Origin of the sequence: Cupriavidus sp. UGS-1 (genome assembly GCF_021213615.1) — a bacterium.
Classification (GTDB): domain Bacteria; phylum Pseudomonadota; class Gammaproteobacteria; order Burkholderiales; family Burkholderiaceae; genus Cupriavidus.
In genome coordinates this window covers 1-54986 of the sequence record NZ_JAJQJF010000010.1, presented here as the reverse complement: position 1 = coordinate 54986, position 54986 = coordinate 1, and the positions used below count along the sequence as shown (strand labels likewise).

58 protein-coding genes and 4 tRNA genes (1 of these 62 running past the window's edge) are annotated in these 54986 nt (G+C 64.9%); 6 read left to right on the top strand and 56 right to left on the bottom strand.

The features are described 5' to 3' along the window. Nucleotides 1-2195, top strand: the 3' portion of a protein-coding gene (locus LRR16_RS14475; protein WP_064577035.1) for a penicillin-binding protein 1A. Its footprint begins 184 nt before the window's first position; the window shows 2195 of its 2379 coding nt (coding positions 185-2379); the start codon falls outside the window, past its left edge; the stop codon is at nt 2193-2195. A 188-nt stretch (nt 2196-2383) separates the two neighbouring features. On the opposite strand, the gene cyaY is transcribed toward LRR16_RS14475, so the two are convergent. Then, nucleotides 2384-2719 (bottom strand): iron donor protein CyaY, encoded by a 336-nt coding sequence (gene cyaY / locus LRR16_RS14470; protein WP_232206313.1) that lies wholly within the window; start codon nt 2717-2719, stop codon nt 2384-2386. 428 nt (nt 2720-3147) lie between these two features. Here cyaY and lysA point away from each other — a divergent pair, with 428 nt between their 5' ends. Continuing rightward, nucleotides 3148-4419: a diaminopimelate decarboxylase gene (lysA, locus tag LRR16_RS14465; RefSeq protein WP_232206312.1), complete on the top strand. Its 1272-nt coding sequence runs from the start codon at nt 3148-3150 to the stop codon at nt 4417-4419. Here lysA and msrQ read toward each other — a convergent pair. The 6 genes from msrQ to LRR16_RS14435 form a co-directional block, all read right to left on the bottom strand. Beyond that, complete coding sequence (gene msrQ / locus LRR16_RS14460; RefSeq protein WP_232206311.1) at nt 4416-5135, bottom strand: protein-methionine-sulfoxide reductase heme-binding subunit MsrQ; 720 nt, start codon at nt 5133-5135, stop codon at nt 4416-4418. The two genes, lysA and msrQ, sit on opposite strands and share 4 nt — an antisense overlap. A 19-nt stretch (nt 5136-5154) precedes the next feature. Beyond that, a complete protein-coding gene (gene msrP, locus LRR16_RS14455; RefSeq protein ID WP_053822667.1) occupies nt 5155-6159 on the bottom strand; it encodes a protein-methionine-sulfoxide reductase catalytic subunit MsrP in 1005 nt (334 codons plus the stop codon). 155 nt (nt 6160-6314) lie between these two features. After that, complete coding sequence (locus tag LRR16_RS14450) at nt 6315-6788, bottom strand: hypothetical protein (RefSeq protein WP_232206310.1); 474 nt, start codon at nt 6786-6788, stop codon at nt 6315-6317. Nucleotides 6789-6939: 151 nt separating this feature from the next. After that, the gene (gene ccsB, locus LRR16_RS14445) at nt 6940-8148 is read right to left on the bottom strand and encodes a c-type cytochrome biogenesis protein CcsB (RefSeq protein ID WP_006580171.1); all 1209 of its coding nucleotides are present in this window, start codon (nt 8146-8148) and stop codon (nt 6940-6942) included. A gap of 10 nt (nt 8149-8158) precedes the next feature. After that, nucleotides 8159-10387 (bottom strand): cytochrome c biogenesis protein ResB, encoded by a 2229-nt coding sequence (locus LRR16_RS14440; RefSeq protein WP_232206309.1) that lies wholly within the window; start codon nt 10385-10387, stop codon nt 8159-8161. 144 nt (nt 10388-10531) lie between these two features. Further along, nucleotides 10532-11191 (bottom strand): cytochrome c, encoded by a 660-nt coding sequence (locus LRR16_RS14435; protein ID WP_006577451.1) that lies wholly within the window; start codon nt 11189-11191, stop codon nt 10532-10534. Between the two features lie 291 nt (nt 11192-11482). On the opposite strand from LRR16_RS14435, the gene yihA reads away from it, so the two are divergent. The 3 genes from yihA to LRR16_RS14420 all read left to right on the top strand — a co-directional run bounded on the left by yihA (nt 11483) and on the right by LRR16_RS14420 (nt 14789). Further along, nucleotides 11483-12214, top strand: a complete 732-nt coding sequence (yihA, locus tag LRR16_RS14430; protein ID WP_232206308.1) for a ribosome biogenesis GTP-binding protein YihA/YsxC — start codon at nt 11483-11485, stop codon at nt 12212-12214. 309 nt (nt 12215-12523) lie between these two features. Then, on the top strand, nt 12524-13516 hold the full coding sequence (hemB, locus tag LRR16_RS14425) for a porphobilinogen synthase (protein WP_006577449.1): 993 nt from the start codon (nt 12524-12526) through the stop codon (nt 13514-13516). A gap of 10 nt (nt 13517-13526) precedes the next feature. Next, a complete protein-coding gene (locus LRR16_RS14420) occupies nt 13527-14789 on the top strand; it encodes a magnesium transporter CorA family protein (protein ID WP_006577448.1) in 1263 nt (420 codons plus the stop codon). A gap of 31 nt (nt 14790-14820) precedes the next feature. On the opposite strand, the gene dsbD is transcribed toward LRR16_RS14420, so the two are convergent. From dsbD to recQ, 36 genes are all read right to left on the bottom strand, one after another. Continuing rightward, a complete protein-coding gene (gene dsbD, locus LRR16_RS14415; protein WP_370646820.1) occupies nt 14821-16779 on the bottom strand; it encodes a protein-disulfide reductase DsbD in 1959 nt (652 codons plus the stop codon). A 56-nt stretch (nt 16780-16835) separates the two neighbouring features. Next, nucleotides 16836-17204: a divalent-cation tolerance protein CutA gene (cutA, locus tag LRR16_RS14410; protein WP_006577447.1), complete on the bottom strand. Its 369-nt coding sequence runs from the start codon at nt 17202-17204 to the stop codon at nt 16836-16838. A gap of 170 nt (nt 17205-17374) precedes the next feature. Next, nucleotides 17375-17770, bottom strand: coding sequence for a 50S ribosomal protein L17 (gene rplQ, locus LRR16_RS14405; protein ID WP_006577446.1), 396 nt, complete (start codon nt 17768-17770; stop codon nt 17375-17377). Nucleotides 17771-17930: 160 nt separating this feature from the next. Further along, the gene (gene rpoA, locus LRR16_RS14400) at nt 17931-18911 is read right to left on the bottom strand and encodes a DNA-directed RNA polymerase subunit alpha (RefSeq protein ID WP_006577445.1); all 981 of its coding nucleotides are present in this window, start codon (nt 18909-18911) and stop codon (nt 17931-17933) included. A 178-nt stretch (nt 18912-19089) separates the two neighbouring features. After that, nucleotides 19090-19713, bottom strand: coding sequence for a 30S ribosomal protein S4 (gene rpsD, locus LRR16_RS14395; protein ID WP_006577444.1), 624 nt, complete (start codon nt 19711-19713; stop codon nt 19090-19092). A gap of 281 nt (nt 19714-19994) precedes the next feature. Next, nucleotides 19995-20396 (bottom strand): 30S ribosomal protein S11, encoded by a 402-nt coding sequence (gene rpsK / locus LRR16_RS14390; protein ID WP_023264857.1) that lies wholly within the window; start codon nt 20394-20396, stop codon nt 19995-19997. Nucleotides 20397-20421: 25 nt separating this feature from the next. After that, entirely contained in the window at nt 20422-20787 is a 366-nt protein-coding gene (rpsM, locus tag LRR16_RS14385; protein ID WP_006577443.1) for a 30S ribosomal protein S13, read from the bottom strand. 19 nt (nt 20788-20806) lie between these two features. After that, nucleotides 20807-20923 (bottom strand): 50S ribosomal protein L36, encoded by a 117-nt coding sequence (rpmJ, locus tag LRR16_RS14380; protein WP_006160433.1) that lies wholly within the window; start codon nt 20921-20923, stop codon nt 20807-20809. 32 nt (nt 20924-20955) lie between these two features. Then, nucleotides 20956-21174, bottom strand: a complete 219-nt coding sequence (gene infA, locus LRR16_RS14375; RefSeq protein WP_006577442.1) for a translation initiation factor IF-1 — start codon at nt 21172-21174, stop codon at nt 20956-20958. Nucleotides 21175-21196: 22 nt separating this feature from the next. Further along, entirely contained in the window at nt 21197-22540 is a 1344-nt protein-coding gene (gene secY, locus LRR16_RS14370) for a preprotein translocase subunit SecY (RefSeq protein WP_023264856.1), read from the bottom strand. A 46-nt stretch (nt 22541-22586) separates the two neighbouring features. Beyond that, nucleotides 22587-23021 carry a 50S ribosomal protein L15 gene (gene rplO / locus LRR16_RS14365; RefSeq protein WP_006576228.1) on the bottom strand — a complete coding sequence of 145 codons (435 nt, stop codon included), beginning with the start codon at nt 23019-23021 and terminating at the stop codon, nt 22587-22589. A gap of 31 nt (nt 23022-23052) precedes the next feature. Beyond that, a complete protein-coding gene (gene rpmD, locus LRR16_RS14360) occupies nt 23053-23235 on the bottom strand; it encodes a 50S ribosomal protein L30 (protein WP_006576229.1) in 183 nt (60 codons plus the stop codon). Between the two features lie 14 nt (nt 23236-23249). After that, nucleotides 23250-23768, bottom strand: a complete 519-nt coding sequence (rpsE, locus tag LRR16_RS14355; protein ID WP_006576230.1) for a 30S ribosomal protein S5 — start codon at nt 23766-23768, stop codon at nt 23250-23252. A 20-nt stretch (nt 23769-23788) separates the two neighbouring features. Continuing rightward, nucleotides 23789-24145, bottom strand: a complete 357-nt coding sequence (gene rplR / locus LRR16_RS14350; protein WP_006576231.1) for a 50S ribosomal protein L18 — start codon at nt 24143-24145, stop codon at nt 23789-23791. An 11-nt stretch (nt 24146-24156) separates the two neighbouring features. Continuing rightward, nucleotides 24157-24690: a 50S ribosomal protein L6 gene (rplF, locus tag LRR16_RS14345; RefSeq protein ID WP_006576232.1), complete on the bottom strand. Its 534-nt coding sequence runs from the start codon at nt 24688-24690 to the stop codon at nt 24157-24159. 9 nt (nt 24691-24699) lie between these two features. Then, a complete protein-coding gene (gene rpsH / locus LRR16_RS14340; RefSeq protein ID WP_006576233.1) occupies nt 24700-25095 on the bottom strand; it encodes a 30S ribosomal protein S8 in 396 nt (131 codons plus the stop codon). A 27-nt stretch (nt 25096-25122) separates the two neighbouring features. Further along, complete coding sequence (rpsN, locus tag LRR16_RS14335; RefSeq protein WP_006576234.1) at nt 25123-25428, bottom strand: 30S ribosomal protein S14; 306 nt, start codon at nt 25426-25428, stop codon at nt 25123-25125. Between the two features lie 9 nt (nt 25429-25437). Beyond that, nucleotides 25438-25980, bottom strand: a complete 543-nt coding sequence (gene rplE / locus LRR16_RS14330) for a 50S ribosomal protein L5 (RefSeq protein ID WP_006576235.1) — start codon at nt 25978-25980, stop codon at nt 25438-25440. A gap of 25 nt (nt 25981-26005) precedes the next feature. Beyond that, entirely contained in the window at nt 26006-26314 is a 309-nt protein-coding gene (rplX, locus tag LRR16_RS14325) for a 50S ribosomal protein L24 (protein WP_006576236.1), read from the bottom strand. A 9-nt stretch (nt 26315-26323) separates the two neighbouring features. Then, on the bottom strand, nt 26324-26692 hold the full coding sequence (rplN, locus tag LRR16_RS14320; RefSeq protein ID WP_006576237.1) for a 50S ribosomal protein L14: 369 nt from the start codon (nt 26690-26692) through the stop codon (nt 26324-26326). A gap of 290 nt (nt 26693-26982) precedes the next feature. Continuing rightward, entirely contained in the window at nt 26983-27261 is a 279-nt protein-coding gene (rpsQ, locus tag LRR16_RS14315) for a 30S ribosomal protein S17 (protein ID WP_006576238.1), read from the bottom strand. Further along, nucleotides 27258-27452, bottom strand: coding sequence for a 50S ribosomal protein L29 (rpmC, locus tag LRR16_RS14310; RefSeq protein ID WP_006576239.1), 195 nt, complete (start codon nt 27450-27452; stop codon nt 27258-27260). Before rpmC ends, rpsQ begins: the two co-directional genes overlap by 4 nt. Nucleotides 27453-27463: 11 nt before the next feature. Beyond that, the gene (rplP, locus tag LRR16_RS14305; RefSeq protein WP_006576240.1) at nt 27464-27880 is read right to left on the bottom strand and encodes a 50S ribosomal protein L16; all 417 of its coding nucleotides are present in this window, start codon (nt 27878-27880) and stop codon (nt 27464-27466) included. Between the two features lie 2 nt (nt 27881-27882). Next, the gene (gene rpsC / locus LRR16_RS14300; RefSeq protein WP_023264853.1) at nt 27883-28680 is read right to left on the bottom strand and encodes a 30S ribosomal protein S3; all 798 of its coding nucleotides are present in this window, start codon (nt 28678-28680) and stop codon (nt 27883-27885) included. A 9-nt stretch (nt 28681-28689) separates the two neighbouring features. Then, on the bottom strand, nt 28690-29019 hold the full coding sequence (gene rplV / locus LRR16_RS14295) for a 50S ribosomal protein L22 (protein WP_006576243.1): 330 nt from the start codon (nt 29017-29019) through the stop codon (nt 28690-28692). A gap of 9 nt (nt 29020-29028) precedes the next feature. After that, complete coding sequence (gene rpsS, locus LRR16_RS14290; protein WP_006576244.1) at nt 29029-29304, bottom strand: 30S ribosomal protein S19; 276 nt, start codon at nt 29302-29304, stop codon at nt 29029-29031. Nucleotides 29305-29326: 22 nt separating this feature from the next. Next, nucleotides 29327-30157 (bottom strand): 50S ribosomal protein L2, encoded by an 831-nt coding sequence (rplB, locus tag LRR16_RS14285; RefSeq protein WP_023264852.1) that lies wholly within the window; start codon nt 30155-30157, stop codon nt 29327-29329. Nucleotides 30158-30159: 2 nt separating this feature from the next. Then, the gene (gene rplW, locus LRR16_RS14280) at nt 30160-30474 is read right to left on the bottom strand and encodes a 50S ribosomal protein L23 (protein WP_006576245.1); all 315 of its coding nucleotides are present in this window, start codon (nt 30472-30474) and stop codon (nt 30160-30162) included. Beyond that, nucleotides 30471-31091: a 50S ribosomal protein L4 gene (rplD, locus tag LRR16_RS14275; RefSeq protein WP_053822679.1), complete on the bottom strand. Its 621-nt coding sequence runs from the start codon at nt 31089-31091 to the stop codon at nt 30471-30473. Before rplD ends, rplW begins: the two co-directional genes overlap by 4 nt. Before the next feature lie 11 nt (nt 31092-31102). Continuing rightward, nucleotides 31103-31753, bottom strand: coding sequence for a 50S ribosomal protein L3 (gene rplC, locus LRR16_RS14270; protein ID WP_006576247.1), 651 nt, complete (start codon nt 31751-31753; stop codon nt 31103-31105). Nucleotides 31754-32092: 339 nt separating this feature from the next. Next, a complete protein-coding gene (gene rpsJ, locus LRR16_RS14265) occupies nt 32093-32401 on the bottom strand; it encodes a 30S ribosomal protein S10 (RefSeq protein WP_006576248.1) in 309 nt (102 codons plus the stop codon). A gap of 84 nt (nt 32402-32485) precedes the next feature. Next, a complete protein-coding gene (tuf, locus tag LRR16_RS14260) occupies nt 32486-33676 on the bottom strand; it encodes an elongation factor Tu (RefSeq protein ID WP_053822680.1) in 1191 nt (396 codons plus the stop codon). Between the two features lie 82 nt (nt 33677-33758). After that, complete coding sequence (gene fusA, locus LRR16_RS14255) at nt 33759-35867, bottom strand: elongation factor G (RefSeq protein WP_006576503.1); 2109 nt, start codon at nt 35865-35867, stop codon at nt 33759-33761. 119 nt (nt 35868-35986) lie between these two features. Further along, the gene (gene rpsG, locus LRR16_RS14250) at nt 35987-36457 is read right to left on the bottom strand and encodes a 30S ribosomal protein S7 (RefSeq protein WP_006576502.1); all 471 of its coding nucleotides are present in this window, start codon (nt 36455-36457) and stop codon (nt 35987-35989) included. A gap of 200 nt (nt 36458-36657) precedes the next feature. Beyond that, on the bottom strand, nt 36658-37035 hold the full coding sequence (gene rpsL, locus LRR16_RS14245; RefSeq protein WP_006576501.1) for a 30S ribosomal protein S12: 378 nt from the start codon (nt 37033-37035) through the stop codon (nt 36658-36660). A 429-nt stretch (nt 37036-37464) separates the two neighbouring features. Then, nucleotides 37465-39324, bottom strand: coding sequence for a DNA helicase RecQ (gene recQ, locus LRR16_RS14240; protein WP_006576500.1), 1860 nt, complete (start codon nt 39322-39324; stop codon nt 37465-37467). A gap of 387 nt (nt 39325-39711) precedes the next feature. On the opposite strand from recQ, the gene LRR16_RS14235 reads away from it, so the two are divergent. Further along, complete coding sequence (locus tag LRR16_RS14235) at nt 39712-40152, top strand: hypothetical protein (RefSeq protein WP_232206306.1); 441 nt, start codon at nt 39712-39714, stop codon at nt 40150-40152. 155 nt (nt 40153-40307) lie between these two features. Here the strand turns inward: LRR16_RS14235 and rpoC are convergent, their stop codons facing one another. The 13 genes from rpoC to LRR16_RS14170 form a co-directional block, all read right to left on the bottom strand. After that, nucleotides 40308-44558 carry a DNA-directed RNA polymerase subunit beta' gene (gene rpoC, locus LRR16_RS14230; RefSeq protein WP_006576498.1) on the bottom strand — a complete coding sequence of 1417 codons (4251 nt, stop codon included), beginning with the start codon at nt 44556-44558 and terminating at the stop codon, nt 40308-40310. Nucleotides 44559-44666: 108 nt separating this feature from the next. Then, on the bottom strand, nt 44667-48773 hold the full coding sequence (gene rpoB, locus LRR16_RS14225) for a DNA-directed RNA polymerase subunit beta (protein ID WP_023264957.1): 4107 nt from the start codon (nt 48771-48773) through the stop codon (nt 44667-44669). Between the two features lie 407 nt (nt 48774-49180). Beyond that, complete coding sequence (gene rplL / locus LRR16_RS14220; protein WP_006576497.1) at nt 49181-49558, bottom strand: 50S ribosomal protein L7/L12; 378 nt, start codon at nt 49556-49558, stop codon at nt 49181-49183. 58 nt (nt 49559-49616) lie between these two features. Further along, a complete protein-coding gene (gene rplJ / locus LRR16_RS14215; RefSeq protein ID WP_023264956.1) occupies nt 49617-50135 on the bottom strand; it encodes a 50S ribosomal protein L10 in 519 nt (172 codons plus the stop codon). A 406-nt stretch (nt 50136-50541) separates the two neighbouring features. Continuing rightward, complete coding sequence (gene rplA, locus LRR16_RS14210) at nt 50542-51237, bottom strand: 50S ribosomal protein L1 (protein ID WP_023264955.1); 696 nt, start codon at nt 51235-51237, stop codon at nt 50542-50544. Beyond that, nucleotides 51238-51669: a 50S ribosomal protein L11 gene (rplK, locus tag LRR16_RS14205; RefSeq protein WP_006576495.1), complete on the bottom strand. Its 432-nt coding sequence runs from the start codon at nt 51667-51669 to the stop codon at nt 51238-51240. Nucleotides 51670-51848: 179 nt separating this feature from the next. Continuing rightward, entirely contained in the window at nt 51849-52427 is a 579-nt protein-coding gene (gene nusG / locus LRR16_RS14200) for a transcription termination/antitermination protein NusG (protein WP_006576494.1), read from the bottom strand. A 10-nt stretch (nt 52428-52437) separates the two neighbouring features. Then, the gene (gene secE, locus LRR16_RS14195) at nt 52438-52818 is read right to left on the bottom strand and encodes a preprotein translocase subunit SecE (RefSeq protein ID WP_006576493.1); all 381 of its coding nucleotides are present in this window, start codon (nt 52816-52818) and stop codon (nt 52438-52440) included. Between the two features lie 70 nt (nt 52819-52888). Beyond that, nucleotides 52889-52964: transfer RNA gene (locus LRR16_RS14190), tRNA-Trp, on the bottom strand. 82 nt (nt 52965-53046) lie between these two features. Further along, nucleotides 53047-54237 (bottom strand): elongation factor Tu, encoded by a 1191-nt coding sequence (gene tuf / locus LRR16_RS14185; RefSeq protein ID WP_053822680.1) that lies wholly within the window; start codon nt 54235-54237, stop codon nt 53047-53049. 43 nt (nt 54238-54280) lie between these two features. Next, nucleotides 54281-54355, bottom strand: a tRNA-Thr gene (locus tag LRR16_RS14180). A 32-nt stretch (nt 54356-54387) separates the two neighbouring features. After that, nucleotides 54388-54461, bottom strand: a tRNA-Gly gene (locus tag LRR16_RS14175). 52 nt (nt 54462-54513) lie between these two features. Continuing rightward, a tRNA-Tyr gene (locus tag LRR16_RS14170) sits at nt 54514-54599 on the bottom strand. Nucleotides 54600-54986 lie beyond the last annotated feature (387 nt).

Here is a 54986-nt window from a genome sequence, read left to right as displayed (position 1 = left end):
AGATTCCGCTGCGCATCTACACCGCCGACAACGTGCTGATCGGCGAATTCGGCGAGGAGCGGCGCAACTTCGTGCCGATCGCCGAGATCCCCGACGTGATGAAGAAAGCCGTGCTGGCGATCGAGGACGATCGCTTCTACGAGCATGGCGGCGTCGATTTCATCGGCGTGCTGCGCGCGGGCCTGGCGAATCTGCGCGGCGGCCTGTCGCAGGGCGCGTCGACCATCACGATGCAGGTGGCGCGCAACTTCTTCCTGTCCAGCGAGAAGACCTACACCCGCAAGATCTACGAGATGATGCTGGCGTACAAGATCGAGGCGAACCTGAGCAAGGATCAGATCCTCGAGCTGTACATGAACCAGATCTACCTGGGCCAGCGCGCCTACGGCTTCTCCAGTGCCGCGCGCGTCTACTTCGGCAAGTCGATCAAGGACGTCACGGTGGCCGAGGCGGCGATGCTGGCCGGACTGCCGAAGGCACCGTCGGCCTACAACCCGGTGGTCAACCGCAAGCGCGCCAAGGTGCGGCAGGAATACATCCTGCAGCGGATGCGCGACCTGGGCTATATCACGCCGCAGCAGTACGACGAGGCGGTCCACGAAGAGCTGAGGGTCCGCAACGAGGGCAACGAGTTCTCGACCCACGCCGAATACGTGGCCGAGATCGTGCGCCAGCTGATGTACGCGCAATACCGCGAGGAAACCTACACGCGCGGGCTGACGGTGTACACGACGCTGACCAAGGCCGACCAGGACGCGGCCTACGAGGCGGTGCGCGCCGGCATCATGAACTACGAGCGCAAGCACGGCTATCGCGGCCCCGAGGCCTTCATCGACCTGCCGTCCGATCCGGCCGAGCGCGAGCAGGCCATCGACGACGCGCTGGTCGAGCATCCGGCCAGCGACGACATGCGCTCGGCGGTGGTCACCGCGGCATCGAGCAAGCAGGTGCGCGCCGTGCTGCTGTCCGGCGAGGAGGTGGTGATCGAAGGCTCGGCGCTGCGCTATATCGCGCCGTCGCTGGCGGCCAACGCCCAGCCCAAGGTCAAGATCCGCCCGGGCGCGATCATCCGCGTGGTGCAGAACGACAAGGGCGCGTGGTCGGTGGCGCAGCTGCCCGAGGTGGCCGCGGCGTTCATCTCGCTGAACCCGGAGGACGGCGAGATCCGCGCGATGGTCGGCGGCTTCGACTTCAACCGCAACAAGTTCAACCACGTCACGCAGGCCTGGCGCCAGCCGGGTTCGAGCTTCAAGCCGTTCATCTATACCGCCGCGCTGGAAAAGGGCTTCTCGCCGGCGACCGTGATCAACGACGCGCCGCTGTCGATCGGCCCCGATACCGGCGGCCAGGTGTGGGAGCCGAAGAACTACGACGGCCGCTTCGAAGGTCCGATGACGATGCGCCGCGCGCTGGCCAAGTCGAAGAACCTGGTGTCGGTGCGGATCCTGCGCGCGATCGGCACGCAGTACGCGCAGGAGTACATCACGCGCTTCGGCTTCGATGCCGACAAGCACGCGGCCTACCTGCCGATGGCGCTGGGCTCGGGCAGCGTGACGCCGCTGCAGATGGCGGGCGCCTATTCGGTGTTCGCCAACGGCGGCTATCGCATCAACCCCTACCTGATCCAGCGCGTGGTGGACGCGCGCGGCAACGTGCTGTCCGAGACCAAGCCGCAGCGCGCCGGCGAAGACGCGGTACGGGTGCTGGACGCGCGCACGGCCTTCATCGCCGACAGCATGCTGCGCGACGTGGTGCGCACCGGCACCGCGTACACGGCCAAGCAGCGGCTGGGCCGCAACGACCTGGCCGGCAAGACCGGTACCACCAACGATGCGGTCGACGCCTGGTTCGCCGGCTATACGCCGAAGCTGGTGGCGGTGGCGTGGATGGGTTACGACCAGCCCAAGAGCCTGGGCGTGCGCGAGACCGGCGGCGGCCTGTCGCTGCCGATCTGGATCAGCTACATGTCGAAGATGCTCAAGGGCGTGCCCGAGAGCCCGGATCGCCAGCCGCCGGAAGGCGTGGTGATGGTGGCCGGCGACTGGACGCTGGAAGAGAATGCCGGCGGCGCGGGCGTGGCGTCGGTCGGCCTGGGCGATCCGTGGCCGGGCAAGGCGCCCGATCCGGCCGCGCCGTCGGCGGCCGACCTCGAGCAGGAAAAGCGCCGGATCCTGGAGATGTTCGGCGGCGGCTGATGCGGCCGCGCCGACGGCTCCAGCCGATCGCACAGCAAAAAAGGCCAGCCCGATGGGCTGGCCTTTTTACTGATCGCGACCGTCGTCCCCGCGAACGCGGGGACCCAGTGGCTTTGCAAGACGCCGGATTCCGGCTTTCGCGGGAATGACGTGGTGGTGTTAAGCGTTCCTTGGCGTGCGTGCGGGCCTCAGTCCAGCGTCAGCGCGGTGCCGGCCTGCTGGCTCAGGTAGCGCGACAGCGCCTGGTACAGCTCGGTGCCCTCGCGCGTGTCGACCCAGCGCTCGCCGTCGCGGCGGAAGTGAAAGCCCCCCGCGCGCGCCGCCACCCACAGCTCCTGCATCGGCGCCTGGCTGTTGATGATGATCTTCGAGCCGTCCTCGAACTCGAGCTCCATCACATTGCCGCTGCGGTTGATCTCGATATCGGCGTCGGCCGCATCGGCGGCCTGCTCGATCGCGCTTTCCAGACGATCGAGCTCGCCGGTCGCCAGCGCCAGGAACTCGCTTTCGCTCAAAAGGGACATGCTACACTCCAAGACCGCCAGCCGCGGCCGGTCCCTGCCGGGACCAGTTCCGGGCTGATGCATTGTTCTGCGGGCCAATCCAGTTGCCGACCCGAGTGCCCGCGGGCACCGTTGCCCGGCCCGGCTGCTCCGGTCCGCCTCCCGTTCGACCCCTGTTTCCAAGGACGACCCGATGTTGCGTCGTGTTGCGATTGTAGCGGCGTTTGCCGCCGGCCTAGCGATGCCCCTGCTCGGCGGATGCGGCATTCGCGGCCCGCTGGTGATGCCGCAGCGCCCGCCCGCGCCGGTGCAACCCAGCGTCCCCGACCCCGGCCTGTCGCAGCCGGACGCCGCGCCGATGCCCGCGCGCACGCCGCCCGCCCGCACGTCTTCGTCGTCTTCATCGCCATCGTCCGCCGCGCCCGCGTCCGCTCCTGCCGCTCGATAACATGACCGCATTTTTCCATCGCCGCGACGGTGCCCTTGCCGTCGAACAGGTGCCGCTCGCCCGTATCGCCGAGCAGTTCGGCACGCCGACCTATGTCTATTCGCGCGCGGCGCTGACCGCCGCTTACCAGGCCTACGCCGCCGCCTGCGCGGGCCATCGCGCGCGCGTGCAATACGCGATGAAGGCCAATTCGAACCTCGCCGTGCTGCAGGTGTTCGCGCAGCTCGGCGCGGGCTTCGACATCGTCTCCGGCGGCGAACTGCAGCGCGTGCTGGCGGTCGGCGCCGATCCGCGCAAGGTCGTGTTCTCGGGCGTCGGCAAGTCCGAGGCCGAGATGGAGCTGGCGCTGGCGCACGACGTGCTGTGCTTCAACGTCGAATCGATCCCCGAGCTCGACCGCCTGAACGCGGTCGCGGGCCGCGTCGGCAAGCGCGCGCGCGTGTCGCTGCGGATCAATCCGGACGTCGACGCGCGCACCCATCCGTATATCTCCACCGGGCTCAAGGGCAACAAGTTCGGCATCGCCTTCGACGACGTGCTGCCGACCTACCGCGCCGCGGCCGCGCTGCCGCACCTGGAGATCACCGGCATCGACTGCCATATCGGCTCGCAGATCACCGAGGTGTCGCCCTATCTGGAGGCGCTGGACAAGGTGCTCGACGTGGTCGAGGCGCTCGAGCGCGAAGGCATCGTGCTGTCGCATATCGATGTCGGCGGCGGGCTGGGCATCACCTATGACGACGAGACCCCGCCCGATATCACCGGCTTCGCGCGCACGCTGCTCGAGCGCGTGGCGCAGCGCGGCCACGGCCATCGCGAGGTGCTGTTCGAGCCGGGCCGCTCGCTGGTGGGCAATGCCGGCGTGCTGCTGACGCGCGTCGAATTCCTGAAGCCGGGCGAGGCCAAGAACTTCTGCATCGTCGATGCGGCAATGAACGATCTGGCGCGCCCGGCGATGTACGAGGCCTTCCATCGGATCGAGCCGGTGGTGCCGCATGCGGCGACAAATCCGGGCGAGGCCGTGACCTACGACGTGGTTGGCCCGGTGTGCGAATCGGGCGACTGGCTCGGCCGCGATCGCGCGCTGGCGGTCGCGCCGGGCGATCTGCTGGCCGTGATGTCGGCCGGTGCCTATGGCTTCGTGATGAGCTCGAACTACAACACCCGCCCGCGCGCGGCCGAGGTGATGGTCGACGGCGAGACGGTGCATCTGGTGCGCGCCCGCGAGCGCGTCGAGGACCTGTTCCGCGACGAGAAGCTGCTGCCGCGCTAAGATCGCGACGACCCGTTCGGCGCGGGCGCGGCGCGGCCGGTCCCGCGCCACCACCACCACAGCCGCACCCCGAGCAACGCCGCGACCACCGCGGCGTAGATCGACACCTCGCCGAAATCGTTCTTGCCGGCCTTGTGCCACCAGTAGTGCAGGATCGCCAGCACCGCGATCGCATAGACGCTGCGGTGCAGGGCCTGCCAGCGCCGCCCGCCCAGGCGCCGCACCATCGCATGCGTCGAGGTCGCGGCCAGCGGCACCATCAGCACGAACGCCGCAAACCCCATCGTGATGAACGGACGCTTGAACACGTCCTTGGCCATATAGGCCAGGTCGAAGCCGCGGTCCACGCCGAGCCACAGCAGGAAATGCAGCGTGCCGTAGAAGAAGGCGAACAGGCCCAGCAACCGCCGTATCCGCAGCAGCCAGTTCCAGCCGCTCAGGCGCCGCAGCGGCGTCACCGCCAGCGTCGCGCACAGCATCACCAGCGTCCAGGTGCCGGTGGAGCGCGTGACGAATTCCAGCGGATTGGCGCCGTACTGGCCGGTCGCGCCAAGATAGACCAGGCGAGCGAACGGCAGCAGCGCCAGTACCCAGATCAGCGCCTTCAGCGCGCGCAGCCGCGCCGGCGGCAAGGTGCCGGGCGTGGCGCCGCCGCGGCGCGCGGCTGCCGGCCCGGCGGTGCGCGGGGCGGCCGGCGTCGTCTCGGTGGAAGGCATGCGATGCAAGGAAAAGCGGTCAGAAGAACTTGCGCAGATCCATGCCCTGATACAACGAGGCGACCTGCTGCGCATAGCCGTTGAACGGCAGCGTCTTGCGCTTGGGCGCGAACAGCGCCGCGAAGCCGCCGCCCTTGTCGTCGCCGATGCGGCGCTCGGTGGCCTGGCTCCAGCGCGGATGGTCGACTTCCGGATTCACGTTCGAATAGAAGCCGTACTCCTGCGGCGCGGCCAGGTTCCAGCTGGTGGCGGGCTGCTTGTCGACGAAGCGGATCGCGACGATCGACTTCGCGCTCTTGAAGCCATACTTCCACGGCACCACGATGCGCACCGGCGCGCCGTTCTGGTTCGGCAACACCTCGCCGTACAGGCCGAAGGTCAGCAGCGTCAGCGGATGCATGGCCTCGTCCAGGCGCAGCCCTTCGCGATACGGCCAATCGAGCACCGGGCTGCCCAGTCCCGGCATCTGCTTCTTGTCGGCCAGCGTGACGAACTCGACGTACTTGGCGCTGCCGAGCGGTTCGGCGCGCCGGATCAGCTCGGCGAGCGGGAAGCCGATCCACGGGATCACCATCGACCAGCCCTCGACGCAGCGCAGCCGGTAGACGCGCTCCTCCATCGCCGCCATCTTCATCAGGCCGTCGATGTCATACGTCCTGGGTTGCCGCACCAGCCCTTCGACCTTGACCTGCCACGGCCGTGGCCGCAGCGTGCCGGCATTGCGGGAAGGGTCGGACTTGTCGGTGCCGAACTCGTAGAAGTTGTTGTAGGTGGTGACGTCCTCGTAGGGCGTGCGCTTGTCGGTCACCACATAGGCCGGGTTGGGCGTGGCGGCCAGTTTCTGCCCGCGGCCCGGCTGCTGCGCCAGCGCCTGGCGCGCGGCCCACGGCGCCAGCGTGCTGCCGGCCGCGCCGGCGGCGACCATCGCCAGCCAGCGGCGGCGCGCGGCGAACGCCTCGGGCGGCGTGATCTCGCTGGGCGGAATGTCGTCGCCGCGCAGCCATTTCGGAGAGGGAATCCACATCGTCGTTCCTTGCTTGGCGGAGCGCCGGCGCGCCGGGCGGCCCCGCGGGCCATGCCGGGCCGGCTCAACTTGGACCGGCTGGCCGGTGTTTGGTGCGACGGGCCACGCCGCCCGTGGCCGACGCCTCACGACGCCTCACGACGCCTGACGGTGCCTTACGGCGTGGCGATGTGCCACACGTTCATCACCTTGTCGCCGGTGCGGTCGCCCGGCTTGGTGTCCTTGGCGAAGCGGTACAGCGGCTTGCCGCGATAGGCCCACTGGCGGCTGCCGTCGTCGCGCGTGATGATCGTGTACTGGCCGGTCGCCGAGGTGCCGGGCTGGGCCAACAGCGGCGGCCAGTTGACCGCGCATTGTCCGTTGCAGACGCTCTTGCCGCTGCCCGCGGTATCGCGATCGAAGGTGTACAGCGTCAGGCCTTGCGGATCGGTCAGTACGCCGTTGCTGACCTTGACGGTCGGCGGCATGTTGCCGGTAGAGCTGGCCGTGCTGCTGGCGCTGGCGCTGCTGCTGCCCGAGCCCATGCCCATGCCGGAACAGGCGGTCAGCAGGACGGCGGCGGCAATGGTGACGGTGGCGGTGACGGGAAGCGCAAGACGACCGGAAGCGGTAAGGCGCGAGAGGGTCATGATGTCTGTCTCCAGGAAAAGTCGGCGCCGCCCACCGGCGCCGTGTTTCCCAGTAAACACCGTCAGGCGCCGTTTTATTCCCTTTCCAATAAAAAAACCTGCCCGAAAGGGCAGGTTTCCTCGCTTTGTCACCCTGAAAGGGCGCTGTCGATCACAATTCGCCGTAGCTGTGTAGCCCGGACAGGAACATGTTGACGCCCAGGAAGGCGAAGGTCGTGATCAAGAGGCCGATCAGCGCCCACCAGGCCGCCATCGCGCCGCGCAGGCCCTTGATCAGCCGCATGTGCAGCCAGGCGGCGTAGTTCAGCCAGACGATCAGCGCCCAGGTTTCCTTCGGGTCCCAGCTCCAGTAGCCGCCCCAGGCCTCGGCCGCCCACAGCGCGCCGAGGATCGTGGCGATGGTGAAGAAGGCGAAGCCGACCGCGATCGCCTTGTACATGACGTCGTCGAGCAGCTCCAGAGCGGGCAGGCGCTCGGCCAGGATGCCGCGCTGCTTCAGCAGATAGGCCACCGCGACCATCGCGGCCAGCGCGAAGGTGCCGTAGCCGATGAAGTTGGCCGGCACATGGATCTTCATCCACCAGCTCTGCAGCGCCGGCACCAGCGGCTGGATCTCGTGCGCATCGCGGCTGACCGTGTACCACAGCAGGAAGCCGACGGCCGCCGACACCACCAGCATCACGAACGGGCCCAGCGCGCCGGTGCGGTAGCGGCCCTCGTAGTACAGGTGGAACAGCGTCGTGATCAGCACGAACAGCACGAACACTTCGTACAGGTTCGACACCGGGATATGGCCGATATCGGGACCGATCAGGTAGGACTCGTACCAGCGCACCAGCATGCCGGTAAAGCCGAGCACGACCGCCGCCCACGCCAGCTTGTGGCCGATGCCGTAGCCCGTTTGCGAGCGCGCCAGCAGGCCGCCCCAGTAGAACAGCGTCGACAGGAACACCAGCGCGCACATCCACAGGATCGCGGACTGGCTCGACAGCAGGTACTTCAGCAGGAAGGCCTGCTCGGCGCGCGCCAGTTCGCCCTGGTACAGCTGCACGGCCAGCAGCGCCAGCACGGCCAGGCCCGCCATCAGCGCGCGCACCGGCTTCCAGTGCCAGCCCAGCAGCGCAAAGGTCGGCACCGCGCCGATCAGCACCGCCTTGTCGTAGCCGTCCATCCACTGGCCATAGCGCGCCAGCCCGACGCCAGCGCCGACCACCAGCAGCAGCGCATAGAGCCAGTCCAGCCACGACAGCCGGCGCAGGAACGAGGGCTCCAGATACGAGGTGTCCGCTGCCGCCGGGATCTGCCCCTGGTTCGCCGTGGGATTGGCGGGGGCGTGCAGCTTGGAAGAATTGGAAGACATGACGAAATCCCTACCGTGTCGCCGGCGCCGCTGGCGGCGCGTCCTGCGCTGCCGCCGCGGCACGCTGCACGTCCTCGCGCAGCGCGGCGAATTCCTTCTCGAAGTCCAGGGTGCGCCGCTGGGTCGACATTGCCATCAGCACATGGCTGCCGGCGGCCCGTTGCGACGCATCGCTCGGATCGGCGTCCGGCTTGGCATCCGGGTTGGCATCCGGCTTGGCATCCTTGACCCAGACCCACACGCGGCGCTCGCGGATATACAGCATCGCGAACACGCCCAGCACCAGCAGCAGGCAGCCAAGATACACGATGTTCTTGCCAGGCGCACGGGTCATCTGGAACACGCTGGCCTTGACCTCCTGGAAGTCGTCCAGCTGCAGGAACACCGGCGCCACGTAGAAGAAACTGTCCGACAGCGCGTTGATCGCCTGCTGCAGGAAGGCGCCGCTCTGCGCGCTGTTGGCGACCACCGGCAGTTCGGCGCGTTCGCGCGCCAGTTGCCACAGCTCCCACATCGAGCCGTTCAGGATCTTCAGCAGCACGTCGGCCGCCTTCTGCTGATCGGCCTGCGGCACCGAGCGCTCGAGGAAGGCGGCGATCGCGGCAAAGCCGCCCGGCGGCGCATCGGCATCGTGGCGCGCGGCGCCGGCGAACAGGTCCAGCGCCCGGCGCGCGCTCTCGGCCAGCTGCGCGCGCACCTCGCCCTTGTCATCGCCCGGCATCGACGCCAGCGCGAAGCGGCGCGCGGCCTCGCCGCGCAGCGCGCTGTCCTGCAGCGCCGCGCGCAGCCGCATCCAGTCGGCCACGCTGCCCTGCTCGTCGGCCGGAATGCGCAGATAGCGGAACGGCTCGTTGGGCGTATCGCGCGTGCCCGCCAGGAATACCGACTGGCCGTCGAGCTGCACCGGCACCATGTAGTTGTGGAATTCGCGGGCCTGCCCGTTGCGGTCGCGCAGCTTGTACTGCACGGACGGGCCGACATTGCGCAGCTGCTTCTCGCGCTCGGGGTTGGCCGCCGCGCCCAGGCGGGCCTCGATGCGCTCGTTCAGCGAGCGCGTCGCCACGCCGCGCGCATCGGTCTTACCCGACGCATCGGTGACGTTCTCGATGTTCATCAGCCGGAAGTCGCTGAACTCGACCGCCAGCCCTTGCGCATCGACGTCGCTGCCCGTGCCCTTCAGCGGCGCGCTGTTGCCGACGGTGCCGGCAAACGCGAAAGTCTTCGCCGAGCTTCCCTGCATCGGATAGCCGACGAACTTCAGCCGCGAGCCGCCGTCCTCGAAGCTGGACTGGTAGATCGCGATGCCATCGACGATCAGCGGCTCGTTGACCTTGATGGTGGCGGCCGTCTGCTTGCCGGTCGCGCGGTCGGTGACGACCACGTCGGAGGCGAACAGCTTCGGCATGCCGGTCGAGTAATGCTCGATGACGAATTTCTTCAGCGTCAGCGTAAACGGCAGGTCCTGCACCAGCGCGCCGTCGGCGATGTTCAGGATCGCGGTCGACACGGTGGCGCCCTCGGGCACGAAGGCGTTGCCCCGAAAACCAGGATTGCTGCTGGAGAGGCGGTGCTGCGGCGGAATCTCGTTGATCACCGCGTTGCCGGTGATCGGCGTCTTGCCGCCGAACCACATCTGCGCACGGATCAGCATGTCGCCATCGAGCAGCCCGCCGATGCAGATCACCACGATCGCCGCGTGCGCGAGGATGTAGCCCAGCTTGTTGGCGGCGCCGGCCTTGGCCGCGAGCAGCGTGGCGCCTTCATGCTCGACCTGGCGCACGCGATAGCCGCGGTTGGCCAGCAGCGCGCCGAGGCGCTGCACGGCGCCAGCCCGAGGCGGCGCGGCATCGAACTCGACGCGGTGGTGGAAGGCGCGCAGGCTGCGCTCGCGCACATGGTCCTTCCACGAGCGCATGTCGCTGACCATCTTCGGCGCATTGCGCACCAGGCACAGCGACGTGGAAACCACCAGGAAGGCCAGGATCAGCAGGAACCACCACGAGCTGTAGACCTTCTGCAGCGACAGCGCATGGAACAGCTCGGCCCAGAACGGCCCGAACTGGTTGACGTAGTTGGCGTACGGCTCGTTCTGCTTGAGCACGGTGCCGATCACGCTGGCAATCGAGATCACCGACAGCAGCGCGATCGCAAAGCGCATCGACGAGACCAGTTCGACGGTATCGCGCAGCAGGCGGTGGGGGGTCTTCAGGCGCAGGCCCGAAGTGGAAGCGGTCGGCATGGCAGGAAAGGCAGGAGGCGCGGGGCGCAAAAGACAAAGAGGGAGGCTCGCTCGCGCAGGCCACCCTCTTCGATTATCGCCGGCTCGTTTGGTTGCGCCCCGCCGCGCCGGCGAGGGCCGGCCGGCCCGGGGCTACCGCTGCGCTCAGCGCAGGCCGGCGACGTAGTCCGCCACCGCCTTGATCTCGGCGTCGGACATGCGCGCCGCGACCTCGGTCATCACCGCGTTGTTCTTGCGGCCGCCCTGGCGGAAGGCCACCAGCTGGGCCTCGGTGTACTCGGAGAACTGGCCGCCGATGCGCGGATATTGCGCCGGGATGCCGGCGCCGGCCGGGCCGTGGCAGGCCGCGCAGGCGGGCACGCCCTTGTTGGCGATGCCGGCGCGATAGATCTTCTGGCCCAGCTCGATGGTGTCCTTGTTCTTCGCGGAGGCCGGCTTCTGGGTCTGGCGCGCCAGGTAGGCGCCGACGTCGCGCATTTCCTGATCGGTCAGCTGCGCCGCGATCGGCGTCATGATCGGGTTGTTGCGAACCTTGGCCTTGAAGTCGGCCAGCTGCTTGTGGGCGTATTCGGGGTGCTGCGCCGCCAGTTTCGGATTGACCGCGGCGCCGCTGTTGCCGTTGGCGCCGTGGCAGCTCAGACAGGCGGGGACATTGCGATCGGGTGCGCCCTGCGTGTAGAGGGTCTCGCCCTTGGCCGGGTCCGCCTTGGCGGCGGCTTGCTCGGCGGCCGAGGCCAGACCCGTGAAGGCCGTTGCCGGCAAGGCCAGTGCTACGACAGCCACAAGTTTCGCAATGCCATTCATTCGCACACCTTGTCTGAATTGTTTTGAATTCGCTATCGCGTGCCGGTCAGCCTCCGGCCTGCGGTGAGGACGCGCATTGGGGCAAAAGACGGGATAGACCCCGTTGGCAGACCACTGCCGGCCGTTCATCACCCGATGCTGTCAGGTCATGCCGGCCGCCAACAAGGCCAAAAGAACGTCGAACGCCACCCGGCCGGGAGGCCGTTAACCGCGGTATTGTACAATAAATCGCTTCCCGGATAGACGCTTGGCGCACTCCCGCGCGGGCCTCCCCGACCCTGCCTCTCCCTCATGTCTCTCCTACACCAGGCCCGCTTCTTCACCACCGTCAACCATCTGCGCGACCTGCCGGCCACCGCTGTGCCCGAGGTCGCCTTTGCCGGACGGTCCAACGCGGGCAAGTCGACCGCCATCAACGTGCTGTGCAACCAGAAGCGGCTGGCGTTCTCGTCGAAGACTCCCGGCCGCACGCAGCACATCAATTTCTTCGCGATCGCGCCGGTCAAGGCGCCCGATCCGCTGGCCTTCCTGGTCGACCTGCCGGGCTACGGCTATGCGCAGGTGTCGGGCTCGGCCAAGTATCACTGGCAGTCGTTGCTGAGCGACTACGTGCAGGCCCGGCAGCAACTGGCCGGGCTGGTCATCATGATGGATGCGCGCCGGCCCTTCACCGATCTCGATTGCCAGATGGTCGAGTGGTTTCTGCCGACCGGCAAGCCGATCCATGTGCTGCTGACCAAGGCGGACAAGCTGACCAGCAGCGAAAATGCGCTGGCGCTGCGCGAGACGCGCCGCGTGCTGGCCGACTATGCGGCCCAGCTGGAGAACCCGCCCTTGCTGACCGCGCAGCTGTTCTCGAGCCTGAAGCGCCGCGGCATCGAAGAGGCGCAGCGCCATATCGCCGGCTGGCTGGGGCTGCCGGAGGCGCAGCCAGCCGCTGCGGCGCCGTCCGCCGATGCCGCGCCGCCGACCGGCGAAGAAGCGTCCGGCGACGAGCCCGGCAGCGGCGGAACCCCGTCGTAACCAGGCGAGCAAAACAAGGGCGCAAAAAAAACCCCGCTGCAAGCAACGGGGGGGAATATTCCCGCCGCGAGGCGGGTACCCGCTCAGGGAGGAGTAGCGGGGGACCTCGCGCCACGCACGCGGCGCAACGCAAAGGGTCCGCGAGTATGATAGCGGGCACGCACAAAAGTTTAGTTTTTTATTGGACGCGGGACGCCGCCGCCCGGCAGGCCAAGCCCCTGCCACATCCGGTCCCTTCGCCGTGACGCCGTGGTCGCCCGGGTATCGTGGGCCGCTGCGCTCCGCCGTCCCCTGACTGACGATCCCACCATGTCCACCTTCCCCGAATTCCGCCCCCGCCGCATGCGCCGCGACGACTTCTCGCGCCGGCTGATGCGCGAGCACCGGCTGTCGCCGGACAACCTGATCTACCCCGTGTTCGTGCTCGACGGACAGGGCCAGCGCCAGAGCGTCGCGTCGATGCCCGGCGTCGAGCGCGTGTCGGTCGACCTGCTGCTGCCGGTCGCCGAGCAATGCGTGCAGCTGGGCGTTCCGGTGATCGCGCTGTTCCCGGTCATCGATCCGTCGCTGAAGACACCTGACGGCATCGAGGCGACGCGCGACGACGGGCTGATTCCGCGCGCCGTGCGCGCGCTGAAGGACCGCTTTCCCGAGCTCGGCGTGCTGACCGATGTCGCGCTCGACCCGTACACCAGCCACGGCCAGGACGGCGTGCTCGATGCCGACGGCTACGTGATGAACGAGGAGACCGTCGAGATCCTGGTGCGGCAGGCGCTGACCCAGGCCGCCGCCGGCGTCGACATCGTCGCGCCGTCGGACATGATGGACGGCCGCATCGGCGCCGTGCGCAACGGCCTCGAAGAGGCGGGACACATCCACACCCGCATCATGGCCTACTCGGCCAAGTACGCATCGGCGTTCTATGGTCCCTTCCGCGACGCGGTCGGCTCGGCCGCCAATCTGGGCAAGGGCAACAAGATGACCTACCAGATGGACCCGGCCAACACCGACGAGGCGCTGCGCGAGGTCGCGCAGGACATCATGGAAGGCGCCGACATGGTGATGGTCAAGCCCGGCATGCCGTATCTGGACATCGTTCGCCGGGTCAAGGACGAATTCCGCTTCCCGACCTACGTCTACCAGGTCAGCGGCGAGTACGCGATGCTGAAGGCGGCCGCGCAGAACGGCTGGCTCGACCACGACAAGGTCATGATGGAATCGCTGCTGGCGTTCCGCCGCGCCGGCGCAGACGGCATCCTGACCTATTTCGCGCTCGACGCCGCCCGCCTGCTGGCGCGCTGATCCCTCGCGCATGCAGCTGCTCGGCTTTTCCGCCAGCCAGGTCCATCCGCTCGACTCGCTCGAGGGCGCGCGCGCCTTCCTCGCCGAACAGGCCGCGCCTCGCTTCGTCTGGGTCGACTGCACCCTCGCTGAAGTCAGCGCGGCGCCGGCGGCCTGGCGCGACCAGCTGCAGACGCTGACCGGCGCGCCGGTGCTCGACCTGCATCTGGCCGACGCCACCAATGCCGCGCATCCGTCGTTCTTCGACACGACGCATGCCTACGACATGGTGATCTTCCGCAAGCTGACCTTCGAAACCAGCCGGCTGATTGCGGAAGCCGGCAGCGAGGGACCGGCACCGGTTGTCGCCAAGGCGAACGGCAGCGGCGCAGAGACTGCGGCGGTGGCGGGGGCGGCGGGGGCGGCTGCCACCGCGGGTACAGCCATCAATGCTGCAAAACCACGCCGCCACCCGCCCGGCTTCCTGCCCGCGCTCGCACGCATCGATACGCAGCCGGTGAGCTTCTTCGTGTTCGACCACGTGCTCGCCACGGTGCGGCCGGGCCAGTCGCGCACGATCGAGCAGGTCCGCCAGCGGCTGCTCGAGCTGAGCCGCGCGCCGCGGCCGGAAGTCCGCGGCAATGGCGGCACGGCGCTGGTACACGGCATCCGTCCGCCAACGCGTCCTGAGGACCTGATGCTGCGGCTGCTCAATGCGATGGTCGACCGCTATCTCGACCTGCGCGCGCCGCTGACGCGCCAGCTCGACCGCTGGCAGCGCGCGCTGCTGAACGCGCGCAGCGGCTTCTCCAGCTGGGAGGGCCTGCTCGATGCGCGCATCCAGTTGCGCCGGCTGGAACATCTGTGCGAGGAGCAGCGCGACGCGCTGCAGGAATTCCGCGACAGCCTGCTCGACAACACCTACAGCGACCCGGCCGGCGGCATCGCCAACGACCGCGACGAGGTGCTGCTGGTGCGCATCAACGACGTGATGGAACACATCCTGCGCGTGCTGGCGCATGCCCGACGGCTCGAGGATTCGATCGAGTCCGCGGTACAGATCCACTTCTCGGCCGTGGCGCACCGGACCAACCGCACGATGCGGATGCTGACGATGATCACCGCGCTGTTCATGCCGCTGACGCTGATCACCGGCGTCTTCGGCATGAACTTCGAGCGCATGCCCTGGCTCCAGGAGCCCAGCGGCTTCTGGTGGTCGATCGGACTGATGGGCGCGGTGGTGGCGGGAATCGCGGCGATGTGGGCGGTCGGCCGCTGGTTGTTGCGCGAGTGATTCGGGGCCGGGCGCTGGCCCCGGCTTGGCGTCAGGCCCCTGCCGGACCGAACGCGCGTTCCAGGCTCGCCAGGAACCGTCCCGCGGCCTGGTAGCCGATCACACGCACCGGCAGCTCGCGCCCGTCGTCGCCGAACAGGATGATGCCCGGCGGCCCGAACAGGCCGAAGCGCTTCAGCAGTGCCTTGTCGTCGGCGTTGTTGGCGGTCACGTCGGCCTGCAGCATCACCACGTCGGCCAGCCGTGCCTGCACGCGCGGATCGCTGAAGGTGAAGCGCTCCATCTCCTTGCAGCTGACGCACCAGTCCGCATAGAAGTCCAGCAGCACCGGCTTGCCGGCGGCACTGGCCTGTGCGATGCGGGCATCGAGTTCGGCCACCGAGCGGACCCGTTCGAAGCGCACCGCCTCGGCCGCCGGCGCTCCGTCACGGATGCCGGCCACCAGATGCGACAGCGGCTGCAGCGGATTGCGGCTGCCCGAGGCCAGGCCGACCAGCAGGATCGCACCGGCCAGCGCGGACAGCACGCCCAGCCCCTTGCCGAGCCGCGCTACCGGATGCGGCTCCGCACCCAGGCCATCGAACGCGCGCAGGAACACCGCGCCGACCAGCAGCAGCGTCGCCCAGCCCAGCATCGACAGCCACGGCGGCAGCACCGGTCCGATCATCCACAGCGCGACACCGAGCAGCAGGAAGCCGAACACACGCTTGGTCGCCTCCATCCAGCGGCCCGCGCGCGGCAACAGATTGCCGGCTCCGACGCCGACCAGCAGCAGCGGCACGCCCATGCCGATCGCCATCGCGAACAGCGCGGTGCCGCCGGTCCAGGCGTCGCCACTCTGCGCGATATAGGCCAGCGCGCCGGCCAGCGGCGCGGTCACGCAGGGACCGACGATCAGCGCCGAGATCGCGCCCATCGCGGCCGCGCCCGCGATCTGGCCACCCGGGCGGCGATTGGCCGAGTCGGCCAGCCGCGTCTGCCAGCGCTGCGGCAGCTGCAGTTCATACAGGCCGAACATCGACAGCGCCAGCGCCACCATCAGCGCGGCGAACAGCGCCAGTACCCAGGGCGTTTGCAACGTCGCCGCGAGCCCTTCGCCGATCAGCCCGGCGGCGACGCCGACCGCGGTGTAGACCACCGCCATGCCGAGCACATAGGCCAGCGACACGACGAAGGCGCGGCCGCGGTGCACGTGCTCGCCGACCACGATCGATGACAGGATCGGCACCATCGGCAGCACGCAGGGGGTGAAGGTCAGCAGCAGGCCGAGGCCGAAGAACAGCGCGACGATCGTCAGCAGATGGCCGCCGGCAAGCGTCGCCGCGATGCGGCCGCTGTCATCGACGGCCTTGCCGGCATCCGCTGGGACCACCGCGCCGCGATGTTCCGAACCGGCGGACAGCGGCGTGGCGGCGGCGATGGCGGGCGTCACGTTGGCTGACGTCGCGTTGGAGCGGCCGCCCAGCAGCGTGCCGATGCCGGCGCCGCCGACTTCGTAGACGCTCTCCATCGGCGGATAGCACAGGCCCTTGTCGGCGCAGCCCTGCGAGGTCACGACCAGCGTCCATTTGCCGTCGGCGGGCGCGGACTCGACCGGCACGCGGATCGTCACCGTGTCGCGGTAGGTCTCCATCTCCTTGCCGAAGGTCTCGTCGAACTTGACCTTGCCGGCCGGCAGATCGGGCGCGCCGAGCCTGACCTGCGCCGGTTGCGCGGCGAAGGCAAAGCGTTCGCGGTACATGTAGTAGCCCGGCGCGACATCGAAGCGGACCTCGACGGTGCGCGTGTCGATGGTGCGGGCGGCGAAGCGGAAGGCCTGCTCGGGCGGCAGGAAGTCGTCCTGGTCGGCGGCGCGCGCCAGGCCGGCGCCAAGGCACAGCCAGGCCGTCAGCAGCGCCAGTGCGATCGCGGCCAGCCATTGCCACCCTCGCCCGCCTCGCCCGCCTCGCCCGCCTCGCCAGCCTCCGCTGCGCGCTGCGCCCTGCCCCATGACCCCGTCCATCGACCCCAAGGTGCTGCCCATCGTCGGTTACCTGCTGTTTTTCGTTATGCCGCGTCGTTGCCCGCTCGAGCGTTGCCGTTGCCGCCCGGCGTCGCGGTCTGCTGGACGACCCAGTCCAGATAGGCCGGCAGCCCCGCCTGCACGGGCAGGGCGACGATCTCGGGCACGTCGTAGGGATGGTGCTGGCGGATGACCGCTTCGAGCGCGTCGTAGCAAGCCCGCGTGGTCTTGATCAGCAGCGGCAGTTCGCGCGCGGTCTCGATCGCGCCCTGCCACCAGTACTGCGACTCGCAGGCCGGCAAACGGTTCACGCACGCGGCCACCCGCGCCTCCAGCAGCGCGCGGGTCAGCGCGGTTGCGCTGTCCTCGTCCGGCAGCGTGGTGATCACGACCAGTACCTGCGGTGCGTCCATCGAAATCGCTCCTGCGTGACGCCGACTCAAAAACGGCGGCCCAAAAACAAAAGAGCCAGGCAATTGCCTGGCTCGATTGTAAGCGGTTCGCCCATCCGGAGCGCCCGTGGCGCCCGCCGCGTCGAATCAGCGGTCGGTCCGGCGGTCGGACGAGCGAAGAGGCGAAGGTCTTACTCCGCAGCTTCCTCGGCCGGGGCCTCGGTCACTTCGGGGCGATCGACCAGCTCGACCAGCGCCATCGGCGCGTTGTCGCCCTGACGGAAGCCGAACTTCAGGATGCGGGTGTAGCCGCCCGGACGGGTGGCGTAGCGCGGGCCCAGTTCGTTGAACAGCTTGGTGACCATGTCGCGGTCGCGCAGGCGGGCGAAAGCCAGACGGCGGTTGGCGACGGTGTCCTTCTTGGCCAGCGTAATCAGCGGCTCGACGACCTTGCGCAGTTCCTTGGCCTTCGGCAGCGTGGTCTTGATCAGCTCGTGCTGGAACAGCGAGTTGGACATGTTGCGCAGCATCGCGAGACGGTGCGACGAGGTGCGGTTCAGTTTCCGCAAACCATGACGGTGACGCATGATGATTCCTTTCTAGATCAGTGTTTGACCAGCTCTTCTATCGCCAGCGCCTTCCTTCGGGAGCGCGCCGGCGCGGGCCGGTAGTCGGGTTGCGCCGCCTGGCCATCCGGCCAGGCGGCAGGGACTGGCGGCGGGCGCCGGCTGGCGCCCGCCACGCAGATTACTTCTCCAGGCCAGCGGGCGGCCAGTTCTCGAGCTTCATGCCGAGCGTCAGGCCACGCGAAGCGAGGACTTCCTTGATTTCGTTGAGCGACTTGCGACCCAGGTTCGGGGTCTTCAGCAGCTCGTTCTCGGTACGCTGGATCAGGTCGCCGATGTAGTAGATGTTCTCGGCCTTCAGGCAGTTGGCCGAGCGCACCGTCAGCTCCAGGTCGTCGACCGGACGCAGCAGGATCGGATCGATCTGCGGCGCGCGGCTCGAAGCGGCTTCCGCCGACGATTCGGTGCCTTCCAGCGCGGCGAACACGGACAGCTGATCGACCAGGATGCGCGCCGATTGACGGATCGCTTCCTCGGGCGAGATCACGCCGTCGGTTTCGATGTTCATCACCAGCTTGTCCAGGTCGGTACGCTGTTCGACACGGGCCGACTCGACCGCGTACGAGACGCGGCGCACCGGCGAGAACGAGGCGTCCAGCACGATGCGGCCGATCACCTTGCTCGACTCGTCGCCGAACTTGCGAACGTTGCCCGGCACATAGCCGCGGCCCTGTTCGACCTTGATCTGCATGTCCAGCTTGCCGCCGGCCGACAGATGGGCGATCACGTGGCCGGGGTTGATGATCTCGACATCGTGCGGCAGCTCGATATCGGCGGCCGTCACCACGCCTTCGCCTTCCTTGCGCAGCGACACCGTGACTTCGTCGCGGTTGTGCAGCTTGAAGACGACGCCCTTCAGGTTCAGCAGCAGGTTGACGACGTCTTCCTGCACGCCGTCGATGGTGGAATATTCGTGGACCACCCCAGCGATCGTCACTTCGGTCGGGGCATAGCCGACCATCGACGACAGCAGCACGCGACGCAGGGCGTTACCGAGCGTATGGCCGTAGCCGCGCTCGAACGGCTCCATCACGACTTTGGCGTGATGATCGCCCAGCGGCTCGACGGCGATGATTTTTGGCTTGAGGAGTGCTGTTTGCATTAGGTTGTCCTTTTCAATACCCTCGGCTCGTTACACCGATAAGGCTGAGTTTTGGAACCCGAAAAAACCCATCGTACGATGGGCAATAAGCCCGGCGCGCCGAAGCGCGCCGGGCTGAAGATGGAGCTCGACGAGAAATCGCAAGCCGCGGCCGTTGTAGGCGAACGGGTCCGGGCGATTAACGCGAATACAATTCGACGATCAGGCTCTCGTTGATGTCGCCCGAGATATCGGCGCGATCCGGCACTTGCTTGAACGTGCCTTCGAACTTCTTGGCATCGACGGCAACCCAGCTCGGGAAGCCCGACTGCTCGGCCAGCGACAGCGACTCGGCGATACGAGCCTGCTTCTTCGCCTGTTCGCGGATCGACACGACATCACCGACCTTGATCTGCGCCGACGGCACGTTCAGGGTCTGGCCGTTGACCAGGATCGCCTTGTGCGACACCAGCTGGCGCGCTTCGGCGCGGGTCGAGCCGAAGCCCATCCGGTACACGACGTTGTCCAGGCGCGTTTCCAGCAGCTGGAGCAGGTTCTCGCCGGTATTGCCCTTGCGGCGGTCGGCCTCGGCAAAGTAGCGGCGGAACTGGCGCTCGAGCACGCCGTAGATACGCTTGACCTTCTGCTTTTCACGCAGCTGGGTACCGTAGTCGGAGGTACGGGCGCCCGAGGTACGGCCGTGCTGGCCCGGCTTGCTGTCCAGCTTGCACTTGTCGGCGAGCGAGCGGCGCGCGCTCTTCAGGAACAGGTCGGTGCCTTCACGGCGGGAAAGTTTGGCCTTCGGGCCGGTATAACGTGCCACTTTATCTTCCTTACTGATTCGATCGCGGCGCCAGGATCGACGCGCCGCGAGTCCGCCTGCTGCATCCGCCCGGAGGGCGGCGACGGCGAACGGTGGGCTTATCCAACGCGCGCGGCCGGACGGCTGCGCGCCACACGATGAATTCGCACTGAATTCCGACGATCTGTCCGCGGCAACCGCAGGCGCGGGTGCCTCGCCGACAAAACGCGGCATTCTATCACAACAAGAATGACAGAACCCGCGCCCGGAAAATCCGGCGCGGGTCCGGCGATGCCTGGCGCTTAGATACGACGGCGCTTCGGCGGACGGCAGCCGTTGTGCGGCACCGGCGTGACGTCTTCGATCACGGCGATCTTGATGCCCAGCGCGTTCAGCGCGCGCACGGCCGACTCACGACCCGGGCCCGGGCCCTTGATGCGCACTTCCAGGTTCTTGATGCCCTGGTCTTGCGCCACGCGGCCGGCGTTCTCGGCAGCAACCTGGGCTGCGAACGGGGTCGACTTGCGCGAACCCTTGAAGCCCTGGCCACCCGAGGTTGCCCACGACAGGGCATTGCCCTGACGGTCGGTGATCGTGATGATCGTGTTGTTGAACGAGGCGTGGACGTGCGCGATGCCGTCGGCGACGTTCTTCTTGACCTTCTTACGCGCGCGCTGGGCGGCGTTATTCGGACCTTTTGCCATTAGTTATCTTCCTCTGCCTTGGGCGTTACTTCTTCAGAGCCACGCCGGCCTTACGCGGACCCTTGCGGGTACGGGCGTTGGTGCGGGTGCGCTGGCCACGCAGCGGCAGGCCGCGGCGGTGACGCAGGCCACGATAGCAACCAAGGTCCATCAGACGCTTGATGTTCATCGTGGTTTCACGACGCAGGTCACCCTCGACCGTGACCTTGCCCACTTCGTCACGAAGCTTTTCCAGGTCGGCGTCGGTCAGATCCTTGACCTTCTTGTCAAAAGGAACGCCAGTGGCCTCGCAAATCTTGCGAGCGCGCGAGCGGCCGATACCGTAAATCGCCGTCAGGCCGATCTCGGTATGCTTGTGATTCGGGATGTTAACCCCTGCGATACGTGCCATTCGTCAATCCTCTTTACGATTAGCCTTGGCGTTGCTTGTGGCGGGGATCCGACGAGCAGATCACGCGCACGACACCGTTGCGCTTGATAACTTTGCAGTTGCGGCAAATGCGCTTAACAGAAGCCAGCACTTTCATGATTTTCCTCTTCCTTCAATTCCTGTTTCGGCTCACTTCGTCCGGAAGACGATGCGCGCGCGTGACAGATCGTATGGCGTCAATTCGACCGTAACTTTGTCCCCCGGCAGGATGCGGATGTAGTGCATCCGCATCTTCCCGGAGATATGGCCCAGTACGACATGGCCATTTTCCAGCTTCACCCTGAAGGTCGCATTGGGCAGGTTTTCGATTACCTCACCCTGCATCTGGATGACGTCGTCTTTAGCCATACCTAGCCTGTCCTGACCCGGCTCAGCGCAAAGTCAGGTTACCTTTGAAATTGGCCTTCTTCAGCAACGACTCGTACTGCTGCGACATGACATAGGACTGAACCTGGGCCATGAAGTCCATCGTGACGACCACGATGATCAGCAGCGAAGTTCCGCCGAAATAGAACGGCACGTTCCAGCGCAGCACCAGGAATTCCGGCAACAGGCAGACCAGTGTGATGTAGATCGCACCAGCCAGCGTCAGTCGCACCAGAATCTTGTCGATATAGCGCGTCGTCTGCTCGCCAGGACGGATGCCCGGAATGAAGGCACCGCTTTTCTTCAGGTTGTCCGCCACTTCCCGGCTGTTGTAGACCAACGCCGTATAGAAGAAGCAGAAGAACACGATTGCCGCAGCATAGAGCAGGATGTACACCGGTTGGCCGGGCGACAGCGTCGCGGCCAGGTCCTTGATGAACCTGCCCACGGTGCCGGTCGAGTCCGACGTGAACCAGCCCGCGATCGTCGCCGGGAACAGGATGATCGACGATGCGAAGATCGGCGGAATCACCCCTGCCATGTTCAGCTTCAGCGGCAGGTGCGACGACTGGCCGCCGTACACCTTGTTGCCGACCTGACGCTTGGCATAGTTCACCAGGATCTTGCGCTGGCCGCGTTCGACGAACACCACCGCGAACGTCACCGCGATCACGATCGCCACGATGAAGATCGCCGCGATGATGCTCATCGAGCCGGTGCGAACCAGTTCGAACAGCCCGCCGATCGCATTGGGCAAGCCCGCCGCGATACCGCCGAAGATGATGATCGAGATGCCGTTGCCCAGTCCGCGCTCGGTGATCTGCTCACCCAGCCACATCAGGAACATCGTGCCGGTCACCAGCGTGATCACCGCGGTAGCGCGGAACATCATGCCGGGGTCGATCACCAGGCCGGGTTGCGACTCGAGCGCGACCGCGATCGAGAACGCCTGGAAGGTCGCCAGCAGCACGGTCCCGTAACGGGTGTACTGGGTGATCTTCCGCTGTCCGGCCTGCCCTTCCTTCTTCAGCGATTCCAGCTGCGGCAGCACGATCGTCAGCAGCTGCATGATGATCGACGCCGAGATGTACGGCATGATGCCGAGCGCGAACACGGTGAAGCGCGACAGCGCGCCTCCCGAGAACAGGTTGAACATCCCGAGGATGCCACCCGACTGACTCTGGAACAGCTGCGCCAGTTGCTCCGGATCGATTCCCGGCACCGGAATATGCGCACCGATGCGGTAGACGATCAGGGCCAGCACCAGGAACATCAGCCGGCGCTTGAGGTCGCCGTACTTCGCCGTGTTCCTGGCCTGTGCGCTTGCATTGGGTTTCGCCGTGGCCAAACGATGCTCCGACTTGTGACTCGCCTATGCTGCGAAATCTGCTTACTTACTCCGCGATCTGACCGCCCGCGGCTTCGATCGCTGCCTTGGCGCCAGCGGTGGCACCCAGACCCTTGATCGTCACCTTGCGGGTCAGCTCGCCGGCCTTGATGACCTTGGCGCTCTTGACCAGGTCGCTGACCAGGCCAGCCTGCTTCAGGACCAGCAGGTCGACCTCGGCCGCTTCCAGGCGCTCCAGATCACGCAGCGTGACTTCGGCGGTGAACGCCTTGGTCAGCGACGTGAAGCCGCGCTTCGGCAGACGACGGTACAGCGGCATCTGGCCGCCTTCGAAGCCCACCTTGTGGAAGCCGCCCGAACGCGACTTCTGACCCTTGTGACCGCGACCGGCGGTCTTGCCCAGGCCGGAGCCGATACCGCGGCCGACGCGACGCTTGGCGTGCTTCGAACCGGCGGCCGGTTTCAGGTTGTTCAGTTGCATATTGCTCTCCAATTCCGGACTTGGCCCAGGCTTAGCCGATGACCTTAACCAGGTACGAGACCTTGTTGATCATGCCGCGCACGGCCGGCGTATCCTGCAGTTCCGACACCGAGTTGAGGCGGCGCAGGCCAAGACCACGGACGGTGGCGCGATGATCCTCGCGCGTGCCGATCAGGCTGCGCACGAGTTGCACTTTTACGGTTTTCTGCGACATTTCGTTCACCTGCCTTAGCCGAGGATGTCTTCGACAGACTTGCCACGCTTGGCGGCGATTTCGCCCGGCGTGCTCATCTTCTGCAGACCGTCCAGCGTGGCGCGAACCATGTTGTACGGGTTGGTCGAGCCGTGCGACTTGGTGACGACGTTGGTCACGCCCATCACTTCGAAGATCGCGCGCATCGGGCCGCCGGCGATCACGCCGGTACCTTCCTTGGCCGGCATCATCAGCACCTTGGCGGCGCCGTGCTTGCCAACGACTTCGTGCTGCAGCGTGCCGTTCTTCAGCGGGACCTTGACCATCTTGCGACGGGCTTCGTCCATTGCCTTCTGCACGGCCACCGGCACTTCCTTCGCCTTGCCCTTGCCCATGCCGATGCGGCCATCGCCGTCACCGACCACGGTCAGCGCAGCGAAACCGAGAATCCGGCCGCCCTTCACCACCTTGGTGACGCGGTTGACCGAGATCATCTTCTCGCGGAGGCCGTCGTCGCGTTCGTCCTGCTGGACTTTTGCTTGCATCTTTGCCATGACGTATCTCTCTTAAGCGCTTAGAACTTGAGGCCAGCTTCGCGGGCAGCGTCAGCCAGGGCCTTCACGCGACCGTGGAAGCGGAAGCCGGCGCGATCGAACGCCACGGTTTCCACGCCGGCGGCCTTCGCCTTCTCGGCGATGCGCTTGCCGATCACGGTGGCAGCAGCGGTAGTGGCACCGCTGCCGGTCAGTTCCTTGCGCACTTCTGCTTCGAGGGTCGAAGCCGACGCCACCACCTGGGTGCCGCACGGCGAGTAGACCTGAGCGTAAATATGCGTATTCGTACGGAACACAGTCAGACGATTGACCTTCAGCTCGGCAATCTTGGCGCGGGTCTGACGTGCACGGCGCAAACGAGCGTCTTTCTTGTTCATCACTGCACCCCTTACTTCTTCTTGGTTTCCTTCAGGATGACGCGCTCGTCAGCGTAGCGAACACCCTTGCCCTTGTAGGGCTCGGGCGGACGGTACGCGCGGACTTCCGCGGCAACCTGACCGACTTTCTGCTTGTCCGCACCCTTGATGATGATCTCGGTCTGCGTCGGCGTTTCCGCCTTCACGCCTTCCGGCATCTCATGGATCACGTCGTGCGAGAAACCAAGCTGGAGCTTCAGCGCAGCGCCTTGCAGCTGGGCGCGGTAACCCACGCCAACCAGCGTCAGCTTGCGCTCGAAACCGGTGGTCACGCCCTTGACCATATTGGCCGCCAGAGCACGCATGGTGCCCTGCAGAGCGTTTGCTTCGCTCGATTCGTCAGCCGGGGAGAAGGTCAGCGTCTCGTTCTCGACGTTGGCCTTGACCAGCTTGTGAATCGGCTGGGACAGCGTACCGAGCGGGCCCTTGACGGTGAGCACGCCGGCCGCCACATTCACTTCCGCGCCTTTCGGCAGCGCGATGGGAGCCTTACCTACACGGGACATGGTTACTCCTTACGCGACGTAGCAGATGACTTCGCCGCCCACGCCGGTGGCACGTGCCGCGCGATCGGTCATCAGACCCTTGGGGGTCGAGATGATCGCGACGCCCAGGCCGTTCATCACTTGCGGGATTTCGCTGCGGCCCTTGTACACGCGCAGACCGGGCTTCGACACGCGTTCGATGCGCTCGATCACCGGACGGCCGGCGTAGTACTTCAGACCGATGGTCAGTTGTGCCTTGCCGCCTTCCTCGGCGACAGCGTAGTCGTCGATATAGCCTTCGTCCTTCAGGACCTTGGCGATCGCCACTTTCAGCTTCGACGACGGCATGACAACCGACGCCTTCTGCACGCCCTGGGCGTTGCGGATGCGCGTCAGCATATCGGCGATAGGATCGCTCATGCTCATACTGTTTCTCCTGTAGCCTGTGCGTAATTACCAGCTGGCTTTCGTCAGACCCGGAATTTCGCCCTTGAAGGCGATTTCACGGATCTTGTTACGCGCCAGGCCAAACTTGCGGAAGGTACCGCGGGGACGACCGGTGATCGCGCAGCGATTGCGCTGGCGGGTCGGATTGGCGTTGCGCGGCAGCTGTTGCAGCTCCAGGCGCGCTTCGTAACGCTCTTCTTCCGACTTCGCTTGGTCGTCGATGATGGCCTTGAGGGCAGCGCGCTTCTCGGCGTACTTCGCCGCGAGCTTCGCGCGCTTCTTCTCACGTTCAATCAGAGCCAATTTAGCCACGGTTACCCCTTAATTGCGGAACGGGAACTTGAATGCCGCGAGGAGCTCCTTGGCTTCCTCGTCATTCTTCGCCGTCGTCGTGATGCTGATGTTCAGACCGCGCAGCGCGTCGATCTTGTCGTACTCGATTTCGGGGAAGATGATCTGCTCTTTCACACCGATGTTGTAGTTGCCACGGCCGTCGAACGACTTGCCGGACACACCACGGAAATCGCGCACGCGCGGCAGGGCCACGGTGACGAAACGGTCCAGGAATTCCCACATCCGTTCGCCACGCAGGGTCACCATCGCACCGATGGGATAGCCCTGGCGAATCTTGAAGCCGGCGATGGCCTTGCGGGCCTTCGTCACGACCGGCTTCTGACCAGCGATCTTGGTCAGGTCGCCCACTGCCAGCTCGATGACCTTCTTGTCATTGATGGCCTCGCCCAGACCCATGTTCAGCGTGATCTTGGTGATGCGGGGCACCTCCATGACCGACTTGTAGCCGAACTTCTTCATCAGGGCCGGAACGACCTGTTCTTTGTACTGCTCTTGCAGACGTGCTGCCATGCTCAACTCCTATCCGTGCCCAGAATCAAGCGGCGACGACGGCGCCGGTGGTCTTGAGCACGCGCACGCGCTTGCCTTCCACCAGCTTGATGCCGACGCGCGACGGCTTGCCATTGGCATCCACGAGCGCAACGTTGGAAATATGCAGGGGCATGACCTTGTCGATCACGCCGCCGGTCGTGCCCAGCATCGGGTTCGGACGTGCGTGCTTCTTCGCGACGTTCACGCCCTCGACGGCGACCTTGTCGCCCAGCACGGCCTGGACCTTGCCGCGCTTGCCCTTGTCCTTGCCGGTCAGGACGATGACCTCGTCGCCTTTGCGAATCTTGTTCATGGCGGCTCCTTACAGCACTTCCGGCGCGAGCGACACGATCTTCATGAAACGCTCGGTACGGAGTTCACGAGTCACCGGCCCGAAGATACGGGTGCCGATCGGCTCGAGCTTGTTGTTCAGCAGGACAGCGGCATTGCCGTCGAACTTGACGAGCGAACCGTCCGCGCGGCGCACGCCCTTGGCGGTGCGGACCACGACGGCGTTGTAGATGTCGCCCTTCTTCACACGACCGCGCGGCGCTGCGTCCTTGACGGTCACCTTGATGATGTCGCCTACGCTCGCATAGCGGCGCTTGGACCCACCCAGCACTTTGATGCACAGCACTTCGCGCGCACCCGTGTTATCGGCCACTTCGAGCCGGCTTTCTGTCTGAATCATGGTGTTTGTCTTCCCAACTTAATCCACCGGGCCCACGAAAAAGGTACGCCCGCCGGTCAGTCTTGGTCCCGTCGGCCACCGGCATTGCGCCAGTCACCGTTTGGGTTGATCAACTTGAAGTCGGTGTGCCAGGCGGTCTGAACGGTGTGACTGTCAGGAGCCGCTAGGCCTGGGGTTCGCTTTAACGGACCGCCCGGGTGGTGTTACAAGAGACGGCCGCAATAAAGCGGAAGTCCAGGATTATAGCACATAACCCTGGACCTGCAAGTCAACCGAGAACCTGTTGGTTCTTAGATGACGCGCGCTGCTTCGACCAGCCGGGAAACGACCCAGGACTTGGTCCGCGAGATCGGACGGCCTTCCTGGATCTCGACCTTGTCGCCTTCCTTGTACTGGTTGGCTTCGTCATGCGCCTTGTACTTCTTCGAGCGCAGCACGTACTTGCCATACAGCGGGTGCTTGACACGGTTTTCGACCAGGACCGTCACGGTCTTGTCCATCTTGTCGCTTACCACACGGCCGACCAGCGTACGGCGAAGCGACGATTCCGTTTTTGCAGTTTCAGTCATTTCGAGTTCGCCTTTTCGTTCAGCACGGTATGCACCCGCGCGATGTCCTTGCGCACCTTCTTCAGCTGGCTGGTGTTCTGCAGCTGTTGGGTGGCCTTTTGCATGCGCAGGCTAAATTGGGCCTTCAGGAGCTCGGAGAGCTCCTGGTTCAGGCCTGCGGCGTCCTTGCCGCGAAGTTCGGATGCTTTCATCCCTGCTCTCCTTACGTCCCGACCTGGCGCACCACGAAATTGGTCGCGATCGGCAGCTTGGCCGCCGCGAGGCGGAACGCCTCACGCGCCAGCTCTTCGCTCACGCCATCCATTTCGTACAGCATCTTGCCCGGCTGGATCTCAGCCACGTAGTACTCCGGATTGCCCTTGCCGTTACCCATACGGACTTCGGCAGGCTTCTTCGAGATCGGCTTGTCCGGGAAGATCCGGATCCAGATGCGGCCGCCACGCTTGATGTGGCGGGTCATCGCACGACGTGCCGACTCGATCTGACGAGCCGTCAGACGGCCGCGGCCCATTGCCTTCAGGCCGAATTCGCCGAAAGACACGGCGTTGCCACGGGTAGCCTTACCCGTGTTGCGGCCTTTCTGCTCCTTGCGATATTTTCTGCGCTTCGGTTGCAGCATCGTTATTCTCCACTCTTCGCGTCTGCGCCAGGCGCAGCGCGGCGACCGGCACCAGCGCCACCGCGGCGGTTGCCACCCGGACGGCCTTCACCGTCACGACGGCGACCGTCCGGACGACCCGGGCGACGACGACGTTCGTCTTGCGGCTCTTCCACCACCGGCGCGTCGTTGCGGCCGAGGTGATCACCCTTGTAGACCCACACCTTGACACCGATGATGCCGTAGGTGGTTTCTGCTTCGGAGAAGCCGTAGTCGATGTCGGCACGCAGGGTGTGCAGGGGCACGCGGCCCTCGCGATACCACTCGGTACGTGCGATTTCGATACCGTTCAGACGGCCCGAGCTCATGATCTTGATACCCTGGGCGCCCAGGCGCATCGCGTTCTGCATCGCGCGCTTCATCGCGCGGCGGAACATGATGCGGCGCTCGAGCTGCTGGGTGATCGAGTCGGCGATCAGCTGCGCATCGGTTTCCGGCTTGCGGATTTCCTCGATGTTCACGTGCACGGGCACGCCCATGCGACGCTGCAGCTCGGCCTTCAGCAGTTCGATGTCCTCACCCTTCTTGCCGATCACCACGCCCGGACGCGAGCTGTAGATGGTGAGACGGGCATTGCGGGCAGGGCGCTCGATGACGACGCGGCCCACCGAAGCGTTCTTGAGCTTCTTCTTCAGAAAGTCGCGAACTTCGATGTCTTCCTTCAGCATGCCGGCGAACTTCGTGTTGTTGGCGTACCAACGCGAAGCCCAGTTACGGCTGACGGCCAGACGGAAGCCAGTCGGATGAATCTTCTGTCCCATCGTGACTCCTTAGTTGCCGAGCGTCACAGTGATGTGACAGGTTTGTTTCTCGATGCGGTTGCCGCGGCCCTTTGCCCGTGCGGTGAAGCGCTTGAGCGAGGTTGCCTTGTCGACGTAGATCGATTTGACCTTCAGCTCGTCGATGTCGGCGCCTTCATTGTGCTCGGCGTTGGCGATGGCCGATTCGACCACCTTCTTCACGATCCCGGCAGCCTTTTTCGGGCTGAACGTCAGGATGTTGAGCGCGCGCTCGATCGGCAGACCACGGATCTGGTCGGCGACCAGGCGCGTCTTCTGGGCGGAGATGCGGGCACCGCGATGAATCGCTTTCACTTCCATGATGGCACCTTACCTCTTCGCTTTCTTGTCAGCCGCGTGGCCCTTGAACGTGCGCGTCAGCGCAAATTCACCGAGCTTGTGGCCAACCATGTTTTCCGTGACGTACACCGGCACGTGTTGACGGCCGTTGTGGACGGCGATCGTCAGGCCGATGAACTCCGGCAGAATGGTCGAGCGGCGCGACCACGTCTTGATGGGTTTCTTGTCCTTGCCGCTGACAGCCGTTTCCACCTTCTTCAGCAGGTGGGCGTCACAGAAAGGACCCTTTTTTGCAGAACGAGTCATGTGTTTAGCTCCTACCTACCGATTAACGCTTGTGGCGGCGCTGCACGATCATGCTGGCAGTGCGCTTGTTGCTGCGGGTGCGGTAACCCTTGGTCGGGGTGCCCCACGGCGACACAGGATCGCGACCAGCAGCGGTACGGCCTTCACCACCACCGTGCGGGTGGTCGATCGGGTTCATCACCACGCCGCGGACGGTCGGGCGAATACCGCGCCAGCGGGTCGCGCCGGCCTTGCCGATCACGCGCAGGCTGTGCTCTTCGTTGCCCACTTCACCGATGGTGGCGCGGCATTCGATATGCACGCGGCGCACTTCACCGGAGCGCAGACGCACCTGGGCGTAGACGCCTTCGCGAGCCAGCAGCACGGCGGAACCGCCGGCGGCACGCGCGATCTGGGCGCCCTTGCCCGGCAGCATTTCCACGTTGTTGATCGTGGTACCGACCGGGATGTTGCGGATCGGCAGGTTGTTGCCGGCCTTGATCGGGGCTTCCGAGCCGTTCATCAGCTGCTGGCCGGCAACCATGCCCTTGGTGGCGATGATGTAGCGGCGCTCGCCGTCGGCGAACAGCACCAGCGCGATGTTGGCGCTGCGGTTCGGATCGTATTCCAGGCGCTCGACCTTGGCGGGGATGCCGTCCTTGTCGTTGCGCTTGAAGTCGATCACACGGTAGTGATGCTTGTGGCCACCGCCCTTGTGACGGGTGGTGATGTGGCCATTGTTGTTACGGCCCGACTTCTGGAATTGCTTTTCCAGCAGCGGCGCGTACGGATCGCCCTTGTGCAGGTTGCGGTTGACAACCTTCACCATCGAGCGACGACCCGGGGAAGTCGGCTTGGTCTTGACGAGTGCCATGATTACTTGGCCTCCGCTTCAAAATTGATTTCCTGACCCGGCTTCAGCGACACGTAGGCCTTCTTCACATGGTTGCGACGACCCATGAAGCGACCGAAACGCTTTTGCTTGCCCTTCTGGTTCAGGATCTGAACGGACTGCACCTCGACCTTGAACAGCAGTTCGACCGCCGCCTTCACTTCCGCCTTGTTGGCGTCGCGAGCGACTTCGAACACCACTTGTTCGTTCTTGTCGGCGACCAGGGTTGCCTTTTCGGAAACCACCGGCGCGAGCAGCACCTGCATCAAACGATGATCGTTCTTGGCTACTTGCGTCATTTGAGCAACTCCTCGATCTGCGCGACGGCCGCCTTGGTCACCAGCACCTTCTTGTAGTGCACGAGCGACAGCGGATCGGCGTGGCGCGGCTCGACAACCGCCACGTGCGGCAGGTTGCGCGATGCCAGGTAGAGGTTTTCGTCGAGGTTGTCGGTGATGATCAGCACCGAGTCCAGACCCATGGCCTTGAACTTGTCGGCCAGCAGCTTGGTCTTGGGCGCGTCGACGGAGAAACCCTCCACCACGTTGATACGACCTTCCCGGGCCAGCTGCGAATAGATCGAGCGCATGCCGGCACGGAACATCTTCTTGTTGACCTTCTGGCTGAAGTTCTCTTCCGGCGAGTTCGGGAAGATACGGCCGCCCCCGCGCCACAGCGGCGACGAGGACATACCGGCACGAGCACGGCCCGTACCCTTCTGACGCCACGGCTTCTTCGTGGTGTGCTTGACCTCTTCGCGGTCCTTCTGCTTCCGGTTGCCGCTACGCGCGTTGGCCTGGTAAGCGACGACGATCTGGTGAACCAGAGCTTCGTTGTAATCGCGGCCGAAGACTTCGGGCGAGGCAGCGACGCCCGCACCGATCTGACCGTTGTCCTGGAGGAGCTTAAGTTCCATGTGTCCGCTCCTTAAGCCGCAGCTTTGGCCTTGACGGCCGGGGTAACGATGACTTTGCCGCCCTTCGAACCCGGGATCGCGCCCTTGACCAGCAGCAGCTTGCGCTCTGCGTCGATCTTGGCGATGACCAGGTTTTGGACGGTACGCGTGACGTCACCGAGGTGGCCGGTCATGCGCTTGCCCGGGAACACACGGCCCGGATCCTGCGCCATACCGATCGAACCCGGCACGTTGTGCGAACGCGAGTTACCGTGGGTGGCACGGCCCGACGCGAAGTGGTAGCGCTTGATGGTACCGGCGTAGCCCTTACCGATCGTCACGCCCTGCACGTCGATCTTCTGACCGACCGCGAACAGGTCGACCGACAGCGTGCCGCCGGCTTGCAGCTCGGCAGCCTTGGCTGCGTCCACGCGGAATTCTTTGATGACTTCGCCCGCTTCCACGCCGGCTTTGGCGAGATGACCCGCCAGCGGCTTGGTGACGCGGCTTGCGCGCCGGGCGCCGAAGGTGACTTGCACCGCGGTATAACCGTCGGTCTCGTCCGTCTTGATTTGCGTCACGCGGTTGTCGCCGACCTCGATCACGGTCACGGGAATCGCTTCACCGTCGTCCGTGAAAATACGGGTCATGCCAACCTTGCGACCTACAAGGCCAAGGCTCATGGTTTGCTCCATTCCCGGCTGCGATTGGCCGGGGCTGATTGATACACGAAACGTGTTGAGTGTTTCTGGTGTCGGGGGCTTGCGCAAAAGAGACGGCGCACGGCCAAAACGGCCAGCCCAATACCCATAGATAGATGGGTAGCCTTACACTATATCGCACCCTTCTGGAAAGGGCAACTGCAATCTGGCAAGGCGTTCAGCAAACGGGGGATTTGCTGTTGCAACGTGGTTGATACGTCGCTATTTCGGCGTTTCGGCACCGAAAAAGGAAAACGGCGAACTCGCGTTCGCCGTTCCACTGCAGAGCGGCCGCGGGCGCGGCCGGTCTCGTCGGATCGATTACACCTTGATCTCGACGTCCACGCCAGCCGGCAGGTCCAGCTTCATCAGCGCGTCGACGGTCTTTTCCGACGGGTCGACGATGTCCAGCAGACGCTGATGGGTGCGGATCTCGAATTGATCGCGGCTGGTCTTGTTCACGTGCGGCGAACGCAGGATGTCGAAGCGCTCGATGCGGGTCGGCAGGGGAACCGGGCCCTTGACGATCGCGCCGGTGCGCTTGGCGGTATCCACGATTTCGGCGGCCGACTGGTCGATCAGGCGATAGTCGAAAGCCTTCAGGCGGATACGGATCTTCTGGTTCTGCATGATTTTTCCTTAAAAGAGCGATGGGCCGTCATCGGCCCGGTGGTAGCAGGGACGGACGGTAGCCGCCCGTCCCGACAGCCTGGCTTAGTCCAGGATCTTGGCGACGACGCCGGCGCCGACGGTGCGGCCGCCTTCACGGATGGCGAAGCGCAGGCCTTCTTCCATCGCGATCGGGGCGATCAGCTTGACGGTGATCGACACGTTGTCGCCCGGCATGACCATTTCCTTGTCCTTCGGCAGCTCGATCGAGCCGGTCACGTCGGTCGTACGGAAATAGAACTGCGGACGGTAGTTGTTGAAGAACGGGGTGTGACGGCCGCCTTCGTCCTTCGACAGGATGTACACCTCGCCGGTGAAGTGCGTGTGCGGCTTGATCGAACCCGGCTTGCACAGCACCTGGCCGCGCTCGACGTCTTCACGCTTGGTGCCGCGCAGCAGCAGACCGACGTTGTCGCCAGCCTGGCCCTGGTCCAGCAGCTTGCGGAACATTTCCACGCCGGTGCAGGTGGTCTTGACCGTCGGACGGATACCGACGATTTCGATTTCCTCGCCGACCTTGATCACGCCACGCTCGATACGGCCGGTCACCACGGTACCGCGGCCCGAGATCGAGAACACGTCTTCGACCGGCATCAGGAACGTGCCGTCCACGGCGCGCTCCGGCGTCGGGATGTAGGTGTCCAGCGCCTCGGCCAGGCGCATGATCGCCTCTTCGCCCAGGTCGCCCTTGTCGCCTTCGAGCGCCAGCTTGGCCGAACCCTTGATGATCGGGGTGTCGTCGCCGGGGAACTCGTACTTCGACAGCAGCTCGCGCACTTCCATTTCCACCAGCTCGAGCAGCTCGGCGTCGTCCACCATGTCGCACTTGTTCAGGAACACGATGATGTACGGCACGCCGACCTGACGGGCCAGCAGGATGTGCTCGCGCGTCTGCGGCATCGGGCCGTCAGCGGCCGAGCACACCAGGATCGCGCCGTCCATCTGCGCGGCGCCCGTGATCATGTTCTTGACGTAGTCGGCGTGGCCCGGGCAGTCAACGTGCGCGTAGTGGCGGTTGGCCGTCTCGTACTCGACGTGCGCGGTGTTGATGGTAATACCGCGTGCCTTCTCTTCCGGCGCCGCATCGATCTCGTCGTACTTCTTGGCGGCACCGCCGAACTTCGAAGCCAGCACCGTCGCAATCGCCGCCGTCAGCGTCGTCTTGCCGTGGTCAACGTGACCAATCGTACCAACGTTCACGTGCGGCTTAGTCCGCTCGAACTTTTCCTTTGCCATTTTTTTCAGCTCCTAATGGAATGCAGTCTTGTCGATTCATCACGCCGTCGCGCCCTCGCGGGCGCGGCGGCATACAGCCTGTTTACTTGCCCTTGGCCGCCATCACTGCTTCGGCGATGTTCTTCGGTGCCTCGGCGTAGTGCTTGAATTCCATGGTGTAGGTGGCGCGGCCTTGCGTGGCCGAGCGCAGCGCGGTCGAATAACCGAACATTTCCGACAGCGGGACTTCGGCCTTGATGATCTTGCCGCCGCCCACCATGTCGTCCATGCCCTGCACGATGCCGCGGCGGGACGACAGGTCGCCCATCACGGTACCGGTGTAGTCTTCCGGCGTTTCCACTTCCACGGCCATCATCGGCTCGAGCAGAACCGGGCTGGCCTTGCGCATGGCTTCCTTGAACGCCATCGAACCGGCCATGCGGAACGCGTTTTCGTTCGAGTCCACGTCGTGGTACGAACCGAACGTCAGCGTGACCTTCACGTCCACCACCGGGAAGCCCGCCAGGATACCGGCCTGCAGCGTGTCGACGATGCCCTTCTCGACCGCCGGGATGTATTCGCGAGGAATCACACCGCCCTTGATGGCGTCGATGAACTCGAAGCCCTTGCCCGGCTCCTGCGGTTCCAGCGTGATCACGGCGTGGCCGTACTGGCCGCGGCCGCCCGACTGCTTGACGAACTTGCCTTCGACGTCCTCGGCCTTCTTGCGGATGGTTTCGCGGTAGGCCACCTGCGGCGCGCCGATATTGGCTTCCACGCCGAATTCGCGCTTCATGCGGTCGACCAGAATTTCGAGGTGCAGCTCGCCCATGCCCGAAATGATGGTCTGGCCCGATTCTTCATCGGTACGCACGCGGAACGACGGATCTTCGGCGGCCAGGCGGTTCAGGGCGATGCCCATCTTTTCCTGGTCGGCCTTGGTCTTCGGCTCGACGGCCTGGGAGATCACCGGCTCCGGGAACACCATGCGCTCGAGCACGATCGGTGCCGACGGATCGCACAGCGTGTCGCCCGTGGTGGCATCCTTCAGGCCCACCGCGGCGGCGATGTCGCCGGCCAGCACTTCCTTGATTTCTTCGCGCTGGTTGGCGTGCATCTGCAGAATACGGCCCAGACGCTCCTTCTTCTGCTTCACCGGGTTGTACACGGTGTCGCCCGAATTGATCTTGCCCGAGTAGACGCGGAAGAAGATCAGCTGGCCGACGAACGGGTCGGTCATGATCTTGAACGCCAGCGCCGAGAACTTCTCGTTGTCGTCGGCCTTGCGCTCGAGCTTCTTCTCGTCGTCGCTTTCGTCCACGCCCTTGACCGGCGGAATATCGACCGGCGACGGCAGGAAGTCGATCACGGCGTCGAGCATGCGCTGCACGCCCTTGTTCTTGAACGCGGTGCCGCACAGCATCGGCTGGATTTCGCAGGCGATGGTACGGTCACGCAGCGCCTTGACGATCTCTTCGCGGGTCAGCTCTTCGCCGCCCAGGTACTTTTCCATCAGCTCTTCGCTGGCTTCGGCGGCGGACTCGACCATCTTCTCGCGCCATTCGTCAGCGGTCGCCTGCAGCTCGGCCGGGATGTCCTTGTATTCGAACTTCACGCCCTGGCTGGCTTCGTCCCAGATGATCGCCTTCATTTCCAGCAGGTCGATCACGCCCTGGAAGCCGTCTTCAGCGCCGATCGGCACCACCACGGGCACCGGGTTGGCCTTCAGGCGGGTCTTCAGCTGCTCGTAGACCTTGAAGAAGTTGGCGCCGGTACGGTCCATCTTGTTGACGAACGCCAGACGCGGCACGCCGTACTTGTTGGCCTGACGCCAGACGGTTTCGGACTGCGGCTGCACGCCGCCCACGGCGCAGTACACCATGCAGGCGCCGTCCAGCACGCGCATGGAACGCTCCACCTCGATGGTGAAGTCCACGTGGCCCGGGGTGTCGATGATGTTGAAGCGGTGCTCGGGATAGTTGCCGGCCATGCCCTTCCAGAAGGCGGTGGTCGCAGCCGAGGTGATCGTGATGCCACGCTCCTGTTCCTGCTCCATCCAGTCCATCGTGGCGGCGCCGTCGTGCACTTCACCGATCTTGTGGTTCACACCGGTGTAGAACAGGATGCGCTCGGTGGTGGTGGTTTTACCCGCGTCAATGTGAGCCGAGATACCGATGTTGCGGTAACGCTCGATGGGAGTCTTACGAGCCACTTTAATCCTCTAATTCGTCAGTGAGGCGCCGGCATCTCTTGGCCTACGCCCCTAACACAAACGGGCGAGATGTGTAAAAACACAGCCCGCCCGGCAACCAACTGCGAATCCCGCGCGCTTTAGAAGCGGAAGTGCGAGAACGCCTTGTTGGCTTCGGCCATGCGGTGCACTTCGTCGCGCTTCTTCATCGCGCCACCACGGCCTTCCGCGGCTTCGAGCAGCTCACCTGCCAGGCGCAGCGCCATCGACTTCTCGCTGCGTTTCTTCGCGGCCTCGCGCAGCCAACGCATCGCCAATGCCAAACGACGCGACGGACGGACTTCGACCGGAACCTGATAGTTGGCGCCACCGACGCGGCGGCTCTTCACTTCCACCACCGGCTTCACGTTGTTGATTGCAACGGAGAACACTTCGATGGGGGCCTTGCCTGCCTTCTTTTCGATCTGGTCGAACGCGCCATACACGATGCGCTCGGCAACCGACTTCTTGCCGTCCAGCATCAGCACGTTCATGAACTTGGCAACTTCGACGTTACCGAACTTCGGATCAGGCAGGATTTCCCGCTTGGGGACTTCACGACGACGTGGCATCTTCTTTCCTTTGGATTCAGTTGAGTGCGGGGTCTTCCGCGCTCCGGCCACCAACTAGCTTGCCTTCCGCTCTGGGCGCGGCAAATTCGCCGGGTGGACCACTTACTCGACGGCACGGCGCAGCAAATGGGCCGTTGTACCGCCGCTTGTTGACAGCAACATGACGCTGCGCGCCAGCCACCATCGCTTGTGTTGCAGGCTTAGGCAGCCTTCGGACGCTTCGCGCCGTACTTCGAACGCGCTTGCTTGCGGTCCTTGACGCCTTGCAGGTCGAGCGAACCGCGCACGATGTGGTAACGCACACCCGGCAAGTCCTTGACACGACCACCGCGGATCAGCACGACCGAGTGTTCCTGCAGGTTGTGGCCTTCACCGCCGATATACGAGATGACCTCGAAACCGTTGGTCAGACGCACCTTGGCGACCTTACGCAGTGCCGAGTTCGGCTTCTTCGGCGTGGTGGTGTACACACGGGTGCACACGCCACGGCGTTGGGGGCAGTTCTCAAGCGCCGGGCTCTTGCTCTTGATGACTTCAGAGACGCGCGGCTTGCGAACCAGTTGGTTGATAGTTGGCATTGTTCAATCCAGCTTGGTTTTACAAAAAAACACCGCTTCGGCGACGAACCGGCGGCACGCCCGCAAGCGCGACGACGATCGACGAAACGGTAGGACGGGTTTTGGGCGGGAGCAGATGAGCAGAACGCTCTGGGACGGGACTGTGTGAACAACCAGACTTGCCAAAGAGCGCGAGCTCGCCTGGGATCCCGCTGGGCCGGCCAGGCCAGGGATGACCTGTCTGCCGGGGCGATCGCCGGACACTGGGTGCCACCAAACGACGCGCGAGCGAAATCCGAAGCCAAAAACTCGAATCCGGCATGCTAGCAGCACACCGATCAACGGTCAAGCGGTTTACCTGGGGCAGATCGCTTGATGAGACGGCCGCGCCCGGCAGTTTCGTTCAGGCCCTCCGGGGGGCCGGCAACCTGCCTGCGGCGAGGTCGCAGCTCATGCTTTCTGCAGCACTTCCAGCAGCTCGTCGCCATAGCGCTCCAGCTTGGCCGCGCCGATGCCCGGCACCTCGGCCAGCTCGGCCATGCTGTCGGGCGCGCTGCGCGCCAGTTCGGCCAGCGTTGCGTCGTGGAAGATCACGTAGGCCGGCACGCCGTGCTCGCGCGCCGTCTCGGTGCGCCAGCGGCGCAGCGCCTCCCAGTTGGCCAGCTGCTGCTCGTCCATCTGGGCGGTATGGTCGACCCGGTTGCCACGCCCCGCCCCTCCCCTCTCGCCGCGTTCGCCGCGCGCCGGCTTGCTGACCTGGCGGCGCAGCGTGATGCTGGTCTCGCCCTTGAGCACCGCCCGCGCCGATTCGCCCAGCAGCAACGCGCCGTGGCCGCCATGGTCGATCACCAGCAGGCCGTGCGCAATCAGCTGCCGGAAGATCGCATGCCATTCGGACACCGACCGGTCGGCGCCGATGCCGAAGGTCGACACCTTGTCGTGGCCCCATTGCCGGATCTTCTCGGTCGCGTTGCCGCGCAGCACGTCGATCAGATGGGTAGCGCCGAAGTGCACGCGGCTCGCCTGCGCGGTGCGGTAGACGCAGGACAGCGCCATCTGCGCCTCGCGCGTGCCGTCCCAGGTCGCCGGCGGCTCCAGGCAGGTATCGCAGTTGCCGCAGGGCTCGCTGGTCTCGCCGAAATACGCGAGGATGCGCACGCGGCGGCAGCCGGCGGTCTCGCACAGGCCCAGCAGCGCATCGAGCTTGGCCGACGACACGCGCTTGTGCGTTTCGTCGGCCTCCGACTCGTCGATCATCCGCTTCTGCTGCACCACGTCGCCCAGGCCATAGGCCATCCAGGCGTTCGCCGGCAGGCCGTCGCGGCCGGCCCGGCCGGTCTCCTGGTAATAGCCTTCCATGCTCTTGGGCAGGTCGAGGTGGGCGACGAAGCGGACGTCCGGCTTGTCGATGCCCATGCCGAAGGCAATCGTCGCGACCATCACCAGCCCTTCCTCGTCGCGAAAGCGCGCCTGGTGCTGCTGCCGCACGGCGGCCTCCATGCCGGCGTGGTACGGCAGCGCGTTGATGCCGTGGCCGCGCAGCCAGTCGGCGGTCTCCTCGACCTTGCGGCGCGACAGGCAGTAGACGATGCCGCTGTCATGGGTGCCGTCCGCGGCCATGTGCTCGGCCTTGATGAAGGCCAGCAGCTGCTGGCGCGCGTTGTCCTTCTCGACGATGCGATAGCGGATATTGGGACGATCGAAGCTCGACAGGAAGACACGCGCGTCGTCCAGCGCCAGGCGCTCGACGATTTCCTGCCGCGTCACGTCGTCCGCGGTCGCGGTCAGCGCGATGCGCGGGACTTGCGGGAAGCGTTCGTGCAGCACCGACAGCTGGATGTATTCCGGCCGGAAGTCGTGGCCCCACTGCGAGACGCAGTGCGCCTCGTCGATCGCGAACAGGCCCACGCGCGTGCGGTCCAGCAGGTCCTGGAAGCGCGGCGTCATCAGCCGTTCCGGCGCGACGTACAGGATCTCGAGGCGGCCGGCCAGCAGGTCGCGCTCGACCGCCGACGCCTGCGCGCCGGTCAGCGTGGAGTTCAGCACCGCGGCGCGCACGCCGGCTTCGGTCAGCGCCGCGACCTGGTCCTGCATCAGCGCGATCAGCGGCGATACCACGATGCCGACGCCATGGCCGGCGCGTTGGCGCAGCAGCGCCGGAATCTGATAACACAGCGACTTGCCGCCGCCGGTTGGCATCAGCACCAGGCAGTCGCCGCCTTCGGCCACGTGCTCGATGATTTCCGCCTGGCGGCCACGGAAGGCGTGATAGCCGAAAACATCCTTCAGAATCGCCAGGGCAGCAGACATAGGAACAGCGGGGAACGGGCAACGTATCGGAAAGGCGTAACCATACCACCGCACTGGCTCCCGATCCCTTCGAATCGTGACGAAGCCCGCCATCGCGCCCATGGCATCACGGCCGGCGCGCGTGCAAGCCCGAACGCCGCTGCCATGTCGATGCGGCGAGTGGAATCAGTCCTGGCCGTATCACACGGGAAGGCCGTCGATTTGCGATTTTCGTCGAGTCCTTGTGTGTCGCACGACGACTGGTTCGAGAACCCCAAATCGGCTCCGGGAACCGCAAGACAACGCGCCGTTTCGGCAACGAAGATCTGCCTCGTCCCATCGTTGTGCACGCAACGAAGACGACGATCAGAACCATCGCAGTCTTTTGAAGTTTCCTGGAGCTTTACCATGCTTGTATCCCCCGTCTCCCATCCCCAACCCGCGGTCCAGCCGCTCGCCGCGCCGGCGCAGGCATCGGACGTCGTCGGTGCCGCCGAGGCCAAGTCGGTCAACGCCAGCGGCGACCTGGACCTGTTCGCCGCCGCGACGTTCTATCGCGAACAGGCCAATGAACTGGCCAGGCTGTCGCAGCAAAGCGGCAACTACGAAACCGTGACGCTCAGCGATTCGGAGATCAAGTCGCTGCGCAACGCCGGCGTCCCGATCGACGCCTTCCTGAAGCAATATGGCCAGAAACTGGGCTCGCGCGAGTTCGGCATGCTGTCCGACCTGATCATGAAGACGCTGGAGAAGCCGGGCGGCTTCGCCTCCAGCGACACCGTGTCGCCAACCGCGGCCACCGCTGCGGCCACCGCCGCGGCCACCATCGCCGCGCGTGCCTACGTCTGAAGCGGCTCACGCCGCGTTGTGTACAGACTGCCGCCGGCTCTGACGATGGGCAAAAAAAAGCCCGGTGCGATTTCTCGCACCGGGCTTTTTCGCTACTGCGCTACAGCGGCGTTACAGCGGCGCTACAGCGGCGTTACAGCGTTACCGCATCGGCCTCAGACCGCCGGGTTGTCCCCGCCGTTCTCGGTGGTGGCATGCACCTCCGACGGCTCCATGAACAGCGACTGCTCTTCGTCGGAGATCGCCTGGGCGCGTTCGCGCTCGGCCGCCTCGCGCGCCTTGCGGGCGCGGTGGTAGGCCAGGCCCGTACCGGCCGGGATCAGGCGGCCCACGATCACGTTTTCCTTCAGACCACGCAGGTCGTCGGTCTTGCCCATGATCGCGGCCTCGGTCAGCACGCGCGTCGTTTCCTGGAACGATGCCGCCGAGATGAAGCTGTCGGTCGACAGCGACGCCTTGGTGATACCGAGCAGCAGGTTCTCGTAGGTCGCCGGACGCTTGCCTTCCGCGATCACGCGGTCGTTTTCGTCCAGCAGCTCCGAGCGCTCCACCTGTTCACCCGGGATGAACTTGGTGTCGCCGACATCGACGATCTGCACGCGGCGCAGCATCTGACGCACGATCACTTCGATGTGCTTGTCGTTGATCTTCACGCCCTGCAGACGGTAGACGTCCTGCACTTCGTCGACGATGTAGTGCGCCAGCTCCTCGATGCCCTTCAGGCGCAGGATGTCGTGCGGATCCGCCGGACCCTCGACGATCATCTCGCCCTTGTTCACCACCTGACCGTCGTGGACCAGCACCTGCTTTTCCTTGGCGATCAGGAACTCGTGCGCATTGCCGTCGAGGTCCGTGATGACCAGACGCTGCTTGCCCTTGGTGTCCTTGCCGAACGACACGGTACCGGTGACTTCCGCCAGCACGGCGGCGTCCTTCGGCGAACGCGCTTCGAACAGCTCGGCCACGCGCGGCAGACCACCGGTAATGTCGCGGGTCTTCTGCGACTCGGTCGGGATACGCGCCAGCACTTCACCGACGTGCACCTGCTGACCGTCCTTGACGGTGATCAGCGCGCCGACCTGGAAGCCGATGGTCACGGAGTGGTCCGTGCCCGGAATCTTGACTTCCTGGCCGTTGGCGTCGAGCAGCTTCACCTGCGGGCGCAGGCCCTTGGTAGCAGCCGTACGGCGCTTGGCGTCGATCACGACCAGCGTCGACAGACCGGTGACCTCGTCCATCTGCTTGGCGACGGTCACGCCTTCCTCGACGTTCTCGAACTTGATCGTGCCCGAGTACTCCGACACGATCGGGCGCGTCAGCGCGTCCCAGGTCGCCAGTTGCGTGCCCGCCTTGATGGCCTGGCCGTCCTGCACCAGCAGCGTGGCGCCGTACGGGATCTTGTGGCGCTCGCGCTCGCGGCCGTGGTCGTCGGTGATCAGCGCCTCGCCCGAACGCGAGATCACGATCAGTTCGCCCTTGGCGTTGGTCACATAGCGCATCGTCGCGGTGAAGCGCACCGTACCGGTGGCCTTCGCTTCGACGCTCGAGGCGACCGCCGCGCGCGATGCCGCACCACCGATGTGGAACGTCCGCATCGTCAGCTGCGTACCCGGCTCGCCGATCGACTGCGCGGCGATCACGCCGACCGCCTCGCCGGTGTTGACCAGCGTGCCGCGGCCCAGATCGCGGCCATAGCACTTGGCGCACAGGCCGTAGCGCGTGTCGCACGACAGCGGGGTACGGACCTTGACCTCGTCGACGCCGATCTGGTCGATCAGGTCGACCAGGTCTTCGTCGAGCAGCGTGCCAGCCTCGATCGCGGTTTCCTGCGTCTCGGGGTTGACGACGTCCGACACCGTCACGCGGCCCAGGATACGGTCGCGCAGCGCTTCGATGACTTCACCGCCCTCGACCAGCGCCTTCATCGCGACGCCGTTGGTAGTGCCGCAATCCTCCTCGACCACCACCAGATCCTGCGTCACGTCGACCAGACGACGGGTCAGGTAACCCGAGTTCGCGGTCTTCAGCGCGGTATCGGCCAGGCCCTTACGCGCACCGTGGGTCGAGATGAAGTACTGCAGAACGTTCAGGCCTTCGCGGAAGTTCGCGGTAATCGGCGTCTCGATGATCGAGCCATCCGGCTTGGCCATCAGGCCACGCATACCGGCCAGCTGACGGATCTGCGCCGCGGAACCCCGTGCGCCCGAGTCGGCCATCATGTAGATGGAGTTGAACGACTCCTGCTTGACGGTGTTGCCGTTGCGGTCGACCACGTCCTCGTGCTGCAGCTGCTCCATCATCGCCTTGCCGACCTGGTCGCCGGCGGCGCCCCAGATGTCCACGACGTTGTTGTAGCGCTCCTGGTCCGTCACCAGACCCGACATGTACTGCTTGTCGTATTCCTTCACCTTGGCCGCGGCGTCGGCGATGATCCTTTCCTTCTGCGGCGGCACCAGCATGTCGTCGATCGCGATCGAGATACCGGCGCGCGTGGCCAGGCGGAAGCCCGACTGCAGCAGCTTGTCGGCGAAGATCACCGTCTCGCGCAGGCCGCACTTGCGGAATGCGGTGTTGATCAGGCGCGAGATTTCCTTCTTCTTCAGCGGCTTGTTCAGCACCGAGAACGGCAGGCCCTTCGGCAGGATCTCGGACAGGATCGCGCGGCCGACCGTGGTGGCCTGCAGCGTGATCTTCGGCGCGAAGCGCGCGTCGCCCTCGGCGTCCTTGTCGACCAGCTCATACTCGGTGATGCGCACGTTCACGCGCGAAGCCAGTTCGACTTCCTTGTTCTCGTAGGCGCGGATCACCTCGCTGACGTCGGCGAAGGTCATGCCCTCGCCCTTGCCGTTGATCTTGTCGCGGGTGGTGTAGTACAGGCCCAGCACCACGTCCTGCGACGGCACGATCGACGGGTCGCCGTTGGCCGGGAACAGCACGTTGTTCGACGCCAGCATCAGCGTGCGGGCTTCCATCTGCGCTTCCAGCGACAGCGGCACGTGGACGGCCATCTGGTCGCCGTCGAAGTCGGCGTTGAACGCCGCGCAGACGAGCGGATGCAGCTGGATCGCCTTGCCTTCGATCAGCACCGGTTCGAAGGCCTGGATGCCCAGGCGGTGCAGCGTCGGCGCGCGGTTCAGCATCACCGGGTGCTCGCGGATCACCTCTTCGAGGATGTCCCACACGACCGGCGTCTGGCTTTCGACTTCCTTCTTGGCCGCCTTGATGGTGGTGGCGATGCCCATCGTTTCCAGCTTGTGGAAGATGAAGGGCTTGAACAGCTCCAGCGCCATCAGCTTGGGCAGGCCGCACTGGTGCAGCTTCAGCGTCGGGCCGACCACGATGACCGAACGGCCCGAGTAGTCGACGCGCTTGCCCAGCAGGTTCTGACGGAAACGACCGCCCTTGCCCTTGATCATCTCGGCCAGCGACTTCAGCGGACGCTTGTTGGCGCCGGTCATCGCCTTGCCGCGACGGCCGTTGTCCAGCAGCGAGTCGACCGCTTCCTGCAGCATGCGCTTTTCGTTGCGCACGATGATTTCAGGGGCCTTCAGCTCGAGCAGGCGCTTCAACCGGTTGTTGCGGTTGATCACGCGGCGATACAGGTCGTTCAGGTCCGAGGTTGCGAAGCGGCCGCCGTCCAGCGGCACCAGCGGACGCAGTTCGGGCGGCAGCACCGGCAGCACTTCGAGGATCATCCACTCGGGCTTGATGCCCGAACGCTGGAAGGCCTCGAGCACCTTCAGGCGCTTGGCGTACTTCTTGATCTTGGCTTCGGAACCGGTGGCCTGCAGCTCGGCGCGGATCTGTTCGATCTGCTTCTCGATGTCGATGCCGCGCAGCAGTTCACGGATGCCCTCGGCACCCATCATCGCGACGAACTCGCCCTCGCCGTACTCCTCGCACTTCGCGATGTAGTCGTCCTCGGACATGATCTGGCTCTTCTTGAGCGGGGTCATGCCGGGCTCGAGCACCACGAACGCTTCGAAATACAGCACGCGCTCGATGTCGCGCAGCGTCATGTCGAGCACCATGCCCAGACGCGACGGCAGCGACTTCAGGAACCAGATGTGCGCGGTCGGCGCGGCCAGTTCGATATGGCCCATGCGCTCGCGGCGCACCTTCGCCAGCGTCACTTCGACGCCGCACTTCTCGCAGATCACGCCGCGGTGCTTCAGGCGCTTGTACTTGCCGCACAGGCACTCGTAGTCCTTGATCGGACCGAAGATCTTGGCGCAGAACAGACCGTCGCGCTCGGGCTTGAACGTGCGGTAGTTGATGGTTTCCGGCTTCTTGACTTCGCCGTACGACCACGAGCGGATCTTCTCGGGCGAGGCCAGACCGATCTTGATCGCGTCGAACTGCTCTTCCTGCTGAACCTGCTTAAAGAGATCGAGCAATGCTTTCATTGCAACTCCTTGTTTCGCCGCCGGCCCGAGGTAACGGGCCGCCGGCATTCATCCTGTGGGAAATCCGCCGGAGACGGCTTCACTGCCGTCCCCGTTTCGATCTGTCGATCAATAGCGATCCAGATCGATATCGATACCCAGCGAGCGGATTTCCTTCACCAGCACGTTGAACGACTCCGGCATGCCGGCATCGATCGAGTGCTCGCCCTTGACGATGTTTTCGTACACCTTGGTACGGCCGTTCACGTCGTCGGACTTGACCGTCAGCATTTCCTGCAGCACGTAGGAGGCGCCATACGCTTCCAGTGCCCACACTTCCATTTCGCCGAAACGCTGGCCGCCGAACTGCGCCTTGCCGCCCAGCGGCTGCTGGGTGACCAGCGAGTACGGGCCGGTCGAGCGGGCGTGCATCTTGTCGTCGACCAGGTGGTGCAGCTTGAGCATGTGCATCACACCCAGCGTGACCGGACGCTCGAACGCTTCGCCGGTGCGGCCGTCGTACAGCGTGACCTGCTGCTTGGACGCCGTCAGGCCCTTCTCCTTGGCCACCTCGTCCGGATACGCCAGATCCAGCATGCGGCGGATTTCGGCTTCATGCGCGCCGTCGAACACCGGGGTCGCGAAGGGCACGCCCTTCTTCAGGTTGTTCGCCAGCTCCAGCACTTCGGCATCCGACAGGCTGTCGAGGTCTTCGGCCTTGCCACTCTCGTTGTAGATCTGAGCGAGCAGGGCGCGCAGTTCCTGCGCCTTGGCCTGTGCCTTGAGCATGTCGCCGATGCGCTGGCCCAGACCGCGCGCGGCCCAGCCCAGGTGGGTCTCGAGAATCTGACCCACGTTCATCCGCGACGGCACGCCGAGCGGGTTCAGCACGATGTCGGCAGGCGTGCCGTCGGCCATGTAGGGCATGTCTTCGATCGGCACGATCTTCGACACCACGCCCTTGTTGCCGTGACGGCCGGCCATCTTGTCGCCAGGCTGCAGGCGGCGCTTGACGGCCAGGTACACCTTGACCATCTTGATCACGCCCGGGGGCAGCTCGTCGCCCTGGGTCAGCTTCTTGCGCTTTTCCTCGAAGGCCAGGTCGAACTCGTGGCGCTTCTGCTCGATCGCTTCCTTGACCGCCTCGAGCTGGGCCGCGACTTCCTCGTCGGCCGGACGGATGTCGAACCAGTGGTACTTGTCCAGATCGTCCAAGTACTCCTTGGTCAGCTTCGCGCCCTTGGCCAGCTTCTTCGGACCGCCGTTGACGGTCTTGTCGATCAGCAGGCGCTCCAGACGCTGGAAGGCGTCGCCCTCGACGATACGCAGCTGGTCGTTCAGGTCCAGGCGATAGCGCTTCAGTTCGTCGTCGATGATCGACTGCGCGCGCTTGTCGCGGGTCACGCCTTCACGGGTGAAGACCTGCACGTCGATCACGATGCCGCTCATGCCCGAGGGCACGCGCAGCGAGGTGTCCTTCACGTCGGACGCCTTCTCGCCGAAGATCGCGCGCAGCAGCTTCTCTTCCGGCGTCAGCTGGGTCTCGCCCTTGGGCGTGACCTTGCCGACCAGCACGTCGCCGGCTTCGACCTCGGCACCGATGTAGGTGATGCCGGACTCGTCCAGACGGGCCAGTTGCGCTTCGGCCAGGTTCGAGATGTCGCGCGTGATTTCCTCGGGTCCGAGCTTGGTGTCGCGGGCGACGACCGACAGCTCCTCGATGTGGATCGAGGTGTAGCGGTCTTCGGCAACGACGCGTTCCGAGATCAGGATCGAGTCTTCGAAGTTGTAGCCGTTCCAGGGCATGAACGCGACCAGCATGTTCTGGCCGAGCGCGAGCTCGCCCAGGTCGGTCGAGGCGCCATCGGCAATCACGTCGCCGCGGGCCACGTGGTCGCCCACCTTGACCATCGGACGCTGGTTGATGTTCGTGTTCTGGTTCGAACGCGTGTACTTGATCAGGTTGTAGATGTCCACGCCGACTTCGCCGGCCACGGCTTCATCGTCGTTGACGCGGATCACGATACGGTTCGCGTCGACATAGTCGACCACGCCGCCACGGGTCGCCTGCACGGCGGTGCCCGAGTCGACCGCGACGGTGCGCTCGATGCCGGTGCCGACCAGCGGCTTGTCCGGACGCAGGCAGGGCACGGCCTGACGCTGCATGTTCGCGCCCATCAGTGCACGGTTCGCGTCATCGTGCTCGAGGAACGGCACCAGCGAGGCTGCCGCCGACACGATCTGCGACGGCGCGACGTCGATGTACTGCACGCGGTCCGGCGTGACCATGCGGGTCTCGCGCTCGCTGCCTTCACGGGCCGACACCAGTTCGTCGATCAGGTTGCCGTCGGCATCGACCGTCGCGTTGGCCTGCGCCACCACGTACTTGCCTTCCTCGATCGCCGACAGGTAGTCGACCTGGTCGGTCAGCTTGCCGTTCTCGACCTTGCGGTACGGCGTTTCCAGGAAGCCGTACTCGTTCAGGCGGGCGTACAGCGCCAGCGAGTTGATCAGACCGATGTTCGGACCTTCCGGCGTTTCGATCGGGCACACGCGGCCATAGTGGGTCGGGTGCACGTCGCGGACTTCGAAGCCCGCGCGTTCGCGCGTCAGACCGCCCGGGCCCAGCGCGGACACGCGGCGCTTGTGCGTGATCTCGGACAGCGGGTTGGTCTGGTCCATGAACTGCGACAGCTGCGACGAACCGAAGAACTCGCGGATCGCCGACGAGATCGGCTTCGAGTTGATCAGGTCGTGCGGCATCAGGTTCTCGGTCTCGGCCTGGCCCAGACGTTCCTTGACGGCGCGCTCCACGCGCGACAGGCCGGCGCGGAACTGGTTCTCGGCCAGTTCGCCGACGCAACGCACGCGGCGGTTGCCCAGGTGGTCGATATCGTCGACTTCACCCTTGCCGTTGCGCAGGTTGACCAGGATCTTGATGGTCTCGAGGATGTCCTCGTCCTGCAGCACCATGCTGCCCTCGCCGCTCGGGCGGCCCAGGCGGCTGTTGACCTTCATGCGGCCCACGCGCGACAGGTCGTACGACTCTTCGCTGTAGAACAGGCGCTGGAACAGCGCTTCGACGGCGTCCTCGGTGGGCGGCTCGCCCGGGCGCATCATCCGGTAGATCGCGATACGGGCCGCGGTCTGGTCGGCGGTGTCGTCGGTGCGCAGGGTCTGCGAGATGTACGGCCCCTGATCCAGATCGTTGGTGTACAGCGTCTGGATCTGCTTGACACCGGCTTCGCGCAGCGACTCGAGCAGCGTTTCGGTCAGCTCGTCGTTGGCGTTGGCGATCACCTCGCCGGTATCCGGGTCGATGATGTTCTTGGCCAGCACGCGGCCCAGCAGATAGTCTTCCGGCACGCTGATCAGCTTGGTGCCGGCGGACTCCAGGTCACGGATGTGCTTGGCGTTGATCCGCTTGTCCTTCTCGACCACGACACGGCCGTTCTTGTCGGCAATGTCGAAGCGCGCGACTTCACCGCGCAGGCGCTCGGGCACGAACTCGAGCTGCGCGCCTTCGGCCTGCAGCGTGAAGTTGTCGAACACGAAGAAGTGCGCGAGGATCTGTTCCGGCGTCAGGCCGATCGACTTGAGCAGGATCGTCACCGGCATCTTGCGGCGGCGGTCGACGCGGAAGTACAGGATGTCCTTCGGGTCGAACTCGAAGTCCAGCCACGAGCCGCGGTACGGAATGATCCGTGCCGAGAACAGCAGCTTGCCCGAGCTGTGCGTCTTGCCCTTGTCGTGCTCGAAGAACACGCCCGGCGAACGGTGCAGCTGCGAGACGATCACGCGCTCGGTGCCGTTGATCACGAACGAGCCGGTCGAGGTCATGAGCGGAATCTCGCCCATGTAGACTTCCTGCTCCTTGACCTCCTTGACCTTGCCCGGATTCTCGCGATCGTTGATGATCAGGCGAACCTTGGCGCGCAGGGCCGAGTGGAAGGTCAGGCCACGCTGCTGACATTCCTTGACGTCGAACGGCGGGTTGGACAGGTGGTACGAAACGAACTCCATACGGGCGAGCCCGTTATGGGAGACGATGGGGAAAATTGCGTTGAAGGCCGCTTGCAGGCCTTCGCTCTTGCGACGCGCGGGTGGCGTATCCGCTTGCAAGAACTGGGTGTACGATTCGATCTGGGTGGCTAGCAGGAATGGAACCTGGTGAACCGTCGCGCGCTTCGCAAAGCTTTTGCGAATGCGCTTCTTTTCGGTGAAGCTGTACGCCATGGGATCTCCGAATCATCGCAGGGCTGGCTGGACCTGACCGGCGCCTGAGGTGTTCAGCGACTGGGAGGGGATTTGGCGGTTGGCCGCTACCAACCTCTGGCTGACGGTGTCCGCACGCTGCGAACCGGCGCCATCATCCACACGCGCCGGTCCGGGGAACACCCGACCAAACTTGTCTTCTGCAGTCGGTTCAGAAGACAAACATCAGCAGCAACCGCTTAGTGTGCCACTGATGTTTGGCCTCTGCTGCGGCCCCGAGGTTCACCCCGACGCCGAGTAGGCACTACATCACTTTACGCTCGGATGGGTGGCCAATAAAACACACATCACAGAAGCGCAAAAAGGCTGGCGCCGGGATTTCCCCTTTGCCAGCCCCATTCGCGTGCCGGAGGGCACGCGAGTACCACTTACTTGACTTCGACCTTCGCGCCGGCTTCTTCCAGCTTCTTCTTGGCTTCGTCGGCGGTAGCCTTGTCCACGCCTTCCTTGACGGGCTTCGGTGCGCCATCGACCAGGTCCTTGGCTTCCTTCAGGCCCAGGCCGGTGATTTCGCGAACTGCCTTGATGACGCCGACCTTGTTCGCGCCGACTTCGGCCAGCACGACGTTGAATTCGGTCTTCTCTTCAGCAGCAGCGCCAGCGCCACCAGCGCCCGGAGCGGCGGCCACGGCCATCGCTGCGGCGGACACGCCAAACTTCTCTTCGAACGCCTTGACCAGGTCGTTCAGTTCCATCACGGACATCGCGCCAACGGCTTCGAGGATGTCGTCTTTGGTGATTGCCATTTGGAAATACTCCTAGATTTGATTCGGTATCGGTATTGCGATCGGGACGAGCCTGGCCTTAGGCCGCGGCGCCTTCCTCGGCGGGGGCACCTTCGCTCTTCTTCTCGGCCAGCGCGGCCAGCAGGCGGGCAAAGCCCGACACCGGCGCTTGCATGACGCCAAGCAGCTGAGCAATCAGTTGGTCGCGGCTCGGGATCGAAGCCAGCGCCTTGACGGCGTTGACATCGAGCACCTTGCCGTCGAACGAACCGGCGCGCAGGACCAGCTTGTCGTTGGTCTTGGCGAAGTCGTTCAGAACCTTGGCCGAGGCCACTGCATCTTCGGAAATCCCGTAGATCAGCGGACCGGTCAGTTGCTCCGCGAGCGCGGCAAACGGCGTACCTTCCACGGCGCGGCGAGCCAGCGTGTTCTTCAGAACGCGCAGGTAGACGCCTTGCTCGCGGGCGGTGGCACGCAGCTTGGTCAGATCGCCAACCGTGATGCCGCGATATTCGGCCACGACGATGGTCTGGGCTTTGGCGACTTGCGCCGACACCTCAGCAACGACGGCCTTCTTATCTTCAATATTGAGTGGCACGGTTAAGCTCCAAAACGATGCGCGGCACTCCGGCGACGGAGCACGTTGCATCAGTCCAAACGAACGGCGTCCGATTGGCCCGAATCACCCGGGGATCTCGCCCCGGACCATTCCAACCTTCGGGTTCGCCATCTACGCTGGCGGGCAGGCTGCCGTCACCTTGCTGCCGTGTACGGTCCCACCGATTAAGGCCATGCGCAGCTTGCGCGCGAACATGACCGCCAGCGGTCTTTGATAACCAGCGGGACCGGCGGCTGGCGCCGGCACCACTGCCCAAAGCCTTTCTGTGGCCCGCCGTGGCGGGCCGGTCCCGGCGCGGGGCCGGAACCTCGAATGCCTGGCCGACCGGTGTTATCGGGTCCGGTCGGCAGACTGGCCAGCATGTGGCCAGCCTATTTCCAATCGCTTAGGCGGCCAGCGAAGTCTGGTCGACGCGAACGCCCACGCCCATGGTCGACGAGACCGCGATCTTGCGCAGGTAGACGCCCTTGCTGGTGGCCGGCTTGGCCTTGACCAGCGCGTCGATCAGCGCGGACAGGTTGCTCTTGAGCGCGGCGTCCTCGAACGACCGGCGGCCGATGGTCGCGTGGATGATACCGGCCTTGTCGACACGGAACTGGACCTGACCGGCCTTGGCGTTCTTGACGGCCTGGGCCACGTCGGGGGTCACGGTACCGACCTTCGGGTTCGGCATCAGGCCGCGCGGACCGAGGATCTGGCCCAGCGTACCGACGATGCGCATCGTGTCCGGCGAAGCGATCACGACGTCGAAGTTCAGGTTGCCCGCCTTGACTTGCTCGGCCAGGTCTTCCATGCCAACCACGTCGGCGCCGGCGGCCTTGGCCGCTTCAGCCTTGTCACCCTGCGCGAACACCGCCACGCGAACCGACTTGCCGGTACCGGCGGGCAGCACCACCGAGCCACGAACCACCTGGTCCGACTTCTTGGCGTCGATGCCCAGTTGCACGGCGACGTCGATCGACTCGTCGAACTTGGCCGACGCGCATTCCTTGACCAGGCCCAGCGCCTCGTCGATCGGGTAGAACTTGGTGCGTTCGATCTTGGCCTTGTTGGCCGCTACGCGCTTCGAAACCTTAGCCATTTACAGACCCTCCACGGTGATACCCATCGAGCGGGCCGAGCCGGCGATGGTGCGCACTGCCGCGTCCAGATCGGCGGCGGTCAGGTCGGCGTTCTTGGCCTTGGCGATGTCTTCAGCCTGGGCGCGGGTGATCTTGCCAACCTTGTCGGTGTGCGGCTTGGCCGAACCCTTGGTGATGCCGGCAGCCTTCTTGATCAGCACGGTGGCCGGCGGCGACTTCATCACGAAGGTGAAGCTCTTGTCGGCGAAGGCGGTGATCACCACCGGCACCGGCAGGCCGGGTTCCATACCCTGGGTCTGCGCGTTGAACGCCTTGCAGAACTCCATGATGTTCAGGCCGCGCTGACCCAGTGCCGGGCCCACGGGCGGGGAGGGGTTCGCTTTACCAGCCGGGATCTGCAGCTTGATAAAGCCAATAATCTTCTTGGCCATCTTTACTCCAATCCGGACCGCTGTACGTTGGGCAGTCGGTCCTGTTGAGTCGTAACGCGCTGTCGCCGTCCGCCTGTGGCGGGATCGGCCTCACGCTCCTCTTGTGCCCCTTGCGGAGCGTCGCCGGTCGCACTGCCGAAGGCGGCGCGGCCCTGCGAATCCTGTAGCGAGCAGATCGATCAGACCTTCTCGACCTGGCCGAACTCGAGCTCGACCGGGGTCGCGCGACCGAAGATGGTCACCGAGACGCGCAGGCGCGACTTCTCGTAATTGACCTCTTCCACGTTGCCGTTGAAGTCGGTGAACGGGCCGTCCTTGACGCGCACCATTTCGCCCACCTCGAACAGCGTCTTGGGCCGCGGCTTCTCGACGCCTTCCTGCATCTGCGTCATGATCTTGTCGACTTCCTTCTGGGAAATCGGACTCGGACGGTTGCGCGCGCCGCCGACGAAGCCGGTGACCTTGCTGGTGTTCTTGACCAGGTGCCACGTCTCGTCGGTCATCTCCATTTCCACGAGCACGTAGCCCGGGAAGAAGCGCCGCTCGGTCACCGAACGCTGACCGCCCTTCATTTCGATCACTTCTTCGGACGGCACCAGAATGCGTCCGAACTTGTCCTGCATCTCCGCGCGCTCGATGCGTTCCTGCAGTGCGCGCTGCACGCTCTTCTCCATGCCGGAGTAAGCGTGGACCACGTACCAGCGCTTCTTCGAAGGCGGCTGCGTAGGAGTGGATTCCTGCTTTGCGTCGTCCGTCATGTCCTTTCCCTTATTTCCAGCCCAGCACGAGGGAGAAGATCACCCACTCGATCAGTTTGTCGGCCGACCACAAGAACAGCGCCATCACGACCACGAAGACGAACACCAGGCCCGTCATCTGTCCGGCTTCCTTGCGGGTCGGCCACACCACCTTGCGGACTTCCCGGTACGATTCCCTGGCGAATCCCACGAATTCCTTGCCCGGCGCGGACACCAGCGCGACGATCACGCCGAGCGCGATGCCGGCGAACAGCGCGGCGCCGCGCACGTAGCCAGGCTGCTGCGCCAGCGCGTAGAAACCGATCACGCCGGCCACCACGAGCAGCACGGCCACGCCCAGCAGCCACTTGCCACTGGAGGTGTTGACGGTTTCGACGTTGGGATTGGCCATGTTTCGCAAACGAGACTAAGCCGCGTCACGATGGATCCTTCGTGGATCCGCCCGACGCGGCTGATTGAATTGGCAGGGGCAGAGGGAATCGAACCCCCAACCTTCGGTTTTGGAGACCGACGCTCTGCCAGTTGAGCTATACCCCTAAAACAACTTTGGGGTCGGCTGGAGCCAACCCCACTGGCGGCAAACGCGGCCGGTTGGTGCCGCGCTTGCTGTCGTGACTGCTTAGTCCAGGATCTTGGCGACGACGCCGGCGCCGACGGTGCGGCCGCCTTCACGGATGGCGAAGCGCAGGCCTTCTTCCATCGCGATCGGGGCGATCAGCTTGACGGTGATCGACACGTTGTCGCCCGGCATGACCATTTCCTTGTCCTTCGGCAGCTCGATCGAGCCGGTCACGTCGGTCGTACGGAAATAGAACTGCGGACGGTAGTTGTTGAAGAACGGGGTGTGACGGCCGCCTTCGTCCTTCGACAGGATGTACACCTCGCCGGTGAAGTGCGTGTGCGGCTTGATCGAACCCGGCTTGCACAGCACCTGGCCGCGCTCGACGTCTTCACGCTTGGTGCCGCGCAGCAGCAGACCGACGTTGTCGCCAGCCTGGCCCTGGTCCAGCAGCTTGCGGAACATTTCCACGCCGGTGCAGGTGGTCTTGACCGTCGGACGGATACCGACGATTTCGATTTCCTCGCCGACCTTGATCACGCCACGCTCGATACGGCCGGTCACCACGGTACCGCGGCCCGAGATCGAGAACACGTCTTCGACCGGCATCAGGAACGTGCCGTCCACGGCGCGCTCCGGCGTCGGGATGTAGGTGTCCAGCGCCTCGGCCAGGCGCATGATCGCCTCTTCGCCCAGGTCGCCCTTGTCGCCTTCGAGCGCCAGCTTGGCCGAACCCTTGATGATCGGGGTGTCGTCGCCGGGGAACTCGTACTTCGACAGCAGCTCGCGCACTTCCATTTCCACCAGCTCGAGCAGCTCGGCGTCGTCCACCATGTCGCACTTGTTCAGGAACACGATGATGTACGGCACGCCGACCTGACGGGCCAGCAGGATGTGCTCGCGCGTCTGCGGCATCGGGCCGTCAGCGGCCGAGCACACCAGGATCGCGCCGTCCATCTGCGCGGCGCCCGTGATCATGTTCTTGACGTAGTCGGCGTGGCCCGGGCAGTCAACGTGCGCGTAGTGGCGGTTGGCCGTCTCGTACTCGACGTGCGCGGTGTTGATGGTAATACCGCGTGCCTTCTCTTCCGGCGCCGCATCGATCTCGTCGTACTTCTTGGCGGCACCGCCGAACTTCGAAGCCAGCACCGTCGCAATCGCCGCCGTCAGCGTCGTCTTGCCGTGGTCAACGTGACCAATCGTACCAACGTTCACGTGCGGCTTAGTCCGCTCGAACTTTTCCTTTGCCATTTCGCGACTCCTGTCTCGGTAGCGATATTGCCAGTGCGGTATTTGGTGCCCATGGGCAGGATCGAACTGCCGACCTCTCCCTTACCAAGGGAGTGCTCTACCACTGAGCCACATGGGCGAAACTTGATGACTGCGTTGCAGCAATCCTGCTGGAGCGGGTGAAGGGAATCGAACCCTCGTCGTAAGCTTGGAAGGCTTCTGCTCTACCATTGAGCTACACCCGCCCGGGTTACTTCACTTCACCGACATTGCCGGAACTGCTGCTGCATTGCATTCTGGTGGAGAGGGTTGGATTCGAACCAACGTAGGCGTAAGCCAACAGATTTACAGTCTGCCCCCTTTAGCCACTCGGGCACCTCTCCGCAGAGAACTTGCGATTATGGTGTAATCGCCCCCGCCTGTCAAGCGCTTTCCGGCTACTTTGCAAGGAAAACGGCTTGTTCGATCGTCGGCGGGATCGGGCTGCGGCGGCCCGTGGCGAACCATCTTCGCGGACATCGGAAACGATGTCCTCTCACCCTATAGGGGCCCGCGAAACCGTCCTGGATCGCCGTGGAGGCCGCCGCGATATGCCTGTTCAGCAACCTGAGCGACGACCGCGGGACGCGCTTCAGGCCCGCCACAAAGCAAAACGCCCCAGACCTTGTGGGATCTGGGGCGTTTTTGAATGGAGAGCCTGGCGATGACCTACTTTCACACGGGTAGTCCGCACTATCATCGGCGCGAAGTCGTTTCACGGTCCTGTTCGG

Bases quoted from the DNA above. Each gene is read 5' to 3' on its own strand.
- cyaY (WP_232206313.1), bottom strand. From the start codon at position 2,719: ATGTCCCTTTTGAGCGAAAGCGAGTTCCTGGCGCTGGCGACCGGCGAG.
- lysA (WP_232206312.1), top strand. From the start codon at position 3,148: ATGACCGCATTTTTCCATCGCCGCGACGGTGCCCTTGCCGTCGAACAG.
- msrQ (WP_232206311.1), bottom strand. From the start codon at position 5,135: ATGCCTTCCACCGAGACGACGCCGGCCGCCCCGCGCACCGCCGGGCCG.
- msrP (WP_053822667.1), bottom strand. From the start codon at position 6,159: ATGTGGATTCCCTCTCCGAAATGGCTGCGCGGCGACGACATTCCGCCC.
- LRR16_RS14450 (WP_232206310.1), bottom strand. From the start codon at position 6,788: ATGACCCTCTCGCGCCTTACCGCTTCCGGTCGTCTTGCGCTTCCCGTC.
- ccsB (WP_006580171.1), bottom strand. From the start codon at position 8,148: ATGTCTTCCAATTCTTCCAAGCTGCACGCCCCCGCCAATCCCACGGCG.
- LRR16_RS14440 (WP_232206309.1), bottom strand. From the start codon at position 10,387: ATGCCGACCGCTTCCACTTCGGGCCTGCGCCTGAAGACCCCCCACCGC.
- LRR16_RS14435 (WP_006577451.1), bottom strand. From the start codon at position 11,191: ATGAATGGCATTGCGAAACTTGTGGCTGTCGTAGCACTGGCCTTGCCG.
- yihA (WP_232206308.1), top strand. From the start codon at position 11,483: ATGTCTCTCCTACACCAGGCCCGCTTCTTCACCACCGTCAACCATCTG.
- hemB (WP_006577449.1), top strand. From the start codon at position 12,524: ATGTCCACCTTCCCCGAATTCCGCCCCCGCCGCATGCGCCGCGACGAC.
- LRR16_RS14420 (WP_006577448.1), top strand. From the start codon at position 13,527: ATGCAGCTGCTCGGCTTTTCCGCCAGCCAGGTCCATCCGCTCGACTCG.
- dsbD (WP_370646820.1), bottom strand. From the start codon at position 16,779: ATGGGGCAGGGCGCAGCGCGCAGCGGAGGCTGGCGAGGCGGGCGAGGC.
- cutA (WP_006577447.1), bottom strand. From the start codon at position 17,204: ATGGACGCACCGCAGGTACTGGTCGTGATCACCACGCTGCCGGACGAG.
- rplQ (WP_006577446.1), bottom strand. From the start codon at position 17,770: ATGCGTCACCGTCATGGTTTGCGGAAACTGAACCGCACCTCGTCGCAC.
- rpoA (WP_006577445.1), bottom strand. From the start codon at position 18,911: ATGCAAACAGCACTCCTCAAGCCAAAAATCATCGCCGTCGAGCCGCTG.
- rpsK (WP_023264857.1), bottom strand. From the start codon at position 20,396: ATGGCAAAAGGTCCGAATAACGCCGCCCAGCGCGCGCGTAAGAAGGTC.
- rpsM (WP_006577443.1), bottom strand. From the start codon at position 20,787: ATGGCACGTATCGCAGGGGTTAACATCCCGAATCACAAGCATACCGAG.
- rpmJ (WP_006160433.1), bottom strand. From the start codon at position 20,923: ATGAAAGTGCTGGCTTCTGTTAAGCGCATTTGCCGCAACTGCAAAGTT.
- infA (WP_006577442.1), bottom strand. From the start codon at position 21,174: ATGGCTAAAGACGACGTCATCCAGATGCAGGGTGAGGTAATCGAAAAC.
- rplO (WP_006576228.1), bottom strand. From the start codon at position 23,021: ATGCAACTGAACAACCTGAAACCGGCCGCCGGTTCGAAGCACGCCAAG.
- rpmD (WP_006576229.1), bottom strand. From the start codon at position 23,235: ATGTCGCAGAAAACCGTAAAAGTGCAACTCGTGCGCAGCCTGATCGGC.
- rpsE (WP_006576230.1), bottom strand. From the start codon at position 23,768: ATGGCAAAGATGCAAGCAAAAGTCCAGCAGGACGAACGCGACGACGGC.
- rplR (WP_006576231.1), bottom strand. From the start codon at position 24,145: ATGAACAAGAAAGACGCTCGTTTGCGCCGTGCACGTCAGACCCGCGCC.
- rplF (WP_006576232.1), bottom strand. From the start codon at position 24,690: ATGTCCCGTGTAGGTAAGGCTCCCATCGCGCTGCCGAAAGGCGCGGAA.
- rpsH (WP_006576233.1), bottom strand. From the start codon at position 25,095: ATGAGCATGAGCGATCCTATCGCCGATATGCTGACGCGCATCCGCAAC.
- rplE (WP_006576235.1), bottom strand. From the start codon at position 25,980: ATGGCAGCACGTCTGCAAGAGCAGTACAAAGAACAGGTCGTTCCGGCC.
- rplX (WP_006576236.1), bottom strand. From the start codon at position 26,314: ATGAACAAGATTCGCAAAGGCGACGAGGTCATCGTCCTGACCGGCAAG.
- rplN (WP_006576237.1), bottom strand. From the start codon at position 26,692: ATGATTCAGACAGAAAGCCGGCTCGAAGTGGCCGATAACACGGGTGCG.
- rpsQ (WP_006576238.1), bottom strand. From the start codon at position 27,261: ATGACTGAAACTGCAAAAACGGAATCGTCGCTTCGCCGTACGCTGGTC.
- rpmC (WP_006576239.1), bottom strand. From the start codon at position 27,452: ATGAAAGCATCCGAACTTCGCGGCAAGGACGCCGCAGGCCTGAACCAG.
- rplP (WP_006576240.1), bottom strand. From the start codon at position 27,880: ATGCTGCAACCGAAGCGCAGAAAATATCGCAAGGAGCAGAAAGGCCGC.
- rpsC (WP_023264853.1), bottom strand. From the start codon at position 28,680: ATGGGACAGAAGATTCATCCGACTGGCTTCCGTCTGGCCGTCAGCCGT.
- rplV (WP_006576243.1), bottom strand. From the start codon at position 29,019: ATGGAAGTGAAAGCGATTCATCGCGGTGCCCGCATCTCCGCCCAGAAG.
- rpsS (WP_006576244.1), bottom strand. From the start codon at position 29,304: ATGACTCGTTCTGCAAAAAAGGGTCCTTTCTGTGACGCCCACCTGCTG.
- rplB (WP_023264852.1), bottom strand. From the start codon at position 30,157: ATGGCACTCGTCAAGACCAAGCCGACTTCCCCGGGTCGTCGCTCGATG.
- rplW (WP_006576245.1), bottom strand. From the start codon at position 30,474: ATGACGCAAGTAGCCAAGAACGATCATCGTTTGATGCAGGTGCTGCTC.
- rplD (WP_053822679.1), bottom strand. From the start codon at position 31,091: ATGGAACTTAAGCTCCTCCAGGACAACGGTCAGATCGGTGCGGGCGTC.
- rplC (WP_006576247.1), bottom strand. From the start codon at position 31,753: ATGAGCCTTGGCCTTGTAGGTCGCAAGGTTGGCATGACCCGTATTTTC.
- rpsJ (WP_006576248.1), bottom strand. From the start codon at position 32,401: ATGCAGAACCAGAAGATCCGTATCCGCCTGAAGGCTTTCGACTATCGC.
- tuf (WP_053822680.1), bottom strand. From the start codon at position 33,676: ATGGCAAAGGAAAAGTTCGAGCGGACTAAGCCGCACGTGAACGTTGGT.
- rpsG (WP_006576502.1), bottom strand. From the start codon at position 36,457: ATGCCACGTCGTCGTGAAGTCCCCAAGCGGGAAATCCTGCCTGATCCG.
- rpsL (WP_006576501.1), bottom strand. From the start codon at position 37,035: ATGCCAACTATCAACCAACTGGTTCGCAAGCCGCGCGTCTCTGAAGTC.
- recQ (WP_006576500.1), bottom strand. From the start codon at position 39,324: ATGTCTGCTGCCCTGGCGATTCTGAAGGATGTTTTCGGCTATCACGCC.
- LRR16_RS14235 (WP_232206306.1), top strand. From the start codon at position 39,712: ATGCTTGTATCCCCCGTCTCCCATCCCCAACCCGCGGTCCAGCCGCTC.
- rpoC (WP_006576498.1), bottom strand. From the start codon at position 44,558: ATGAAAGCATTGCTCGATCTCTTTAAGCAGGTTCAGCAGGAAGAGCAG.
- rpoB (WP_023264957.1), bottom strand. From the start codon at position 48,773: ATGGCGTACAGCTTCACCGAAAAGAAGCGCATTCGCAAAAGCTTTGCG.
- rplL (WP_006576497.1), bottom strand. From the start codon at position 49,558: ATGGCAATCACCAAAGACGACATCCTCGAAGCCGTTGGCGCGATGTCC.
- rplA (WP_023264955.1), bottom strand. From the start codon at position 51,237: ATGGCTAAGGTTTCGAAGCGCGTAGCGGCCAACAAGGCCAAGATCGAA.
- rplK (WP_006576495.1), bottom strand. From the start codon at position 51,669: ATGGCCAAGAAGATTATTGGCTTTATCAAGCTGCAGATCCCGGCTGGT.
- nusG (WP_006576494.1), bottom strand. From the start codon at position 52,427: ATGACGGACGACGCAAAGCAGGAATCCACTCCTACGCAGCCGCCTTCG.
- secE (WP_006576493.1), bottom strand. From the start codon at position 52,818: ATGGCCAATCCCAACGTCGAAACCGTCAACACCTCCAGTGGCAAGTGG.
- tuf (WP_053822680.1), bottom strand. From the start codon at position 54,237: ATGGCAAAGGAAAAGTTCGAGCGGACTAAGCCGCACGTGAACGTTGGT.